Source organism: Paenarthrobacter sp. Z7-10, from assembly GCF_026932795.1.
In the GTDB taxonomy this organism is placed as follows: Bacteria; Actinomycetota; Actinomycetes; order Actinomycetales; family Micrococcaceae; genus Arthrobacter_M.
Genome location: NZ_JADPVH010000025.1, coordinates 1 through 54,935, shown reverse-complemented (window position 1 = coordinate 54,935; position 54,935 = coordinate 1). Strand labels below are relative to the sequence as shown.

The 54,935-nt window shown below is 64.9% G+C and carries 59 protein-coding genes and 3 tRNA genes (1 of these 62 running past the window's edge); 42 read left to right on the top strand and 20 right to left on the bottom strand.

Annotated features, from left to right (window positions below):
- From IV498_RS09500 to IV498_RS09485, 4 genes are all read right to left on the bottom strand, one after another.
- On the bottom strand, nt 1-360 hold the 5' portion of the coding sequence (locus IV498_RS09500) for a gluconokinase (RefSeq protein WP_269046315.1). It extends 216 nt beyond the left edge of the window; the window shows 360 of its 576 coding nt (coding positions 1-360); its start codon is at nt 358-360; the stop codon falls past the left edge of the window.
- Between the two features lie 82 nt (nt 361-442).
- Nucleotides 443-1,078, bottom strand: coding sequence for a bifunctional 4-hydroxy-2-oxoglutarate aldolase/2-dehydro-3-deoxy-phosphogluconate aldolase (locus tag IV498_RS09495; RefSeq protein ID WP_269046314.1), 636 nt, complete (start codon nt 1,076-1,078; stop codon nt 443-445).
- Nucleotides 1,071-2,735 (bottom strand): N-acyl-D-amino-acid deacylase family protein, encoded by a 1,665-nt coding sequence (locus tag IV498_RS09490; RefSeq protein WP_269046313.1) that lies wholly within the window; start codon nt 2,733-2,735, stop codon nt 1,071-1,073. The genes IV498_RS09495 and IV498_RS09490 overlap by 8 nt, the downstream gene beginning before the upstream one ends.
- Before the next feature lie 6 nt (nt 2,736-2,741).
- Nucleotides 2,742-4,121, bottom strand: coding sequence for an amino acid deaminase (locus IV498_RS09485; protein ID WP_269046312.1), 1,380 nt, complete (start codon nt 4,119-4,121; stop codon nt 2,742-2,744).
- A 220-nt stretch (nt 4,122-4,341) separates the two neighbouring features.
- Here IV498_RS09485 and IV498_RS09480 point away from each other — a divergent pair, with 220 nt between their 5' ends.
- The 4 genes from IV498_RS09480 (at nt 4,342) to IV498_RS09465 (ending at nt 7,500) form a co-directional block, all read left to right on the top strand.
- Nucleotides 4,342-5,463, top strand: a complete 1,122-nt coding sequence (locus IV498_RS09480) for a sugar kinase (RefSeq protein WP_269046311.1) — start codon at nt 4,342-4,344, stop codon at nt 5,461-5,463.
- A complete protein-coding gene (locus IV498_RS09475) occupies nt 5,460-6,224 on the top strand; it encodes an IclR family transcriptional regulator (RefSeq protein ID WP_269046310.1) in 765 nt (254 codons plus the stop codon). The genes IV498_RS09480 and IV498_RS09475 overlap by 4 nt, the downstream gene beginning before the upstream one ends.
- Complete coding sequence (locus tag IV498_RS09470; RefSeq protein WP_269046309.1) at nt 6,217-6,621, top strand: RidA family protein; 405 nt, start codon at nt 6,217-6,219, stop codon at nt 6,619-6,621. The genes IV498_RS09475 and IV498_RS09470 overlap by 8 nt, the downstream gene beginning before the upstream one ends.
- Before the next feature lie 126 nt (nt 6,622-6,747).
- The gene (locus IV498_RS09465) at nt 6,748-7,500 is read left to right on the top strand and encodes a hypothetical protein (RefSeq protein WP_269046308.1); all 753 of its coding nucleotides are present in this window, start codon (nt 6,748-6,750) and stop codon (nt 7,498-7,500) included.
- A 26-nt stretch (nt 7,501-7,526) separates the two neighbouring features.
- On the opposite strand, the gene IV498_RS09460 is transcribed toward IV498_RS09465, so the two are convergent.
- Together IV498_RS09460 and pta are read right to left on the bottom strand one after the other, a co-directional pair.
- Nucleotides 7,527-8,729: an acetate kinase gene (locus IV498_RS09460; protein ID WP_269046307.1), complete on the bottom strand. Its 1,203-nt coding sequence runs from the start codon at nt 8,727-8,729 to the stop codon at nt 7,527-7,529.
- 2 nt (nt 8,730-8,731) lie between these two features.
- Nucleotides 8,732-10,840, bottom strand: coding sequence for a phosphate acetyltransferase (gene pta, locus IV498_RS09455; RefSeq protein WP_269046306.1), 2,109 nt, complete (start codon nt 10,838-10,840; stop codon nt 8,732-8,734).
- A 177-nt stretch (nt 10,841-11,017) separates the two neighbouring features.
- Between pta and IV498_RS09450 the strand changes: the two genes are divergently transcribed.
- The gene (locus IV498_RS09450; RefSeq protein ID WP_269046305.1) at nt 11,018-11,335 is read left to right on the top strand and encodes a GNAT family N-acetyltransferase; all 318 of its coding nucleotides are present in this window, start codon (nt 11,018-11,020) and stop codon (nt 11,333-11,335) included.
- 115 nt (nt 11,336-11,450) lie between these two features.
- Complete coding sequence (locus IV498_RS09445) at nt 11,451-12,209, top strand: SDR family NAD(P)-dependent oxidoreductase (protein WP_269046304.1); 759 nt, start codon at nt 11,451-11,453, stop codon at nt 12,207-12,209.
- Nucleotides 12,210-12,396: 187 nt separating this feature from the next.
- Here the strand turns inward: IV498_RS09445 and IV498_RS09440 are convergent, their stop codons facing one another.
- Both IV498_RS09440 and IV498_RS09435 read right to left on the bottom strand, forming a co-directional pair.
- Nucleotides 12,397-13,989, bottom strand: a complete 1,593-nt coding sequence (locus IV498_RS09440; protein WP_269046303.1) for an MFS transporter — start codon at nt 13,987-13,989, stop codon at nt 12,397-12,399.
- A gap of 288 nt (nt 13,990-14,277) precedes the next feature.
- Nucleotides 14,278-14,535, bottom strand: a complete 258-nt coding sequence (locus tag IV498_RS09435; protein WP_269046302.1) for a DUF6458 family protein — start codon at nt 14,533-14,535, stop codon at nt 14,278-14,280.
- A gap of 225 nt (nt 14,536-14,760) precedes the next feature.
- Between IV498_RS09435 and IV498_RS09430 the strand changes: the two genes are divergently transcribed.
- The 4 genes from IV498_RS09430 to IV498_RS09415 are packed head-to-tail and all read left to right on the top strand — an operon-like array spanning nt 14,761 to nt 17,927.
- The gene (locus IV498_RS09430; protein WP_269046301.1) at nt 14,761-15,639 is read left to right on the top strand and encodes a hypothetical protein; all 879 of its coding nucleotides are present in this window, start codon (nt 14,761-14,763) and stop codon (nt 15,637-15,639) included.
- Nucleotides 15,623-16,372 (top strand): LamB/YcsF family protein, encoded by a 750-nt coding sequence (locus IV498_RS09425; protein ID WP_269046300.1) that lies wholly within the window; start codon nt 15,623-15,625, stop codon nt 16,370-16,372. Before IV498_RS09430 ends, IV498_RS09425 begins: the two co-directional genes overlap by 17 nt.
- Before the next feature lie 22 nt (nt 16,373-16,394).
- Nucleotides 16,395-17,054 (top strand): allophanate hydrolase subunit 1, encoded by a 660-nt coding sequence (locus IV498_RS09420; RefSeq protein WP_269046323.1) that lies wholly within the window; start codon nt 16,395-16,397, stop codon nt 17,052-17,054.
- Nucleotides 17,055-17,927 carry a biotin-dependent carboxyltransferase family protein gene (locus tag IV498_RS09415; RefSeq protein WP_269046299.1) on the top strand — a complete coding sequence of 291 codons (873 nt, stop codon included), beginning with the start codon at nt 17,055-17,057 and terminating at the stop codon, nt 17,925-17,927.
- Nucleotides 17,928-17,957: 30 nt separating this feature from the next.
- On the opposite strand, the gene IV498_RS09410 is transcribed toward IV498_RS09415, so the two are convergent.
- Nucleotides 17,958-19,319, bottom strand: coding sequence for a DUF445 domain-containing protein (locus IV498_RS09410; RefSeq protein WP_442951332.1), 1,362 nt, complete (start codon nt 19,317-19,319; stop codon nt 17,958-17,960).
- Nucleotides 19,320-19,393: 74 nt separating this feature from the next.
- Here IV498_RS09410 and IV498_RS09405 point away from each other — a divergent pair, with 74 nt between their 5' ends.
- Genes IV498_RS09405 through IV498_RS09385 form a run of 5 tightly spaced genes read left to right on the top strand, consistent with a single transcriptional unit; the run spans nt 19,394 to nt 23,556 of the window.
- On the top strand, nt 19,394-20,260 hold the full coding sequence (locus IV498_RS09405) for a glycerophosphodiester phosphodiesterase (protein ID WP_269046298.1): 867 nt from the start codon (nt 19,394-19,396) through the stop codon (nt 20,258-20,260).
- 8 nt (nt 20,261-20,268) lie between these two features.
- Nucleotides 20,269-22,119, top strand: a complete 1,851-nt coding sequence (locus IV498_RS09400; RefSeq protein WP_269046297.1) for a glycoside hydrolase family 15 protein — start codon at nt 20,269-20,271, stop codon at nt 22,117-22,119.
- Complete coding sequence (locus IV498_RS09395; RefSeq protein ID WP_269046296.1) at nt 22,116-22,511, top strand: hypothetical protein; 396 nt, start codon at nt 22,116-22,118, stop codon at nt 22,509-22,511. The genes IV498_RS09400 and IV498_RS09395 overlap by 4 nt, the downstream gene beginning before the upstream one ends.
- Nucleotides 22,512-22,519: 8 nt before the next feature.
- Entirely contained in the window at nt 22,520-23,248 is a 729-nt protein-coding gene (locus tag IV498_RS09390; protein WP_269046321.1) for an AzlC family ABC transporter permease, read from the top strand.
- Nucleotides 23,245-23,556: an AzlD domain-containing protein gene (locus tag IV498_RS09385; RefSeq protein WP_269046295.1), complete on the top strand. Its 312-nt coding sequence runs from the start codon at nt 23,245-23,247 to the stop codon at nt 23,554-23,556. The genes IV498_RS09390 and IV498_RS09385 overlap by 4 nt, the downstream gene beginning before the upstream one ends.
- A 4-nt stretch (nt 23,557-23,560) precedes the next feature.
- On the opposite strand, the gene IV498_RS09380 is transcribed toward IV498_RS09385, so the two are convergent.
- Nucleotides 23,561-24,214 (bottom strand): TetR/AcrR family transcriptional regulator, encoded by a 654-nt coding sequence (locus IV498_RS09380; RefSeq protein WP_269046294.1) that lies wholly within the window; start codon nt 24,212-24,214, stop codon nt 23,561-23,563.
- Between the two features lie 105 nt (nt 24,215-24,319).
- Here IV498_RS09380 and IV498_RS09375 point away from each other — a divergent pair, with 105 nt between their 5' ends.
- The 8 genes from IV498_RS09375 to hutH all read left to right on the top strand — a co-directional run bounded on the left by IV498_RS09375 (nt 24,320) and on the right by hutH (nt 31,803).
- Nucleotides 24,320-24,526 carry a ferredoxin gene (locus tag IV498_RS09375; RefSeq protein ID WP_269046293.1) on the top strand — a complete coding sequence of 69 codons (207 nt, stop codon included), beginning with the start codon at nt 24,320-24,322 and terminating at the stop codon, nt 24,524-24,526.
- Nucleotides 24,523-24,846, top strand: a complete 324-nt coding sequence (locus IV498_RS09370) for a thiamine-binding protein (protein WP_269046292.1) — start codon at nt 24,523-24,525, stop codon at nt 24,844-24,846. Before IV498_RS09375 ends, IV498_RS09370 begins: the two co-directional genes overlap by 4 nt.
- Nucleotides 24,847-24,872: 26 nt before the next feature.
- Nucleotides 24,873-25,412: a GNAT family N-acetyltransferase gene (locus tag IV498_RS09365; protein ID WP_269046291.1), complete on the top strand. Its 540-nt coding sequence runs from the start codon at nt 24,873-24,875 to the stop codon at nt 25,410-25,412.
- Nucleotides 25,412-26,368 carry a spermidine synthase gene (locus tag IV498_RS09360; RefSeq protein WP_269046290.1) on the top strand — a complete coding sequence of 319 codons (957 nt, stop codon included), beginning with the start codon at nt 25,412-25,414 and terminating at the stop codon, nt 26,366-26,368. The genes IV498_RS09365 and IV498_RS09360 overlap by 1 nt, the downstream gene beginning before the upstream one ends.
- Before the next feature lie 161 nt (nt 26,369-26,529).
- The gene (locus IV498_RS09355) at nt 26,530-27,327 is read left to right on the top strand and encodes a 3-hydroxybutyrate dehydrogenase (RefSeq protein WP_269046320.1); all 798 of its coding nucleotides are present in this window, start codon (nt 26,530-26,532) and stop codon (nt 27,325-27,327) included.
- Nucleotides 27,328-27,417: 90 nt separating this feature from the next.
- Complete coding sequence (locus IV498_RS09350; RefSeq protein WP_269046289.1) at nt 27,418-28,212, top strand: IclR family transcriptional regulator; 795 nt, start codon at nt 27,418-27,420, stop codon at nt 28,210-28,212.
- Nucleotides 28,213-28,481: 269 nt separating this feature from the next.
- The gene (gene hutU, locus IV498_RS09345; protein WP_269046288.1) at nt 28,482-30,185 is read left to right on the top strand and encodes a urocanate hydratase; all 1,704 of its coding nucleotides are present in this window, start codon (nt 28,482-28,484) and stop codon (nt 30,183-30,185) included.
- A gap of 43 nt (nt 30,186-30,228) precedes the next feature.
- The gene (gene hutH / locus IV498_RS09340; RefSeq protein WP_269046287.1) at nt 30,229-31,803 is read left to right on the top strand and encodes a histidine ammonia-lyase; all 1,575 of its coding nucleotides are present in this window, start codon (nt 30,229-30,231) and stop codon (nt 31,801-31,803) included.
- Nucleotides 31,804-31,891: 88 nt separating this feature from the next.
- Here hutH and IV498_RS09335 read toward each other — a convergent pair whose 3' ends face one another.
- Together IV498_RS09335 and IV498_RS09330 are read right to left on the bottom strand one after the other, a co-directional pair.
- Entirely contained in the window at nt 31,892-33,040 is a 1,149-nt protein-coding gene (locus IV498_RS09335; RefSeq protein WP_269046286.1) for an arginase family protein, read from the bottom strand.
- A 200-nt stretch (nt 33,041-33,240) separates the two neighbouring features.
- A complete protein-coding gene (locus IV498_RS09330) occupies nt 33,241-34,683 on the bottom strand; it encodes an NCS2 family permease (protein ID WP_269046285.1) in 1,443 nt (480 codons plus the stop codon).
- A 179-nt stretch (nt 34,684-34,862) separates the two neighbouring features.
- On the opposite strand from IV498_RS09330, the gene IV498_RS09325 reads away from it, so the two are divergent.
- A complete protein-coding gene (locus IV498_RS09325; RefSeq protein ID WP_269046284.1) occupies nt 34,863-35,621 on the top strand; it encodes a copper resistance CopC family protein in 759 nt (252 codons plus the stop codon).
- A gap of 64 nt (nt 35,622-35,685) precedes the next feature.
- Here the strand turns inward: IV498_RS09325 and IV498_RS09320 are convergent, their stop codons facing one another.
- A complete protein-coding gene (locus IV498_RS09320; protein ID WP_269046283.1) occupies nt 35,686-36,297 on the bottom strand; it encodes an FAD-binding protein in 612 nt (203 codons plus the stop codon).
- A 408-nt stretch (nt 36,298-36,705) separates the two neighbouring features.
- On the opposite strand from IV498_RS09320, the gene IV498_RS09315 reads away from it, so the two are divergent.
- Nucleotides 36,706-37,728, top strand: coding sequence for a universal stress protein (locus IV498_RS09315; RefSeq protein ID WP_442951331.1), 1,023 nt, complete (start codon nt 36,706-36,708; stop codon nt 37,726-37,728).
- A 113-nt stretch (nt 37,729-37,841) separates the two neighbouring features.
- On the opposite strand, the gene IV498_RS09310 is transcribed toward IV498_RS09315, so the two are convergent.
- Nucleotides 37,842-39,401: a C40 family peptidase gene (locus IV498_RS09310; RefSeq protein ID WP_269046282.1), complete on the bottom strand. Its 1,560-nt coding sequence runs from the start codon at nt 39,399-39,401 to the stop codon at nt 37,842-37,844.
- A gap of 439 nt (nt 39,402-39,840) precedes the next feature.
- Complete coding sequence (locus IV498_RS09305; protein WP_269046281.1) at nt 39,841-40,200, bottom strand: metallopeptidase family protein; 360 nt, start codon at nt 40,198-40,200, stop codon at nt 39,841-39,843.
- Between the two features lie 210 nt (nt 40,201-40,410).
- Here IV498_RS09305 and IV498_RS09300 point away from each other — a divergent pair.
- The 13 genes from IV498_RS09300 (at nt 40,411) to IV498_RS09240 (ending at nt 48,364) form a co-directional block, all read left to right on the top strand.
- Nucleotides 40,411-40,483: transfer RNA gene (locus IV498_RS09300), tRNA-Glu, on the top strand.
- A 90-nt stretch (nt 40,484-40,573) separates the two neighbouring features.
- Nucleotides 40,574-40,647, top strand: a tRNA-Asp gene (locus IV498_RS09295).
- Nucleotides 40,648-40,707: 60 nt separating this feature from the next.
- Nucleotides 40,708-40,783, top strand: a tRNA-Phe gene (locus IV498_RS09290).
- Nucleotides 40,784-40,958: 175 nt separating this feature from the next.
- Nucleotides 40,959-41,522, top strand: a complete 564-nt coding sequence (locus tag IV498_RS09285; RefSeq protein ID WP_269046280.1) for an Asp23/Gls24 family envelope stress response protein — start codon at nt 40,959-40,961, stop codon at nt 41,520-41,522.
- Nucleotides 41,519-41,710: a hypothetical protein gene (locus IV498_RS09280; RefSeq protein ID WP_269046279.1), complete on the top strand. Its 192-nt coding sequence runs from the start codon at nt 41,519-41,521 to the stop codon at nt 41,708-41,710. The genes IV498_RS09285 and IV498_RS09280 overlap by 4 nt, the downstream gene beginning before the upstream one ends.
- A 26-nt stretch (nt 41,711-41,736) precedes the next feature.
- Complete coding sequence (locus IV498_RS09275) at nt 41,737-42,090, top strand: hypothetical protein (RefSeq protein ID WP_269046318.1); 354 nt, start codon at nt 41,737-41,739, stop codon at nt 42,088-42,090.
- An 11-nt stretch (nt 42,091-42,101) separates the two neighbouring features.
- Nucleotides 42,102-42,788: a DUF6286 domain-containing protein gene (locus tag IV498_RS09270; RefSeq protein WP_269046278.1), complete on the top strand. Its 687-nt coding sequence runs from the start codon at nt 42,102-42,104 to the stop codon at nt 42,786-42,788.
- The gene (locus IV498_RS09265; RefSeq protein ID WP_269046277.1) at nt 42,785-43,405 is read left to right on the top strand and encodes a hypothetical protein; all 621 of its coding nucleotides are present in this window, start codon (nt 42,785-42,787) and stop codon (nt 43,403-43,405) included. Before IV498_RS09270 ends, IV498_RS09265 begins: the two co-directional genes overlap by 4 nt.
- Before the next feature lie 192 nt (nt 43,406-43,597).
- Complete coding sequence (locus tag IV498_RS09260) at nt 43,598-44,893, top strand: ABC transporter substrate-binding protein (RefSeq protein WP_269046276.1); 1,296 nt, start codon at nt 43,598-43,600, stop codon at nt 44,891-44,893.
- 150 nt (nt 44,894-45,043) lie between these two features.
- Nucleotides 45,044-46,078 (top strand): carbohydrate ABC transporter permease, encoded by a 1,035-nt coding sequence (locus IV498_RS09255; RefSeq protein WP_269046275.1) that lies wholly within the window; start codon nt 45,044-45,046, stop codon nt 46,076-46,078.
- Nucleotides 46,075-46,968: a carbohydrate ABC transporter permease gene (locus IV498_RS09250; protein ID WP_269046274.1), complete on the top strand. Its 894-nt coding sequence runs from the start codon at nt 46,075-46,077 to the stop codon at nt 46,966-46,968. Before IV498_RS09255 ends, IV498_RS09250 begins: the two co-directional genes overlap by 4 nt.
- On the top strand, nt 46,968-47,219 hold the full coding sequence (locus IV498_RS09245) for a hypothetical protein (RefSeq protein WP_269046273.1): 252 nt from the start codon (nt 46,968-46,970) through the stop codon (nt 47,217-47,219). The genes IV498_RS09250 and IV498_RS09245 overlap by 1 nt, the downstream gene beginning before the upstream one ends.
- 89 nt (nt 47,220-47,308) lie before the next feature.
- A complete protein-coding gene (locus IV498_RS09240; protein WP_269046272.1) occupies nt 47,309-48,364 on the top strand; it encodes a LacI family DNA-binding transcriptional regulator in 1,056 nt (351 codons plus the stop codon).
- Nucleotide 48,365: 1 nt separating this feature from the next.
- Here IV498_RS09240 and IV498_RS18870 read toward each other — a convergent pair whose 3' ends face one another.
- From IV498_RS18870 to nadE, 4 genes are all read right to left on the bottom strand, one after another.
- Nucleotides 48,366-48,716, bottom strand: coding sequence for a hypothetical protein (locus tag IV498_RS18870; RefSeq protein WP_330059366.1), 351 nt, complete (start codon nt 48,714-48,716; stop codon nt 48,366-48,368).
- A 123-nt stretch (nt 48,717-48,839) separates the two neighbouring features.
- The gene (locus tag IV498_RS18865; protein WP_330059364.1) at nt 48,840-49,208 is read right to left on the bottom strand and encodes a hypothetical protein; all 369 of its coding nucleotides are present in this window, start codon (nt 49,206-49,208) and stop codon (nt 48,840-48,842) included.
- Nucleotides 49,209-49,211: 3 nt separating this feature from the next.
- Entirely contained in the window at nt 49,212-50,015 is an 804-nt protein-coding gene (locus IV498_RS09230; RefSeq protein ID WP_269046271.1) for an exodeoxyribonuclease III, read from the bottom strand.
- A gap of 70 nt (nt 50,016-50,085) precedes the next feature.
- Nucleotides 50,086-50,907: an ammonia-dependent NAD(+) synthetase gene (gene nadE, locus IV498_RS09225; RefSeq protein ID WP_269046270.1), complete on the bottom strand. Its 822-nt coding sequence runs from the start codon at nt 50,905-50,907 to the stop codon at nt 50,086-50,088.
- An 80-nt stretch (nt 50,908-50,987) separates the two neighbouring features.
- Here nadE and pyrE point away from each other — a divergent pair, with 80 nt between their 5' ends.
- Entirely contained in the window at nt 50,988-51,566 is a 579-nt protein-coding gene (gene pyrE / locus IV498_RS09220; protein ID WP_269046269.1) for an orotate phosphoribosyltransferase, read from the top strand.
- Between the two features lie 123 nt (nt 51,567-51,689).
- Here the strand turns inward: pyrE and IV498_RS09215 are convergent, their stop codons facing one another.
- Entirely contained in the window at nt 51,690-52,430 is a 741-nt protein-coding gene (locus tag IV498_RS09215; RefSeq protein ID WP_269046317.1) for an HAD-IIA family hydrolase, read from the bottom strand.
- A gap of 210 nt (nt 52,431-52,640) precedes the next feature.
- On the opposite strand from IV498_RS09215, the gene IV498_RS09210 reads away from it, so the two are divergent.
- From IV498_RS09210 to IV498_RS09200, 3 genes are all read left to right on the top strand, one after another.
- Nucleotides 52,641-53,261 carry a TrmH family RNA methyltransferase gene (locus tag IV498_RS09210; RefSeq protein ID WP_269046316.1) on the top strand — a complete coding sequence of 207 codons (621 nt, stop codon included), beginning with the start codon at nt 52,641-52,643 and terminating at the stop codon, nt 53,259-53,261.
- Between the two features lie 106 nt (nt 53,262-53,367).
- The gene (gene fbaA / locus IV498_RS09205; protein WP_269046268.1) at nt 53,368-54,387 is read left to right on the top strand and encodes a class II fructose-bisphosphate aldolase; all 1,020 of its coding nucleotides are present in this window, start codon (nt 53,368-53,370) and stop codon (nt 54,385-54,387) included.
- A 12-nt stretch (nt 54,388-54,399) separates the two neighbouring features.
- The gene (locus IV498_RS09200) at nt 54,400-54,822 is read left to right on the top strand and encodes a DUF3151 domain-containing protein (RefSeq protein WP_269046267.1); all 423 of its coding nucleotides are present in this window, start codon (nt 54,400-54,402) and stop codon (nt 54,820-54,822) included.
- The last annotated feature ends 113 nt before the right edge of the window (nt 54,823-54,935 follow it).

Genomic DNA, 54,935 nt, shown 5'->3' with positions numbered 1-54,935 from the left:
ATACACGAAGATGACGCCGGGCCGGGCAAGTTTGGCCCGGTAAGAGCGCTTAAGCGCGGAACAGGTCACGATGCCGTTCTGGTGCGCGTCCAACCGACCGTTGATCCATTCGGCCACCTTGTCCAGCCAGGGCCACCGGTCCTCGTCGTTGAGCGGATGACCGGCAGCCATCTTGTCCACATTGGCCTGCGGGTGCAGGGAATCGCCTTCTTCAAAGTCCCAGCCGAGTTGATCGGAAAGGAGCGCAGCAACAGTGGTTTTGCCGCAGCCGGAGACCCCCATGAGAACCAGCACGCGTGGACCGCTGCGTGGCAGGTCTCCGGGCTTTCCGCTGCTCCCAGTGGCGGACACGGTGCTCACATGGCTCATCCTGTCACGCGCCCGTGCTCTTTGTCAGCAGCGGCGCCGACCGCTCCGGCTCCACTCTTCGGGCGCGCGGTGGTCAATTCAGCGCCCCGGTGAAGGCGGTGGCCCGCGCGGTGATATCCGACCATTTTCCCTCCGCCACGGCGGCCGGCGGCACCACGCTGGTGCCGCAGCAAACGGCCACAGCTCCGGCGTTGAGGTAGTCCAGCGCGTTGGCGGCGCTGATCCCGCCGGAAGGGAGCAGCTGGACTCCGGGATAGGGTCCCTGCAGGTCCTTCAGGTAGGCCGGTCCGAGCTGCCGGGCAGGAAAGATCTTCACCACCGCCGAGCCCAGGTCCATGGCCTGGGCCACCTCTGTGGGCGTCATGGCGCCCAGGCACAACGGAATGCCGGCCTCGACCGCCACCTTTGCCACAGCGGGGCGCAGCCCGGGGGTGACCAGGAACTGCGCACCGGCGTCGACGGCAGCGCGGGCCTGGTCGGCGGTGAGAATGGTTCCCACGCCGACGACGGCGCCATGCCCGTCGGCCGCTGCGACGGCGGCGCTCAGGTGCCGCAGCACGTCGGGGGTGGTGAACGTCAGCTCGATGCTGCGGATGCCGCCGTCGGCCAACGCCTGGCAGAGTTGGGCCGCATCCGGAATGACGGGTGCGCGGACCACCACCAGGGAGCGGTCGGCGGCAAGGCGGGCGATGAATTCCTCGTCAGTCATGAGCTGTGGTCTTTCCTTCGCTGTTGCTGGTGTGTCTTAGGGCTCTCCCGGCCAACGCCCCGGTGGGACTCCCGGCCGCAATGGCGGCTGTGCCGTTGACGAAGACGTACTCGATTCCGGTGGCGGGCTGGCGGGGCTCCTCGAAGCTGGCGGTGTCCGTGATGGTTTTCGGATCGAAGATCACCAGGTCGGCGGCAAAGCCGGGACGAATCAGTCCACGCCTGTCGAGTTTGAGCCGGGCGGCGGGGCGGCCGGTGAGATGGTGGACCATGTCCTCCAGGCTGAGCAGACCCAATTCGCGGCAGTAATGGCCCAGGAAGCGGGGAAAGGTTCCCCAGGACCGCGGGTGCGGCTTGGCTCCCACCAGGATGCCATCGCTTCCACCGGTATGGGTGCTATGCACCAGAATGGCCCGGACGTTCTCCTCATGCCCCACGTGCTGCAGGATCCCGGTCGCCATCCGGTCCGTGCGCAGGATCTGAACGAACACTTCGAATGCCGGCCGCCCGCTTTCCGCCGCGATGCCGGCTATGGTCTTGCCGACGCAGCCGGTCAGGGTCGAGTCGCGGACTCCGCTGATCTCCAGGGTCTCCCATTCGACCACCACGCCGTGACAGCCATCGGAGCCGTTGACCTCAAGGTCCGTCCGGATCCTGGCCAGGCAAGCCGGGTCGGCCAGCCGTTCCAGTGTCGCCTCGCTCCCGCCCGAAGATGCCCAACTGGGCAGGATAGCGGCGAGCGTGGTGGCGCCGGGAAGGTAAGGATACGTATCCAAGGTGATGTCGACGCCGTCGTCCAATGCCTGCTCGATCAGCGCCAGCAGCTCCCCCGCACGTCCCTTGTTCGGGGCGAAGTTCATGGTGGCATGGGACAGGTGCAGCGGGCAGCCGGTGACGCGGCTGAGCTCGATCATTTCGGCGTACGCCGTCAACGCGCCCTTCCCGTAGGAGCCGTGATGCGGGGCGTAAAAACCGCCGCAGGAAGCCACCGTGCGGCACAGCGCGGCCAATTCCTCGGTGCTGGCGTACATGCCGGGAGTGTAGGTCAGGCCGGAGGACATCCCTACCGCCCCCTCGTCCATCGCCGTGCGGACCAGCGCCTGCATCCGCGCCACTTGCTCCGCCGTCGCTTCGGCCTGCTCGAAGCCCATCACCATGGCACGGATGGTGCCCTGGGGAACCAGATAGGCCGCGTTCGTTGCGATCCCTTCATCCAGCCGGTCCAGGTACCCGCGTACGCTGCGCCAGGAGAAATCAAAGTCTGCCGGATCATCGTTCCAGCCGGCGATTTTCGCCCGCACCCCTGCCAGCACCACGTCATCCACCGGCGCGTAGGACAGCCCGTCCTGTCCCAGCAGCTCCGTCGTGACGCCCTGGCTGAGTTTGGCGTAATGGGCCGGATTGAGCAGCAGCTGCAGGTCCGAATGGGCGTGCATGTCGATGAAACCGGGACTCAGTACCAGGCCATCGGCGTCGATGACGTTCGCCATTCTAAACCCGGCGGCGTCCAACGTTCCGGGAGGAGCCAGCCGGTTGATTCGGCCGCGGTCGACGACGACGTCCAAGGGCCGGCGCGGTGCGCCGGTGCCGTCCACCACTGTGGCATTGCGGATCAGGGTGGCGTGTGCCGGTTGAGCGGCGGAGAAATGATCAGTCATGGGCGCCTAGAAAAAAGTGTGGACCAGGTCCACGACCCTCTGGTCATTTTCGGTGTCCGCGAGGACGGGGATAAGCGTCCATTTATCGAAAGCGGTGCAGGGATGCGAGAGTCCAAGGCGCACCACGTCGCCCGGAAGAACCTGGCTGGCAGCGGCGTCAAAGCGCAGGAAACAGTGCTGGTCATTGACGGCGGTGATGCTGCCCGCCAGCGGCCGCATCGGGGCGCCCAGTCCGGAGCCGATGGCCTGTGGAACCGGAAGTCCTTCATCCACCGGCAGATCGCGCTTGCCGGCATCCAGGATGGCCAGTCCTGGCTCGGGGCTGGAAACCACCCGGGCCCAGCCGTGCATTCCGGCGCGCAGCGGCTGCGCGCCGTGCCGGGAAAAGGGGGAGATCTGGCGGTAGAAGCCGTCGTCGTGGATGATGTAGGCCCCGCTGCGGATGACCAGATCAACGCGCTGCTCCTTGGTATCTTCCGCTTTTCCGGATTCCGCTGCCGCTGCCCCAATGCAGGGACCGAGCACCTCCACCACGGTGTCGAAGTAGGCGCTTCCGCCGGCCGTCAGCACAATATCCGCGTCCGCGGCATACAGCTTGGCCGCCAGCAGTTCCTGATGGACGGACTTCATTTCCAGCAGGAAGTTACGCACCTTGGCCAGGCTCTCCGGATCCGCGGCGTGGGCCAGTGATCCCTCGTAGCCGCTGATGCCCCGCAGCCGCAGGAAGTCGGAGTTAGCCGCGGCGCGGGCAACCTCCAGCGCGGCATCAAAGCCCCGGGCACCGGTGCGTCCGCCCAGGCCGCCCACTTCAACCAGGACGTCGAGGACCACCTTGCCCTCCATCGCAGCGAGCGTGCGTTCAAGCAGTTCGACCGTCTGCACCGAATCAACCCAGGACAGGATCGGGTTTTCCCGGCTGGATTCGCCGGCCACCCACCTTATCGCGTGTGGATCCGTCAGCGAGTTGGCGAGCATCAGCCGGTGCACACCGAAGGCGCGCGCCACCCGCAGCTGGGCGAGGTTGGCCAGCGAGATGCCCCACGCCCCGCGGCGCAGCTGCTCGGACCAGAGCTGAGGTGCCATGGTGGTTTTTCCGTGCGGGGCCAACAGAACGCCGTGCCGGGCGCACCACGCGGCCAGATGATCCATGTTCTCCCGCAGAGCACCGGCATCCAGGGTCAGCAGCGGGGTCTGCAGGTCGGCCAGGCTCTTTCCGGAGCGGGTAAAATCGCCGGCGGTTTGGCCGGACGCGGAAGCGGGGGCGGCCTTGTAGCGCCAGTCCAGTACCTCGTCCTGCAACTGGTCCACGGCCTCGGCGCTGATCTGCTGGCCGGTTTGCCCTGCGGAGCCGGGATTGTCGGCGGCAGCTGTGGAAAATGAATTCAAAGCCGTAAGTCCCTTCGGATGCCGGCGGCGGCCGGGGCGGTACAGGCATTGCGTATGTTGCAACGATGGTTGCAACACTGCTGAAAACATGTCTAACATGGGTGCAGTTCGTCAGTCAAGGCCGCCGCCGGGCCCGTTCGTCCGGTTCGTCCGGCCGGAATTACGCGCACTCGGGGCTCACCCCGCCAACAGCTTCAACCACCGAGAGGAAGTGCCGCTCGTGCCGTCAGCCGTCTGCATCGGTGAAACCATGGCCATGCTCACCCCCCGGGCCGCGCCGCTGCACGAAGCCACCGAACTTCTGTTTGGCATCGGCGGGGCGGAATCAAATGTCGCCATGGGGCTGAGCAGCATGGGCCTGCCGGCGCACTGGATCGGCAGGGTGGGCCGGGACGGGTTCGGTACGCGCATCCTGAACGACTTGCGCGCGCACGGCGTCGGAACCTCGGGGGTGGAGGTGGATCCGGTTCGGCCCACGGGCTTGTACGTCAAGGTTCCCGCCGTGACCCCCGCCGGCGACCCGTCCGTCGTCGTGCCTGCGGACCCCGGCATAGGCGACAAAGAGGGCATAGGCGGCAGAGTCGGCGGACCTCCCGTCCTCGGGCAGGCGGACGGCCCGGCCGCCGGAATGAGCTCGGTCATCTACTACCGCAGCGGCTCGGCGGCCTCCGCCATGGGTCCGGCAACACTGGCCAATCCCGCCGTGGCGTCGCTGCTGCGGGAGGCCGCGCTGATCCACCTCAGCGGCATCACCGCGGCGCTGTCGGAGGACTGCGCGGAGCTTTCCCGGGCCATTCTCCGCGCCGAACGAAAGGGCCGGATCATCAGCTTTGACGTCAATTGGCGCCCGGCGCTGTGGGCCGGACGGGATGCTTCCATCCTGGCGGAGCTGGCCAACCTCGCCGACGTGGTCCTGATGGGACGCGATGAGGCCGAGCTTGCCTTCGGTACCGACGACGAGAGCCGGCTACGCCGGCTGCTGCCGGATCCAGAGGTCCTGGTGATCAAGAACGCCGACATTTCTGCCACCGCGCTCTGCCGGGACGGAAGCCGGGTGGACGTTCCCGCCTTGCGGGTGGAGGTAGTGGAGCCCGTTGGAGCCGGGGATGCCTTCGCGGCCGGATATTTGAGCGGAATGGCCCTCGGCCTGGACCAAAAATCCTGCCTGCGCCGCGGACATCTGAGCGCGGCAAGTACGCTGATTGTGAATGGCGACCGGGGCGCGCTGCCGCCGGCACACATGGTGGCGGCCATTCTGGCCGGAAGTGATGAGGAGTGGGCCGCTATGCGGATGATGGCCGGAGTGGAGGGGGCAGCCGCAATGCCTGAAGAGGCGCCATGAGCCAGAGTCTGAGCCGGGCCCTTGACCTGCTGGCGGAGCTGGCCCAAAAGCCGGCCACCCTGGATGACCTCGCCGGCAAGGCATCGGTGCACAAAACCACAGTTATGCGGCTGCTGCACGCAATGGAGGAGAAGCGGTTCGTGGTGCGCGACGAAAGTCAGCGCTTCAGGCTGGGCTCGAAATTCTTTGAATTGTCCTCCAAGGCACTGGAGCAGCGCGACATCCGCACGGTGGCGCATTCTCATCTTGCCGAACTCAACGCCCGGACCGGACACACGGTCCACTTGGCTGCCTTCGAGGGCGGTGAGGTGGTGTACATCGACAAGTTCGAATCACATCACCCGGTACGGATGTATTCCAGGGTGGGACTGACCGCGGCGCTGCACTCCGCAGCCGTCGCCAAAGTGCTGCTGGCCGACATGCCGCCCGCCCGCCAGGAACACATTGCCAGGGGGCTGGACTACATCAAGCTCACGGCCAATACGATCACCACGCCTGAACAACTGCTGGCCGAACTGGTGGAAGTGAAGGAACAGGGTTGGGCGCATGACAATGCAGAGCATGAGTCCTTCGTGCACTGTATTGCAGCCCCTGTCCGGGACGCCAGCGGGCGCGTTATCGCGGCCGCATCCTTCTCCGTTCCCGTCGTGCTGCTTGGCTACAGCGATCTGCTGAAATTGCTGCCCGATCTCAAAGCCGGCACCGAGGCCATTTCCGCGGACTTGGGCTGGGTAAATCCCGAAAGGACCACACATGAGTGAAAAAAATGTTGTACTGACCGAAAATGCTCCGGCTCCGGCCCATGTCTTCAGCCAGGGAATCCAAAAGGGCGGATTTTTTCAGGTCTCCGGCCAGGGACCCATGGATCCGGAAACGAACCAGTACATCGGCGAAGGGGACGTTCGCGTCCAGACCCGGCGGACTTTGGAGAATATCAGGGCGATCCTGCTGGCCGGGGGATCCTCGGTGGAAGACGTGCTGATGTTCCGGGTATATCTCACCAAACGCGCGGACTTCGCCGCCATGAACGAGGTCTACGGTGAGTTTATCCAGGAAAACGTGCCCGGCGGCGCACTGCCCAGCCGCACCACAGTTTTCGTTGACCTCCCGCACGAGGTCATGCTCGTGGAAATCGACGCCCTGGCTATAACTTCCTGAGCCAGGCCATCACGCCTGAACCGATGGCGGGGTGCCTGCGCGCGTTGGCGGGGTTGAACCCAGCCAAGGGCGGTCCCTCATTCCGGGGCATTGATTATTTGCCCGGCAGGGACTCCAATGGAAGCAATGGCAATCGCCCCTATTGGAGGTGAAGGAATGAGCGCCATCGGGGTTTTCCTGCAGCTGGGCAGCTGTGCCGTGGTCGTAGTGGGCGTTCTTGCCGTCCTCGTCTTTTGGCTGCGCGCCGGTGACCCGCGCGATATTAACCAGCGCGGTGATGACCTGCCGGGTGATGACCTGCCGGGTGATGACATGCTCAGTGACGACCTGAGCGTCGGCGGCCTGCGCGTGTGGAGCCTGCGCGGCAGCGCGGAAAAAGGCCGCTCCCGAAGTGGAGATGCGGTTTTCTGGAATTGCTTCCTGGCCTTGGCCCTGTTGCTGCCATGCGTGCTGATTCCGGCAATTTATAGTCCTGTAGCCGGTGCCGGGATGGCCTTCCTGGCGGCCGGAACCGCCGTGGCGGCTTATCTTGGCACTCCCGCCGCTGAGGATTTCCGCCACCGGCGGCGGGCACGCCGCACGGTACAGCGTTCCTTTGTTCCCGCCACTGCCCGGCACGAGGCCGCACTGGCCCGCTGGCGCTGCTACGAACTGGAGCTCGGGAACCTGATCGACTTTCCCGCCATGTCCGACGTCAGGCAGCCGGAAACGGCCCGGCTGTTCCGGGCCATGCGTGAGGCAGACGTGCATCGCGCGGCAGCGGATGGCGAGTATGTGCCAGCGGTGCGGCGGTTGGAACTGGCCTTAATCGCTGCGGAGCGGGCAGCCGGAGTGAGCGCGCTCTGGGCCTGTCCGCTGGGCGAGGCCCGGCAGGGCTGATCGTTCCACCGGGTACTTACGGTTGCTCAGCGGGAGCTGACGACGACGGCGGCCGTCGCCTCCGCGATCGCCCGCTCCTCGTCCGTTGGCACCACCAGGACGGCGATGTCTGAATCCGCCGTGCTGATCACCCGAGGTTCCTTGCTGCGCTTCCGGTTGGCGTCGTCGTCGAGCTTAATGCCCAGAGCGCTCAACCGTCCGGCCACCAGCTGGCGGAACTGCCAGGAATTCTCTCCGATGCCGGCAGTGAAAACCAAGGCCTGCGCACCGCCAACGGCCACGTGGTAACCACCTATGTACTTGGCCAGCCGATACGAGCTGACCGCCAGTGCCAGCACGGCCCGGTGATTTCCGGCTTCGGCCGATTCCACCACGGAGCGCATGTCATTATTGCCGGCCAGCGCCTGGAGCCCGGAATCCCGGTTCAGCAGGTCATCGATCTCGTCTGCGTCCATTCCCTGCCGGGCCAGGAAGACCAGGATGGAGGGGTCGATGTCCCCCGACCGAGTCCCCATCACGAGCCCCTCCAGCGGAGTGAACCCCATGGAGGTGTCAACGCTCACGCCGTCCTGGATGGCAGCGACCGACGCACCATTGCCCAGATGCGCAATCACCGCACAAAAGGCGCCCAGCTCCACGCCCAGCAGCTTCGCCGCCTGGTGCGCGACGAACTCGTGCGAGGTGCCGTGAAAACCGTAGCGGCGGATGCCAAAATTGCGGTAGAGCACGTCCGGGACCGCGTAACGCCAGGCGAACTCCGGCAGCGTGCGGTGGAAGGCCGTGTCGAACACCGCGACCTGTGGCAGTGCGGGCCACTTATCGGTGATGGCACGGATGCCCAAAACGTTGGCCGGATTGTGCAGCGGCGCCAGCGGATTGAGCCGCTCGATGGCGCGGGTAATTTCATTGTCGATCAGCACCGGGGCGCTGAAGCGCTCGCCGCCGTGCACCACCCGGTGCCCCACCGCATCGAGCTCCTGACCGTCGAGCGCCTCGTTGACCGCCAGGGCAATCCGCTCCAGCGCCTCGGCGTGGTCGCTGACGCTGTCGGGTCCCGCTGCGCGGTCGCCGATGCGCTCAACCAAGCCGCCGGTGATGACCCGTCCGCCGTCGTCGGCGCCATTGCTTTGCGGACCGTCGGCTGCCCGCAGAGGATCATCCGGGACGGGTACCTGGCGCAGCTGGTACTTTATCGAGGAAGATCCGGAATTGAGCACCAGAATCAGCATTTTCAGACCTGTCCTTCTGATTGCGGAACTGCGGCGGGTGCCAGGGTGTGGGACTGCACGACGGTGATCGCCACCGTATTGACGATGTCCTCGACGGTGCAGCCGCGGGAGAGATCGTTGACCGGCTTGCGCAGGCCCTGCAGGACCGGCCCCACGGCGACCGCCCCGGAGGATTGCTGCACCGCCTTGTAGGTGTTGTTGCCGGTATTCAGGTCGGGAAAAATGAAGACGGTTGCCTGCCCCGCGACGGAGGATCCGGGCATTTTGGACAAGGCAATGGAGGCGTTGACGGCGGCGTCGTACTGCAGCGGACCATCAACCGCGAGATCCGGGCGGCGGGCATGGACCAGGGCGGTGGCCCGGCGAACCTGATCCACTGCCTCCCCGGCGCCGGAACCCCCGGTGGAGTAGGAGAGCATGGCAATGCGCGGAACGATGCCAAACTGGGCTGCTGTTCCCGCTGACGCTATGGCGATGTCCGCCAGCTGTTCCTCATCGGGATCGGGGTTGACGGCACAGTCGCCGTACACCAGAACCCGATCGGTGAGCAGCATCAGAAAAACCGACGAAACGATCCTGACCCCCTCCTGCGTTTTAACAAACTCCAGGGCCGGCCGAATCGTGTTGGCAGTGGTGTGCGCGGCTCCGGAAACCATGCCGTCCATGATGCCGAGCTGGACCATCATGGTGCCAAAATAGGAACCGTCCAGCATCACCTCCCGGGCGGCCTGCAGCTCGATGCCCTTATGGGCGCGAAGCCGCGCATACTCCACCGCGAAGTCTTCGCGCAGTTCGCTCGTGGCCGGATCGCTCAGGTGCAGGCCGGTGAGGTCGATTCCGTGGGCCGACGCCAGTTCCCGGATCTGGTGCACCGGTCCAAGCAGGGTGAGCTCACAGACATCCCGGCGGTGCAGGATCTCGGCCGCGCGCAGGATCCGCACGTCCAAACCCTCGGGCAGCACAATATGCCGCCGGGCGGACCTGGCCCGTTCGATCAGTTCATGCAGGAACCGCAGAGGTGTCATCCGTTCGGGCCGCGGCAACGTGAGGCGTTCCAGCAGTTCAGGTTCATCCACCGCTTTCGCCCACGCGCCCAGTGCCGCAGCGGCCTTGCGGCGCTCGCCGGTGGCAATCTCCCCGCGCACCTCACTGATCCGTTTCGCCGTCTGGTAGGTGTCTTCGGCAACGGCGAAGACCGGAAAGGGAGCCTGAGCCAGCAGGGGATAGATATGGGCATCGGGGGAGAGCCCGCCGGTAAGCACCAAGGCGGAAGGAACCGGGAATTCGGCGGAAAGCGCGGAGGCAAGCGTGGCGACCATGACGTCCGCCCGGTCACCCGGGGTGATTACCAGCTCACCGTCGCGCAGGACGGACAAAAAATTTCCGACGTTCATGGCGGCGACCTTGATGCCTGTGACATCGCGTTCCAGGTTTGAGCTTCCAGCGATCTGCCCGCCGCCCAACGCAGCGGCCACCGTGGCGACGGTGGGACGGGAGAGCTCCTCGAGCTCCGGAAAGACGTAGACCGGCCGCCGGGAGGCGCCCGGCCGCACGGCGGCGCCGATGCGGGTGACTTCGGCCTCGTCCGCCCGGTTGACCATCATCGCCAGCAGCGAGCATTGCGCGGCATCCAGTTCCCGGCGTGCCACGTCAACCGCGTCGGCGGCCTCGTCGGCGGTCATGCCGCGCGCACCGACGACCGCCACCACCAGGCAACCCAGGTTATTCGCAAGGCGTGCGTTCAGATCGAACTCGACAGCGGCGTCGTGCCCGGTGAGGTCCGTTCCTTCGACAATCACCACGTCGCAGTTGCTGGCGATTTCACTGTAGATGGCCACGCATGCGGTGTCGATGTCCTCGCGCCGGCCCGCGGCGAGCATGGTGCGCGCCTGCTGGTCCGTCAGCCCGCCGCGGCACCGCGTGTCGTCCAAGTTGAAAGTGCGGCGCATCAGCGCCACCATCGGATCCTGCGTGGGATCCTGCACCTGGACGATGGGCCGAAAGAAGCCGATCCGGTCCGCGTGCCGGTGCAGCATATCCGCCAGGCCAAGCGTGATCAGCGACTTTCCGGATCCCGCGGTGGTGGCGCTGACGTAGATACCTCGGCTCATTGTCTCTCCTGCATCTCTGAGGCTGCACAAGTCATCCAGCGCGGGCGGACGTTTTAAGTGTCGACTTTTGCGTCGACTTTGCCCTCGGTCCCAAGTGCAACGCTAACCGTAAACGCCGTTGCGCGCAGGTGGCCACGATCCATTGCCAGCGGGGAGCCAAAGTGCCAAGCTCGAAGGATGATCGATACTGCAGAAAGTTTCCACAACGATGTGACAATGCACCGCAACGACGTGGAGCACCGCTACGAGCTGCAGGTCGCCGGCAAAGCGGCCTGCGCCGTGGACTTTAGGGACCTGCCCGGGCACGTGGATTTTCTCCATACCGAAACCGCGGACGGTTTCAGCGGCCGCGGTCTGGCGAAGGTGCTGGCCCGCTACGCCCTCGATGATGTGGTGGCTTCCGGAAAGCGGATTATTCCGCATTGCGCGTTCATCGCCCGGTTCGTCAGCAGGCACGACGTGTATACCCAGTGCACGGACTGGCCCTCGCCCTAACTCCACCGCTCGCCCTGATTCCAACCAAGAGGTGGCTCCTGCGGGCCGGCTGGGAGATGGGTGGGGCAGGCAAGGGAAGTGGGGCTTCGCGGGCAGGGCGTCGGTAGCATGGGGCATGACTGAAACTGCATTGATTACCGGAGCGACGGCGGGATTGGGGGCAGAATTTGCCCGCCAGCTGGGGGCGAAGCACTACAACTTGGTGCTGGTGGCCAGAGATGCCGAACGGCTGGCCACGGGGGCTGCAACCCTTCGGCAGGACTTCGGCGTGGCGGTGGAAACCATCGTCGCGGATCTGGAAACGAACGACGCCGTCGACCGGGTGGCCGCGCGGCTCCGGCAGGTGCGCGAACGGATAACGATCCTGGTGAACAACGCGGGGTATGGCCTGCCCAAACCCTTTGATGAAAACACCCTGGACCAGGAATCAGCACATTTGCGGATCCTTGTCACGACGCCGATGCAGTTGATGCATGCAGCCTTGGGTGTCATGCTGGAGCATGGTCATGGACGGATCATCAATGTGGCCAGCATGGCCGGCTTCATTCCGCGTGGCAGCTACGGCGCCTGCAAGGCTTGGCTCATCAGCTTCAGCCGGTGGGCGAACCTGGAGTACGGCCCCCGCGGAGTGACGATGACGGCGGTTTGCCCCGGCTTTGTGCACACCGAATTCCATCAGCGGATGGGGGCATCGACCCGGGCCATTCCGGAGTGGATGTGGCTGCGCCCGGACCGGGTGGTCCGCGAAGGCCTGGCCGATGCCCTGAGTGGAAAGGCTGTTTCGATCCCCTCGAAACGCTATGCGCTGCTGGCGGCCGGAAGCCGTTTTGTTCCCGCAGGGCTCGGCGCTGCGGCCGGCAGGCGCGGTCGCTGAGACTTTTTGGCTGGCCGCGGCGGGATCCCGCGCCGGTAAGCTGCGGGACTTCGCTCCCGTCAGCAGGAAATTCCGTGCCGATCCGGAATAGGTTTAGGTGGATCCGGAACGCAATAAGTCAAAGCTAGGCGGCACGCGCAGGTTGCGCGCACCGCCTTGCGTCGTCGTCGTGCTGTGCAATTTCCTGCTACTGCTGAACGCGAGTGTCCGACGAAGCAGTATGGGCATCGTCGGCTTCCGGGATGGACTCGTACGTCTCATCGAACGGCATGATGTCCATGTCGAGGTGCGGATTTTGATCCTGCTCGGCCACCAGCTCGTGTGCCTCCGCCGAGGTGGCCACGCTGGGCATGGATCCGGGCAGCGGTTTCCGGGCGGATTCTTTGAGGAAGTAGATGGCAATGGCTCCGATGGCGGATGTGAACACCAGATAGTACGCCGGCATCATGTCATTGCCGGTGAGTGCAATGAGCCCCTTGAGGATGAACGGAGTGGTGCCGCCAAAGATCGCCACGGAGAAGTTGTAGGCGATGCCCATGCCACCGTAACGGCTGGAGGTGGGGAAGAGCGCCGGCAGGGCCGAGGCGAGGTTGGCCACATAGAACGTCACGGGGAAGGCGACAAGTGCCAGACCGAGCAAAGTGGACCAGATGGACCCGATGCCGATAAGCATAAAGGCGGGAATCGCCAGCACGACAGTGCTTCCGGCTCCCACCCACAGAACCGGGCGGCGGCCAATTCGGTCCGACAGCCGTCCCGTCAGCGGGATGCAGACAGCCATAAGCACCAGCACCGGAATGGTCAGGATGGTGCCGTGGAGTTCGTCATAGCCCTTGGATTCCGTTAGGTATGTCGGCATGTAGGAGGTCAGCGCGTAGCCCACCGTGTTGGCCGCGGCAACCAGGATCATGGCGAGCACGATCTGGCGCCAGTAGGCCTTGACGATGCCGATCGGGCCCTTGGCCACATCTGCATCAGTGGCTTGTGCGTCCTTGGCCACTGCTTCCTGGGCATCCAGGGTGGCTTGGAACTGGGGGGATTCTTCGATCTTGCTGCGGAAGTAGATGGCGATCAGGCCCAGCGGTCCGGCCAGCAGGAACGGCAGTCGCCAGCCCCATGCTTCCATGGCGGGTTGCCCCAGGATCAGCTGGAGAACCGATACGAGGGCGGCGCCAATGGCGAAGCCGAGGTAGCTGCCCATGTCCAGGAAGCTGGCAAAGAACCCGCGGCGCTTGTCCGGGGCGTATTCGCTGACAAAGGTGGTGGCACCGGCATATTCTCCGCCGGTGGAAAACCCTTGTATCAGCTTGACCGCAACCAGCAGGACGGCTCCCCAGATTCCAATCTGGGCGTAGCCGGGGACCAGTCCCAGGGCAAACGTGGAGGCGGCCATGATCAGCAGGGTGGTGGCGAGCACCCGCTGCCGGCCGATCTTGTCGCCGAGCCAGCCGAAGATGACCCCGCCCAGCGGGCGCGCCAGGAAGGTGGCCGCGAAGGTTCCGAGCAGGAAAAGTGTCTGCACGGTTGGATCCGCCTTCGGCAGGAAGACCGGACCCATCGTGGTGATGAGGTATCCGAAGACGCCGACGTCGTACCATTCCATGGTGTTGCCGACAATGGTGCCGCCGACCGCTTTTTTGAGCATCGGCTTGTTGACGATATTGATGTGGCCGACATCCAGTCGGCGCCGCTTCAGGTGGGGAAGCCGGCTTGGAGGCGGCGTTCGTTTGGCGCGCTGCGCGCCGGTTGGGGAGGAAGTTGTACTTGGGTCTATGGGCATTTGCGCTTCTCCTGTGGAGGTCATTTGCTTGCGACATGAAGTTTTTAGCTCCGGGCAGACCATCAATCTTACACGTTGGAGCATATAACCGATAATGCGCTCTCAATTTAGCCCGCGGGTTTCTGGGCGCGCAGGGCTGCAGCCACCGCTGGTGCGACTCTACGAACCACCGCCCGTCCGGCGGAAATCACGCGTTGTGCGGGAGCAGCCGAGAGAGAATCTGGTGTCGTGTTTGCCCATGCGAAAGGATCTGTGCAGTCGAAATGACGTGTGCAGGCGAAAGGAAAATCAGATGCCGGTGTCCCGGGTCTCGTTCCGGGTGACGGCCTCGCCGGTTCCCGGATCCACCGCGCTGCGGCTTTCGGTGATCCGGTGCTGTCGGCGGGGAGCGGCCATGATCAGGGAAATCACCAATCCGATGACGCCCGCAACGATCAGGATGTAGCCGACCAGTTTCAGGTCCACAAAGGTGACAAGGGTCGGGTCGATGGCGAATGCGAGAATGGCGCCAACAACGATCAGGAATATCGTTGATCCAATGCGCATCTGCTGCTCCTTCATCCAGGGTGGAACTTCCGCCACGGGCCCTTTCGGTCCGTGCTTCTTTCAAGGACAGTACCGGCGCGACCACCTGCTGACAAGGTCAGCACCGATGTGAGCCGCGATGTGAGCAGGGCGTGAGCAGGGGTGTGAGCGCCGATGTGAGCCGCAGGCAAGCGCACCGGCCAACTGTGTTCTAGGCTTGGAGGAAGATCAAGGTCAGGGGTTTTGATGGCACGAAAGAACAGCAAGCGCTCCGCGTCCAAGCCCAACCCGGCGGTGAGGATCGCCACGCAGGCGGCTTTTGACCGTGAAGGCAAGCCCACTCCGGCGGTGGCCAAGGCACTGCTGCGGGCGGTCGACGTGCAACGGCCGCTCGTGTTGGCCAACCTGCGTCGACTTCGGCGCCGTCATCCGCACGCCAACACGGCGGAGCTGAGCAGGAAATTGGAACGCGATTTCATCTCGGCGGTCACGGGTGGAGGCGCGGCCATCGGAGCAACGGCCATCGTTCCTGGGTTGGGCACCGTGGCGTCGCTGTCAATTTCCGCCGCGGCGACGGTCGTTTTCCTGGAGACCACCGCACTCTACGCGCAGTCCGTGGCTGAACTGCACGGCGTCCGGCTGCAGGACCCGGAGCGCGCCCGCACCATGGTGATGGCCATCATGCTCGGAGAGGAAGGCACCGCAATGGTGCAGGGCCTGACCGGACATGCGCTCGGCACCGGCCGCACCTCCATGCAGGCATGGGGATCCGTGGTGGGCAAGAGCATGCCGCTTTCCGCGGTCAAAGGAATCGGCGGCCGGCTGCAGAAGGCCTTCCTGCGTCGGCTGTTGGTGCGCGAGGGGAGCGCCATCGTGGGCCGGGCCATTCCGTTTGGCATCGGAGCCGTGATAGGCGGAGCGGGAAACCTGATGATGGGCCGCGCGGTGGTCACGGCAACCAAGAATGCCTTCGGCCCTGCCCCCGAGTTTTTCCCGCCGGAACTTGCCGCGGAGCTGGAACAAAAACGAGCGGCGCGCGGGGTGGACGTGCCGGTGCGCCGGCGGACCCTGCCGGCGCTGCCGCGGTTGGGTGGACGGAAGGACAGGAATGGACCTCAACGCTGATCTCGGCGAATCGTTCGGCGCGTGGCGGATGGGCGACGACGAGGCGCTGCTGACCCTGGTCAGCAGCGCCAATGTGGCGTGCGGCTTCCATGCGGGCGATCCGCTCACCATGCTGGGCACCATCCGCGCCGCCGTTGTTAACAAGGTGCGCATCGGTGCGCACGTCAGTTACCGGGACCTGGCCGGCTTTGGTCGCAGGGCCATGGACATCGGCCGCGACGAGCTTTACGGCGATGTGCTGTACCAGTTGGCGGCCTTGGATGGAATGGCCAGGGCGGCGGGTGGCGCCGTGTCGTATGTGAAACCGCACGGCGCGCTTTACAACCGGATTGTCCATGATGCGGCACAGGCGAAGGCAGTAGGCGACGCGGTCCGGGATTTCGATCCGCGGCTGCCGATGCTCGGACTGGCGGGCTCGAAAATAGCTGCTGTCGCGGCGGAGAATGGACAGCGATTCGTCCGCGAAGCCTTCGTCGACCGCGGCTACCGCCCCGACGGGACCTTGGTGCCGCGTGGAGAGGCCGGGGCACTGCTGCTGGAGCCGGAGCCGGTGGCACGCCGGGCGGTGCAAATGGCCGTCTCCGGCACCGTGACGGCCGTGGACGGCACGGTATTGACCCTCGAGGTCGACTCGCTCTGCGTGCATGGCGACAGTCCCGGGGCGGTCGGCATGGCCCGCGCGGTGCGCGCCGGCCTGCAGAGTGCGAAGGTTCCCATTGCTGCCTTCTGCTGAGGAAGTTTCCGGCGGTCCCGCCATGCCGGGAATCGCGGCAGGTTCGTCCGCCGACGCGGCGCAGGCCGGGCTGGTGCTGCTGCCCTGCGGCGACAGCGCGGTGCTCGCGGAGCTGCCGGATCTGACGGCGGTGCTGGCCTTGTACCGCGGTTTGTCCGTGCATCGCCCCAGCGGCGTGGTCGATGTGGTGCCCGCCGCGCGCACCGTGCTGGTCAACTTCGATCCCGCCCTCATCGCCGGTGCAGTGGTGCGGCGCTGGCTGCAGGAAACCACCCCGATTGCCGGTGCAGAGGCAGGGACCGACGAAGTGCGGGTCGATGTCAACTACGATGGGCCGGATCTGGTGTCGGTGGCCCAATCCCTGGGCGTATCGCCGGAGGAGGTCGTCGCACTTCACACCTCTTCGCCCTGGACCGCCGCCTTCACGGGTTTCGCACCCGGTTTCGCCTACCTGGTCACCGACCATGACCGGCTTCAGGTTCCCCGGCGCGGCACCCCGCGCACGGTTGTCCCCGCCGGTGCAGTGGGGCTGGCCGGCGAATTCAGCGGAATTTACCCCGCCTCCTCCCCGGGCGGCTGGCAATTGATCGGGCACACGGACGCCGTGCTGTGGAATGCGCACGACGACGGCGCAGCGGCCCTGATCCGACCCGGCACGCGCGTGCGCTTCCGGGAGGTCTGAGTGGGTACCGTCTTCGCGCAGGTGCGCCGTCCCGGTCCGCTGACGTTGGTGGAGGATCTGGGCCGGCCCGGCCAGGCCGCTATGGGCCTGGGTCCCTCCGGAGCGCTGGATGGACGATCGCTGCGGCTGGCGAACCGGCTGGTGGCTAACAACGACGGCGCGGCGGGACTGGAGATCCTGCTCGGTGGCCTGGAGCTGGAGTTTCGAGCCGCCGCAGTGGTTGCTGTGACGGGTGCCCGCGGAGAGCTGGAGTGCGGGGGCAGCAGCCGGCCGCTGAACACGGCGCTGGAGCTGGCCCCCGGTTCGACGCTGAAGATCGGCACAGCGGCGGCCGGCCTGCGCTACTACCTGTCCGTCCAGGGCGGTCTGCAGACCCCGTCGCTGTTGGGCTCCGCCAGTGCGGACATTCTCTCCGGAATGGGCCCCCGGCCACTGCAGGCCGGTGATCTGCTGGAGCGCGGCCCGGCTGGGACGGATACCGCGGAGCGGATCCGGCAGTTGACGGTGAAGGCACCGCCACGACCCGAGCAGGTGATCGCGCTGCGGATCAGCGCGGGCCCGCGGCGGGACTGGTTTGATGCCTCCTCCTGGCATCGGCTGACCGGCCAGGAGTGGGAGATTTCGGCGGACAGCAATCGGATTGGCGCACGGCTGCTGGGCAAACCCCTGACCCAGCTGCGCCGCGGGGAGCTGCCCAGCGAGGGCATGGTCAGCGGGGCGCTGCAGGTGCCGCCGTCAGGATTGCCGACCATTTTCCTGGCCGACCACCCGGTGACGGGCGGCTATCCGGTGATCGCCGTCGTCGTCCGGGCGGACCTCGACCTGCTTGCGCAGGCCCGGCCGGGACAGAAAGTGCGGTTCTTCGCCGGCTGATCAGACCGGCGGTTCCGCGCCGGCGCCGGCTCAGCCGGGGAACACCAGGTGTGCCACGGCGAAAATGGCCAGCCCTGCCAGCCCGCCCACCACCGTTCCGTTGATCCGGATGTACTGCAGGTCCCGGCCCACCTGCAGCTCAATTTTTTCCGAGGTTTCCTTCGCGTCCCAGCGTCCCACCGTGTCGGAAATGATCGAGGCGATCTCATGCCGGTAAGTCCGCACCAAATAAGAGGCGGCGTCGCCGATCCAGGCGTTGGCCTTCGCCGCCAGCTCGTGGTCCTGGACCAGCCGCTTGCCGAAATCCCGCACGGCGGCAGTGAACTTAATCCGCAGCTCGCTGTCCGGGTCGTCGACGGCGGTCAACAGCGCGGACTTCACCGTCGTCCAGGTCCGCCCGGCCAGCTCGCGGACCCGCGGATCGTCGAGCACCTGAGCCTTAATCGACTCGGCCCGGGCAATCATGATGGGATCGTGCTGGAGTTCCTTGGCCAGGTCCTTGAGGTAATCGTCGAGCTGCAGCCGGACCTGGTGCTGCGGATCCCGCTGCACCGCCCTGGCGAACTTGTGCAGTTCGGTGTAGATCTTGTCCCCCATCAGCGAGTCCACGAATGTCGGCACCCAGGTGGGGGAGCGGTCGGAAACCAGGCGGCTGATGACTTCGTGGTTGCGCTCCACCCACTCGGTGGAGCGGTCCACCAGCAGATCGACCAGCTGATGGTGATGGCCGTCGTTAAAGATCTGTTCCGCTATCCGGCCGATCGGCGGCCCCCAGGGGGGATCGATCAGGTGCTTGCGGACCATGGATTCGATCACGTCACGGACGTCGTCATCGTTCAGGACCGCCATCATGCCGCGGATCAGTGCGGAGCCCTCGGTGGCGACGCGCTCGGCACCGGCCGGAGTGGCGAGCCAGGAACCTACGGTCTGCACCAGCCCCATGCCTGCCAATTTTTGCCGCACCACGGTCTCGGACAGGAAATTGGTTTCCACGAACTCGCCCAGACTGGCGCCAATCGCGTCCTTGCGGTTGGGGATGATCGCGGTGTGCGGGATCTTCAGTCCCATCGGGTACCTGAACAGCGCCGTCACGGCGAACCAGTCCGCGAGGGCGCCGACCATGCCGCCTTCGCTGGCTGCCCGCACGTACTCGAGCCACGGATATTGGCCCTGCAGTCCGAAGGAAACGGTGAAGATAATGGCAAACAGCACCAGCAGGGACAGCGCCGAGCCCTTCATCCGGCGCAGGGCCGAGGCTTTCTCCCGGTCGCTGGCCGGAACGGCGGCGGCCACCATACCGATGGCCGCCCCGGAACCCCCCGATGCGACACGGCCTGTTGGACGCGCGGCCGTGGAGTCCCTGGACGGATCGGATTTTTCGGTAGTCGCCATACAGCAAGACTAAGTTAAGCTGCCCGCTGCTGCCGGTGCTGTCCCCACCGCAGTGATTGCAATACCGTGGTGCCATGAGGCCATTGATCTACGCGCATCGGGGTTCGAGCGGACATTTTGCGGAACACACCCGTGCGGCCTATCTGCAGGCGCTGGCCGACGGCGTGGACGGGGTGGAATGTGACCTGCATCTGAGCAGTGACCAGGAGTTGGTTCTGCTGCATGACAATACGGTCGACCGCACCTCCAACGGGTCCGGGCCGGTGGCCTCGATGACTCTGGCGCAGCTGCGGGAGCTGGATTTTTCGGCCTGGAAGGGCGCCGCCGTGCCGGCGCAGTTCGGCGGCACAGCGCAGCAGTTCCTCACGCTGGCCGAATTGCTCTCAATCCTGCACGCTGCCGGACGGGAGCTGGCGCTGGCCATCGAGTTCAAGCACCCGAAGGGCTTCGACGAGCGGTTGGAAGCCCGGACGCTGCAGGAACTGCGTGCGGCGGGATGGGTACCGGAGAACTCGCATCTGGGCAATATTCGGGTCTCTTTCATGAGCTTCCATCCGCAGTCGGTGAAGTATCTGGCCCGCAGCGTTCCGGCCGGCTGTCTGTGCCAATTGCTCGACGACGTTGAGTCGGCGGCGCTCGAGGCGGAGGCAGCGGCCGATTCGGAGGCGGGGGCCGCCCGGGCCGCGAAGCTGCGGGCCGTGCAGGCTGAGGCGGAGCGGCTGCTCGACGCCGGTGAGGTGGGACTGGCCGGACCGGGCGTGGATTACCTCCGGAGCCATCCGGACCGGGTCAGGTCCTGGCTGAGTGCTGGTTCGCGGCTGCGGGTCTGGACCGTCGATGAACCCGAGGACCTGCAGCTGTGCATCGAGCTGGGGGTGCAGGAAATCACCACCAACCTTCCGGCGCGGATTCGTGGCCTGCTTCCAGTCAATTGTGATTGAGTGGAATCATGGCATCACGTATCGAGGATTATGCGCTCCTGTCCGACATGCATACCGGGCCGCTGGTTTCGCGGTCCGGCAGTGTTGATTGGCTATGCTTCCCGCGTTTCGATTCGCCGTCTGTTTTCGGTGCGTTGCTGGGCACCGAGGATGCCGGCCGCTGGCTGCTTGCGCCCGAGGCGGCAAACGCCGTCGTCGTCGCCCGACGCTACCTGGACGGAACCTTCGTGCTGCAGACGGATTGGCAGGCCGACGGCGGCAGCGTCCGGATCACCGAATTCATGCCGGTGGGGGACAGGCGCGCCTCGTTGGTGCGCCGGGTTGAGGGCCTGACCGGCAGCGTGCGGATGCGCCAGGAACTGAAAGTCCGCTTCGGCTATGGTGAGGTGCTGCCGTGGATGAGCCGGATGCCCGACGCCGATGGCCGCCAGGTGCTGATGGCGGTGGCCGGCCCGGACGCGCTGGTGCTGCGCTCCCACCCGCTGCCCAAGGCCTCCGATCATATGCACGTGGGGGAATTTACCGTTGCGGCTGGCGAAACCTCGGATTTGGAATTGGCCTGGTATCCCTCGCACCGGAGCATTCCGGCCGCCATATACATTGATGCCGCCCTGGAACTGACGGTCAAATACTGGTCTGAATGGGCCGCCAGTTGTGTCCTGGATGGCGAATATGCCAGTTCGGTAAGGCGCTCGCTGCTGGTGCTCCGGGCCCTGACGCATGAGGATACCGGCGGCATTGTGGCCGCGCCCACAACCTCGCTCCCGGAGGATTTCGGCGGTGCCCGAAACTGGGACTACAGGTACTGTTGGCTCCGTGACGCGGCGCTGACGTTGGAGGCGATGCTGACGCACGGGTACGCCCAGGAGGCGCTGCACTGGCGCAACTGGCTGCTGCGGGCAGTTGCGGGCGATCCGGAGGACCTGCAGATCATGTACGGCGTGGCGGGTGAGCGTCAGTTGGAGGAGTACGACCTTCCCAATCTCTCCGGCTACGAAAACTCAACACCGGTGCATGTGGGCAACGGTGCCGTCACCCAATACCAGGCCGACGTGGTGGGCGAGGTGATGGTGGCGCTGGAAAAGCTGCGGCTGGGCGGCGGCAAGGAGGACCACTTCTCCTGGCCGCTGCAGCGCTCGCTAATGAACTTCGCCGAGAAGCATCTCGAGGACAAGGATCAGGGCATCTGGGAAATGCGCGGCGAGCCAAAGTATTTCACCCATTCGCGGGTGATGATGTGGGCAGCCTTCGATTCCGCGGTGCGGGCCGTTCGCGATCACGATCTGCCGGGACCGCTCAAGCGCTGGGAGGAACTGCGGGATGGTTTGCGCAAGGAAATCTGCGCCCGCGGTTTTAACCGGGAATTGAATTCCTTCACCCAGACCTACGGTGGTTCGCAGACGGATGCCTCGCTGCTGGTGATCCCGCAGGTGGGGTTCCTGCCCTACGACGATCCCATGATGGTGGGCACGGTGGCGCAGATGGAACGTGAACTGCTCGACGACGACGGCCTGCTGCTGCGCTATCGGACCGAATCCGGAGTGGACGGCCTGGCTCCCGGCGAACATCCGTTCCTCGCCTGCTCCTTCTGGCTGGTGGAACAGTACGCGCATACCGGCCGGCGCGCAGATGCCAAAAAACTGATGGACCGGCTGGTCGGTCTGTCCAACGACCTGGGGCTGCTAAGCGAGGAATATGCGGTTTCCCTGGGACGCATGGCAGGAAACTTTCCGCAGGCATTTTCGCACCTGGCTCTGGTGCGTGCGGCAGACGCGCTGCACGGGTCCGAGCGCCTCAGCCTTGAGGCAGGCGACGAGGTGCGCACCGCTGTTCGCGACGACGAAGCGGCCTCGGTGTGAGGATCGACTATTCGGCCCTCGCCCTGTCGGCCCTGCTGAGTGCGAGCACGATCAAGCACCTTCGGGATCCCAAGTTCTACTATCCGGTCATACCACGCAGCCTATGCACGGACACGAACGGCGGTTTTGGCGTCATGTCCCGCCAGGAATGGGTCAGCTCGAGCGCCGTGCTGGAGGCTGCCGCCGCCGTCGGGCTGCTGCTTCCGGGCACCCGCAAGGCCGCCGCAACCGCAACCGCCCTGATGTTCGCCGGTTTCACGGCGGGCCATATCTTTGCCCTGCGGCGCGCCTTCGGCCCCAGTGGAACCCGGCGCGGGCAGGTTGTGCATTCGCTCCGACTGCCGTTGCAGCTCCCGCTGGTCCTGTGGGCCTGGAGCCTGCGCCGCAGGTGAGGGCTTTGCTGGCGTCGCCAGCGGCACGGATCGGCCTGTCCATCAGCCTGGCGACCGGCCTCTACGGCGTCTCCTTTGGCGCGCTTTCCGCGGCGGCGGGGCTGCTGTTCTGGCAGACCATGGCACTGAGCCTGCTGCTGTTCAGCGGTGGTTCGCAGTTCGCTTTTATCGCAGTGATCGGCGGCGGCGGCAGCGGGATCGCGGCGATGGGCGCGGCCGCCCTGCTCGGGATACGCAACGGGGTTTATGGGATGCAGCTCAACGCGCTGCTGCGCCCTCGCGGAGCGTTGAGGCTGCTCGCGGCGCAGCTGACCATCGACGAATCGACTGCGACCAGCACCGGTCAACAGGATCCCCTCGAGCAGCGGCGGGGTTTCTGGGTGGCGGGAATCGGCGTGTTCGTGCTGTGGAACGTGTTCACTGCCGCTGGTGCCTTGCTGGGCAGCACCATGGGGGATCCCAAACAATGGGGTCTGGATGGCGCCGCTGCGGCCGCCTTTTTGGGGCTGCTCTGGCCTCGGATTAAGGGCCGCCAGCCGGCCGCCATCGCCGTAGTGTGTGCGCTGGCCACGGTGCTGGCCGTACCGCTCGTGCCGCCCGGTGTTCCGATTCTGCTGGCCGCGGTGGTTGCCGGGCTGATCGGATGGTTCCGCCACGGCCACGAGCAGGAAGGGCTGGAGCCGGACGTTCAGCCGCATGCGGACGGTGGCCCCCGTCCCCGGCGGCCACCGCCGTGAACCTGTGGCCATGGGTCCTGTTGGCAGCCGGGTTGGCGTTCGGCACTAAACTGTTGGGCTATCTTGTCCCATCCAAATGGATGAACCATCCGCGGATGGCAAGGGTGGCCGGTACGCTCACGATTGGCCTGCTGGCTTCGCTGACGGTTCTGAACACGGTCGTCAGCGGGCAGCGGCTGGTTCCGGATGCCCGGCTCGGGGCGCTCGCCGCCGCGGCCGCCGCGCTGAGCCTGCGGGCGCCGTTCCTGGTGGTGGTGCTGGTGGGCGCCGCCGCGGCTGCCGGCCTGCGTCTGCTGGGCTGGGGATAGCGGTTCAGCCGAGGGGATGCGCCGGTCGCGGCCTGCGGGGTGAGCGATGACCAACGCCAGGAACTGGATCAGCTTCCGGCAGCGGCCGTGCCGCAGCCGGTGTCAGTATGCCGTCAGCGAGAATCAACAGGTAGCGCCGCCAGGAGTCGGATCCCCGTACGTTCGTTTCGAGCGCGCCGACGGTCATGGCGAGCAACGGCACCACATCATTGGGGCTCAGGTCGGCGCGGATTGCGCCCTGTTCCTGGCCCCGGGCCAGCAGGGTCCGCAGGGATTCCAGCAGTGGGAAGGTAGCGCCGACCAGCAGGCGCTGGCGGCTGGTCGCGGCCGCGAGCAGGTTCAGCTCCTCGCTGGCCACTTCCAGCAGCGCTGCGGTGACGGACAAGAGGCCTTGCGCGGCGTCGTCGGCCCGCAACGCCGCGGCCGCGACCGGCGCGACTTTAACGCTCAGCCGCTGGGACAGCGCCGCCAGGACCAGCTGCTCCTTATCGGCGAAGTTGCGGAACAGCGTGGCAGGACCAACGCCTGCCTCCCGGGCTATGACGTGCAGCGAAACATCCGGCCCGTCGCGCCGGAAACATTCCCGGGCGGCCACGATGATTTTGTCGATGTTGCGCGCCGCATCCGCCCTCCGCGGCTTGGCACCCATCTCCGACATGTCCAGAGACTAGCAACGCGGTCGGCGGTACAGGGGACAATGGAGTTGAAAGACCTGCAGCCGGCCGGGCTGCGCGAGGGAGAGTCGAGCGTCGGAGGAAACACGATGAAAGTTGAAATTGAGCCCTACAGCTGCGTCAGCAGCGGCAACTGTCTGATGGTCGCACCCAAGGTCTTTGATCAGGATCCGGAGGACGGCCGGGTCATCCTGCTGACCGAGGAACCGGCCGCAGAACAGCGCGGCAATGTGGACAAGGCCATCTTCCTGTGCCCAGCGCAGGCCATTGCCTGGGCTGAGGAGGACCAGTCATGATTGCAGCGTTTTCGGTGGCACCCTCCGGCACTCCGGCGAACGGCACGACATCAGATAATGCCTCGGTTCACCACGCGGTCGCGGCTGCCGTGAAAGTGGTCCGGGAGTCGGGACTTCCGCATTCCACAAGCTCAATGTTCACCGAACTTGAGGGCGAGTGGGATGAGGTGATGGACGTGATCAAGCGGGCGACGCAGGCTGCGGGCGCCTACGGATCCAGGGTCTCGCTTGTGCTCAAGGCTGATATCCGCCCCGGCTACAGCGGTGAACTCACGGCGAAGGTCCAGCGGCTGGAGAAGGCGATTCAGGAAGGCACGTAGAGCGCCACGTCGGTTAGCATGGCCAGATGAGAGCCTTCAGCATCCGCGCCGCCACGGCTGAGGACGCCGAGGAGCTGGTTCGGATGCATACGGCGGCGCACGAGGAGGCCTACGGGCCACTGTTGCCACCGGAGTTTTTTGCCGGCCGCAGGGCGAACATTGCGGCGCGGATTGAGCAGCGCCGTGACGCCCTGCTGTCCGGTTACGTTCCGCTGCTGGCGTACGACGACGACGACGGCCAGTTGGTCGGCATTGCCCACGCCGGTCCCGGCAGGGATGACGACGCGCCAACCGAACTGGAACTGCAGATGATCTACGCGCTGGAACGCGTGCACGGCCACGGCGTGGGGCAGGCGCTGCTGGATGCCGCGGTTGGAACGGCGCCGGCATTTCTCTGGGTGCTGGCGGAGAACCCGAGGGCGCAGGCGTTCTATGCCAAAAATGGTTTTGTCCCCGACGGGGCCCATAAGCTGCTGCCGGACTCCTGGTGCAATCTGCCGGAGATCCGGATGGTCCGCCGGCACCAGGCCGGGCAGGGCCAGCGTACGTCCGGCGTGCGCCGCTGATGGGCAGGCAGCGAAGCAGCCGCCCACCGGCAGAGAATTCAGGGCAGCGCGGGGACGGCCCCGCGGCCGGCAGCTACGACATTGACACCGGAACGGCGGAACTCATCCCGGACGGCGATAATCCGGATGGTTGGTTGCTCAAGCTCAACGGCGTCCAAAGTTCCCATGTGGACCTGTCGGACCCGCTTCGGCTGGATTTCGAGTACATGCGCTGGATTGTTGCCCTGGTGGAGAGCCAGTGGGCAACCGCGTCATTCCCCGCGCCGGCCCGGCATCGCGTGCTGCACCTCGGTGGTGCGGCCTGCTCGATGGCGCGCTACCTGGTCGCCGCCTACCCGGACTCGCACAATCTCGTCGTCGAAATCGACTCCAGGCTGGCTGACCTTGTCCGGATTTGGTTCAACCTGCCGCGTGCCCCGCAGCTGAAGATCCGGGCGGGTGAGGCCCGGGCGGTGACGGAATCGCTGCCCGACAGCAGCCGCGACTTGATTATTCGGGACGTCTTCGCCGGACCGGTAACGCCCAAACCGCTCACTACGGCCGAGTTTACGGCACAGGTTCATCGGGTGCTGGCTCCGGCCGGGGTGTACGTGATCAACTGCGGTGCTCCGCCGTCCCTGGTGGTGGCCCGTCAGGAGGCGGCGACCCTCGCTGCGGAATTTGCCCATACCGTGATCATCGCCGACCCCCCGATGCTCAAGGGCAGGCGCTACGGCAATATCATCCTGGCCGGAAGCGACGCGCCGCTCGGTGAAAACCCGCTGCTGCCCCGCACGTTGCTCGGGGGCGCGATGCCGGCCCAGCTCTGGAATGACCGCCAAGTGCGCCAGTTCGGCCGACCAGCCGCCGTGCTCACCGACAATCCACGTCCGCTTCCCCGGGACCATCCCTCCTCTCCACCGATTCATGCCGCGGATCCCTCCACTCCCGCTCCTCCGCCGGCCGAAACGCCATGAACCCCACCAGACCCCGGAGAGTTCCCGGGTCTGGCGGCCAAGCTGGGGTTTCGCAGATGGAGCCGGGAGGGTAGGGCGGCGTGTGCGTTGCGTTCCGCCGGGGCACGTGCTGAAGTGGGGACATGAACACAGCCGGCGCCCCGACAAACCAGGAGAAGACGATGCAGGACAACAGCCCGCTGCCGGATCCGGCTTCCAGCGCGACGTCCGCCGACCGCCCGCTGTCGGGACGGCGGGCCTTGGTGACGGGCGGGGCCAGCGGCATCGGGGCCGCCGTCGTGCGGGAACTTGCGGCTAAAGGCGCGCACGTCACCATCGCTGACATGAACGAAGCGTCGGCAGTGCGATTGGCCAGCGAGGTCGACGGCGAAACCTGGGCCGTGGATCTGTCCGACACCTCAGCGCTGGCCGGGCTGGTCCTGGACGCAGACATTCTGGTCAACAACGCCGGCATCCAACGCATCAGTGCGCTGCAGGAGTTTGATCCGGCGGATTTCCGCCGCATCCTGACGCTGATGCTTGAGGTTCCCTTTCTGCTGATCCGTGCGGCGCTGCCGCACATGTATGACCAGGGATTTGGCCGGATCGTGAACATTTCATCGGTGCACGGGTTGCGGGCGTCGCCCTTCAAGGGCGCTTATGTGGCGGCCAAGCACGGCCTCGAGGGGCTTTCCAAAGTGGCGGCGCTGGAGGGTGGCGAACATGGGGTGACCAGCAACTGCGTGAACCCCGGCTACGTGCGCACAGCGCTGGTGGAGGCACAGATCGCGGATCAGGCGAAGGTGCACGGCATCAGCGAGGCCGAGGTCCTGAACAAGGTGATGCTCACCGAGAGCGCGATCAAACGGCTGGTGGAACCGGAGGAGGTCGCATCCCTGGTCGGCTGGCTGGTCTCCGGACCGGCAGCCATGGTGACAGGTGCGTCCTACACTATGGATGGTGGCTGGTCTGCCCGCTGACGGTTCGCTTCTGCACCGGTGGCGCGGCTGCAGCCGCACTCACCGGGTACAACTCCAAACGTTCGACTCTTCCGGCACGAACGAGGAACCTTGACCAGCAATACCACGCGGCCATCCAAAGTGCCGGCTGCGGAAAACACCTTGCGCTTGCTGAAGTTGCTCGCTTCCCGGCGCGGACCGATGGCGGCATCCACCATCGCAGCCAGCTTGGGCCTGCCCCGGTCCAGCGTCTACCACTTGCTGTCGGTGATGGAACAGAACGGATTCGTCCTGCATCTGCATGAGGAGCAGCGTTACGGACTGGGCATCAGTGCCTTCGAACTAAGCTCCGCTTATTCCCGGCAGGAGCCGCTGTCGAGACTGGGACGTCCGCTGCTCGCCGCGCTGGTGGACGGAATTGGTGAAAGTGCGCACCTTGCCGTGATGCACGGACGTGATGTCGTCTATATTGTCGAAGAGCGGGCCAAGAACCGGCCGTCGCTGGTGACAGACGTCGGCGTCCGGCTGCCCAGCCATCTCACCGCCAGCGGGCGAGCCATCCTCGCTGCGCTGCCCAAGTCCCAGGTCCGGGCCCTATATCCCAATGCGGCAGCCTTCACCGCGCGGCACGAAACCGAGAGTCCCATCCTGAAGTACTCGATGCTGCAGGCTCACCTGGAGCAGGTCCGGCAGCGTGGGTACGCCACAGAGCATGGCGAAGTGACGCCTGGATTCGGCTCAGTTGCGGCGGCTGTCACTGATCACGTCGGCTGGCCAACAGCGGCCGTTGCCGTGACGTTCCTGGAAGACAAGGTGCCAGCAGAACAGTGGCTGGACCTTGCCCGCCGGGTACAGAAAGTGGCCGATGAGTTGTCGAACCGAATCCACGGCCGGCCGGGTGTGTAACCGGCTCCGCCCGCGCCCCACCCGAACGCTGGACCCAGTCCCTGCGGTGGATGTCTGAGATACAAGACAACCCCGTCCGAAAACCCCTTGGTGCGGACCGGCGCACAGGCTTTCATAGAAGTAAGGATATTTTCGATCGCCGCGTCCCGGAATGACTTGGACGCCTCGAGCAGCCAAGCGGCTGGCCGAGGGCAGTGCTGACATGCTGGCCAAGCCAATCACCGAAGACACATCCCGTTACCCTCGTTTGCTGATCCTTAGGAGCTGACATGGCACCCGCCCAAACTCATGGTGTTGATTTTTCCCGCGGAGCCCGCCCGGTCAAGGCGGCCCGCGGTACCGAGCTGACGGCGAAGAGCTGGCAGACGGAGGCGCCGCTGCGGATGCTGATGAACAATCTGGATCCCGAAGTTGCCGAGCGCCCGGATGACCTGGTGGTTTACGGCGGCACCGGCCGGGCGGTGCGCAGCTGGGACGCATTTGATGCCATTACCCGCACCCTGACCACTATGGAGAAGGACGAAACGCTGCTGGTGCAGTCCGGCAAGCCGGTAGGAGTCTTTCGTACCAACGAGTGGGCTCCGCGGGTGCTGATTGCGAACTCCAACCTGGTCGGGGACTGGGCCAATTGGCCGGAATTCCGCCGGCTGGAGGCCGAGGGGCTGATGATGTACGGCCAGATGACGGCCGGTTCCTGGATTTACATCGGCACTCAGGGCATCCTGCAGGGCACTTATGAAACCTTCGCCGCCATAGCTGATAAGCGCTTCGGCGGAACGCTCGCCGGCACGCTGACGCTCACCGCCGGTTGCGGTGGAATGGGCGGCGCACAGCCGCTGGCCGTTACCCTCAACGGCGGAGCGGCCCTGATCGTAGATGTCGACAAGACGCGGTTGGAGCGCCGCGCGGGCAAGCGGTACCTCGACGACGTCGAAACGGACTTGGATGCGGCTCTGGCCAAGGTGCTCCAAGCCAAGTCCGAACGGCGCCCATTGTCCGTTGGTTACGTCGGCAACGCCGCCGAGGTCTTCCCGGAATTGCTGCGCCGCCACAAGGCCGGCGAATTCACCGTGGACATTGTCACCGATCAGACCAGCGCGCATGATCCGCTGAGTTATCTGCCCACCGAATACAGCGTGGAAGAGTGGGCAGCCGAGGCCAAGGAAGATCCGGACGGGTTTACGAAGAAGGCGCAGAACGCGATGGCCCGCAACGTGCAGGCCATGGTGGAATTCCAGGATGCCGGTGCCGAGGTCTTTGACTACGGCAACTCCATCCGGGACGAGGCCCGTAAGGGTGGCTACGACCGCGCCTTCGCGTTCCCCGGTTTCGTGCCCGCCTACATCCGCCCATTGTTCTGCGAAGGAATGGGCCCGTTCCGCTGGGTTGCCCTCTCCGGGGATCCCGAAGATATCAGGGTCACCGACCAAGCTCTGAAGGAACTTTTTCCCGACAATGCCCATCTGCACCGCTGGCTCAACGCCGCCGCGGAGCATGTGGAATTTGAGGGGTTGCCGGCCCGCATCTGCTGGCTGGGCTATGGGGAGCGGGCCAAGGCCGGTGTCCTGTTCAACCAGCTCGTCGCCGACGGCAAGGTCAAGGCGCCCATAGTGATCGGCCGCGACCACCTGGACTCCGGCTCCGTCGCCTCCCCATACCGCGAGACGGAGTCCATGGCGGACGGGTCCGATGCGATCGCGGACTGGCCGCTCCTCAATGCCCTGCTCAACACTGCCTCGGGCGCCACCTGGGTTTCCATCCACCATGGCGGTGGCGTCGGCATTGGCCGGTCCATCCACGCCGGCCAGGTCTCCGTGGCCGACGGTACCGAACTGGCTGCGCAAAAGCTGGAGCGCCTGCTCACCAATGACCCGGGGATGGGGGTCATCCGGCACGCCGACGCCGGTTACGACCGGGCGCTGGAAGTGGCCGCCGAGCGCGGTGTCCGGATCCCCATGTCAGAAGGCAAATAAGCCCATCAAGTGCTCACTCGATCACAATGAAAGGTACACCGTCGTGACCGCAGAAACCCTCGAAACCCGCGAAGTCCTTCTCTCCGTCGCCGGCACCACCGCCGAAGACGTGATCGCCGTCGCCCGCCGGAACGCCAAGGTGACGCTCACGCCCGAAGCGCTGCAGACGGTGGCCCGCGTCCGGGCGCACATCGACGAGCTGGCCCACTCGGACGTCCCGGCGTACGGCATTTCGACCGGGTTCGGTGCGTTGGCGAACCGGCACATCCCGGCGGATCAGCGCACGCAGCTGCAGAAATCCCTGATCCGCAGCCATGCGGCCGGGATGGGACCGGCGGTGGAGCGCGAGGTGGTGCGGGCGCTGATGTTCCTGCGCGCCAGGACACTCGCCTCCGGCCGCACCGGCGTTCGCCCGGTCGTCGTGCAGACCATGGTGGATGTGCTCAATGCAGGGATCACCCCGGTGGTGCGTGAATTCGGCTCGCTGGGCTGCTCCGGCGACCTCGCTCCGCTCTCGCACTGCGCGCTGGTGCTGATGGGCGAGGGTGAGGCGACCGGCCCGGACGGCACGCTGTTCGGCGGTTCGGGACGCCCGGTTGCGGACCTTTTGGCCGAGCACGGCATTGAGCCGGTGCTGCTGGCCGAAAAGGAAGGCCTGGCGCTGATTAATGGCACCGACGGCATGCTGGGCATGCTGCTGATGGCCATTGCGGATCTGCGGGAGTTGATGACGACGGCGGACATCACCGCGGCGTTGTCGGTGGAAGGCCTGCTCGGAACGGACCAGGTTTTCCGGCCGGAGCTGCACGCCGCACTTCGCCCGCACCCCGGCCAGGCGGCAAGCGCGGACAATATGTTCCGGGTTCTCTCCGATTCCCCGATGGTCGCCTCGCACCGGGTGGGGGACAGCCGGGTCCAGGATGCCTACTCGCTGCGCTGCGCCCCGCAGGTCGCCGGAGCCGCCCGGGATACCGTGGACCATGCCTTCCTGGTGGCCACCCGCGAACTGGCCGCCACCATCGATAACCCGGTGGTGCTCCCGGACGGCCGGGTCAGCTCCAATGGAAACTTCCACGGCGCTCCGGTGGCCTACGTGCTGGACTTCCTGGCCATTGTGGCAGCGGACGTCGCTTCGATCGCGGAGCGACGCACGGACCGGATGCTTGATCCGGCGCGCTCGCATGGACTGCCGGCTTTCCTGGCGGGGGACCCCGGAGTGGATTCCGGCTTGATGATCGCCCAATACACGCAGGCGGGGCTTGTCTCGGACAGCAAGCGGCTGGCCGTGCCGGCGTCCGTGGATTCGATTCCCAGCTCCGCCATGCAGGAGGATCACGTATCTATGGGCTGGCATGCCGCCCGAAAGCTGCGTTCGTCGGTGGAAAACCTTCGCCGTGTACTGGCCATCGAACTGGTGGCGGCGGCGCGGGCCATCGATATGCGCGCCCCGCTGCAGCCCGGCCCGGCTGGAGCCGCCGTCCTGGCGGTGCTGCGCGAAACAGTCGCCGGCGCCGGCGCGGACCGGTTCCTGTCGCCCGAACTTAACGAAGCAGACCGGCTGATCGCCAGCGGTGCCATTCGCGCCGCCGCCGAATCCGCCGTTGGACCGCTGCACTAACCAACCGGCAGCTGGAAGTGGCCGTTCCGCTCGGCCGGCGCGACCGCCGGCAGGGCGCGCCTGAGCGAGGTCCACCTTCCAGCGGAACTCAGCGCAGCAGTGTGTGTACCAGCCGGGCGGCCACCATCGCTGTCCGGGAGTCAACATCGAAGTCCGGATTCAGCTCGGCCAGGTCGGCGTGGAACAGCTTGCCGCTGGCGGCAACCTGGCCGCAGATGGCCACGATGACCGGCAGCGGAACACCGAACGCGGCGGGCGCGCTGACACCGGGGGCCACTGAGGCGGGCATTACGTCCAGGTCAATGGTCAGGTAGACCGCGTCCACCGTGGCCAGGAAGGACTCGACGAACTCCCGGGTCCGATCTTCGGTGCACTCCTCGTCCGGAAGATATTTCACGTCCAGCCGGTCGGCGGTATCGAAAAGCGCGCGGGTGTTGTTCGGTTCGCTGATGCCGACGACGGCGTAGTTGAGCGTGCGGCCGGCGGCGGCTTCGGCATGCGCCATCTGCAGGAACGGCGTCCCCGAGCTCGGAACCGGCGCGTTCCGGAGGTCGAAGTGCGCATCGAGGTTGAGCACACCAAGCCGCGCGCCATCACGGATGCGCTTCGAGGCGGATACTCCGAGGTAACTGGCAAAGGCGGTTTCATGCCCGCCCCCGAACACCACTGGCAGGGCACCGGCATCGAGCAGTGCCGTGATGGCGGCCCCGGCGCGCCGCTGGCCCGCCGCGAGCGCGTCCCCGGCCGGACCGCCGGCTTTCGCGTCCCCGACGACACCGCTGCTTTCCGGTTCCACCCCTGCGTCGTCGCCGCTGTTCGCTTCGGCCCCCGCGTGGCCGCCGTCTGGTTCGCCCCCGGCGTGGCGGCCGTTATCCGGTTCGACGCCCACGACTATATCGCCGGCGTCGTACACCGGGCGCTTGGCGTGGAAGGCCAGCGAGCCGAGGGCTGACCGGATTTCCGCTGGGGCTGAGGCTGCACCTCTGCGTCCGTGATTCCGCCTGACGCCCTCATCGCTGCGGAATCCAAGAATTACGGCAGGGCAGGCAGGTTGCTCGGCGTGAGGCGGCTCCGTGGTCGGCCGCTCCGGCTGCGGAGGCCGGGCGGCACCGGTCTCCGGCGTCCCGGGCCAAGGCTCCACCGCCTGCCACCACCGGCGATGTCCGTCGCCGTCGCCGTCGTTCCTTCCGGTCCATGCGTGCGCGAAAGCATCAACGTCCAAAGCAGGGAAATCCATTCTTCAACTCCACAGCATTGCCGAGGGTTAAACCAGTCGGGGCGGCCAGGAGCTGTCCGGCATGACAGATCCCGTCCGCGGGAGCAGAACGGGCCCCGCTCGGCCGGCGGGACACCGCGCCGGACCCCTCGGAGTATCGCCGCCTAGCTAGGTGGGGTTTCGCAAGGTGTCTCGGATGCGAAGTTTTCGGCGCCGGAAAGCTAGCTGATTCCGAAGATCTGCTCAATGGGGCCAATGCCGAAGAAGAGCAGGAACGCGGCCGCTACCGCCCACATCAGTGGATGTATTTCGCGGGCGCGGCCTTGAAAACTGCGGATCAGGACATAGGCGATGAACCCGGCCCCCAGCCCGTTGGCGATCGAGTAAGTAAACGGCATCAGGGTAAAGGTCAGGAACGCGGGAAGGGCGATGCCCCAGTCGGCCCAATCGATCTTGCCGACCTGGGAAACCATCAGGAAGCCGACGACGACGAGGGCCGGTGCCACCGCTTCGAAGGGGACCAGTTTAATCAGCGGGGTGACGAACATGGCCACCAGGAACAACAGCCCCGTCACCACCGATGCCAAGCCGGTGCGGGCGCCTTCTCCGATGCCGGCGCCGGATTCAACGTAGATCTGGTTGGAGGACACGGAAGCTCCGCCGCCGATGATGGCACCGGCGGCGTCAACGAGCAGCACCCGGTCGACGTTGGGGATGGTGCCGTCCTTTTGCAGCGTGCCAGCCTCGCCGGCGAGCCCCACCATGGTGCCCATGGCGTCAAAGAAGATGCTGAGCAGGATCACAAACGCCAGCAGCACCGCGGCCAGCGCGCCCAGGTGGGCAAACGAGCCGAAGAGATTGAACTTGCCGATCAGGCTCAGGTCGGGAAGGGACCACTTGGAAAGTTCCGGGGCCACCAGCGACCAGCCTGCCGGGTTGGAGACCTTGCCATCAAAGCTTGGTCCGATGTGAAGGGTGAGTTCGAGGATGTTGGCCAGGATGGTGGCAGCGATGATGCCTATCAAAATGGCGCCTTTGACCTTGCGGACCACCAGCGCAATGGTGAGGACCAGGCCGACGACGAAAACCAGTGTGGGCCAGCCCAGCAGTTTGCCGTCGAAGCCAAGCCCCACCGGCACTGTGGTTCCGGAGGCATCCGGGATGCGACGGACGAAGCCGGCATTCACGAGGCCGATCAGGGCAATAAAGAGCCCAATGCCCACCACAATGGCGGTTTTCAGTCCATCGGGAACGGCCTTGAAAACGGCGGTTCGAAAACCGGTCAGCACGAGGATGAACATCGTAATTCCGGAAATCATCACCAAGCCCATCATGTCCGGCCAAGTAAGGCCTGGATGGGTGGCGACCGTAACTGCGACAAAGGCATTGACGCCAAGGCCGGTCGCCAGGGCGAAGGGATGCTTGGCCCAGGCCCCCATCAGTATGGTCAGGATGCCTGCCACAAGTGCCGTTGCGGCGGCAACGCGTTCCAGTCCCAGCACACCACCGGAGGAGTCAGCCCCCGAAAGGATCAGCGGGTTCAGCACAACGATGTAGCTCATCGCGAAGAAGGTGGCGAAGCCTCCCCTGATCTCGCGGGAAAAATTGGATCCCCGGGCGGTGATATGGAAATAACGGTCAAGAACGGAGCCCTGAGACGCCATGGAATGCCCTCCAGCACTAGAGGCGAAGAAAAGATATGACTATTTAGAATAATAGTGCGGTCGGCCGGCGTCCCAGGCCGGCCGGAGCGCGGTCGGCCGATGGCACTTTGGCGTAACGTGAGGTACAGCCCTGTATCCCTCCGGCAGAGGTCTCCATCCACTAAGAGCGGAAGCCGAACATGACAGCAGCGCAACAGACAGTAACCGGAACAGAATGCGTCTCACCGACCGGCTGCGCTTCGCACAGTACCGGGCGCACGTGGCGTGATGTCGATTTTTCCGGTTCCTGGCGTCCGCGCGCTGCGTGCACATCTGGCGGCCTGCCTTCCTCGGAACGCGCGCTGCGCCGGCTGAGCACTGTGGTGCTCACCGCGGCGGTTCTACTGCTCGCATTGTTCGGTGCTGCCCCGGCTGCCTCAGCCCATGATGTGGCGGAATCCACCAGCCCGGCCGACGGATCAACGGTGGCGGATATGCCGGATAAGGTCAGCATCACGCTTAATAACACTCCTGGTGCGCTCGGCTCGGCCATCCAAATCAATGACGCCAATGGCCGCAACTGGGCCGAGGGGCCGGTGCAGGTTGTTGACCACGTGGCGACGCAGCAAGTGATGGCCGGAGCTCCGGCCGGCAAATATACAGTGCTGTGGCGCCTGGTTTCTTCTGACAGCCACCCGGTTGATGGGACGTTCAGCTTTACCACCACGGGTGGTTCCAGCGGTGGTTCAGCGGCCGGAACCCAGACTCCGCTGCAGCCCGGCACGCCCGCAGCTGCGCAGTCGGCGGGCAGTTTCCCTTGGGGTATCGCCGTGATCATTGTTGTGCTGGTGCTCGTTGTGGCGGGCCTGGGTTTCATTGCCAAGCGGCGGCTTGGACGGGAAGACAGCCGGGAGGAAGCGGCGGAGGACGGTACTGATGATGGCCGGGAGGACAGCTGACCACTGGGCGGTTTCAGGGGAGGTTCCGGAAAATGCCCGAGGGGACGCGTGACCGAGGGCGGTTTCAGGCCAACACGGTCAGTTCCGGGATGTCGGCTGCGGAAATCGTGGCGGAAATGGCGTTGCTGACAGCCTTGGCCTGATGCAGTATTTCCCGGGTGGTAGGACTGATCAGATCGCCCACACCCACCAGGTACAGTCCAAGGGCGCGCATGGCGTTCGGAACGTCCCGCCCAATCTTGATGCCCAGCGACGCCAGGATTCTGCGGAGCTGATTCTGGCCGCACCGGGTGAAAACGACATTGTCAGCTAGCAGGAGGCCCTCGGCAGTTCGGATGATCCACTTCTTGGGCAGCGGCAGGGCTCCCGGCAGATGGGGCGCTGCCATCCGCAACTCCAGGGCGTGCGTGGATCGGCGGACATCAACATGATGAGTTTCCGCATAGTGCCACAGCAGCCGCAGAATCTCGCCGCGCTCGCTCAGCGCTCCCGGCTCGGCTAACCCCACGCGGCGCAGCGGCAGGGCTGCGCCCATAAGTTCGAGCCCATCCACCACGATGGACGCTACGCCTTGCCGGCTCAGTTCACTGGCGACGGCTAAACCGGAAAAACCCGATCCAATGACCACTGTGGTGGTGGACTCTGCCAGCTGCGGCGCTAACGGCACACTCGTCATGGATCGATCCTCCTGGATCGGTAGTGGCACGGTTGTTTCCGCCCGACATGGCTCAGCAGAGCAGAGGCAAGCCAACGGCCAAGGGTTCTCGGAGCATCACCGACTGGCGTTCTGACAGACTCCTATCGGTTCAGCGGTTGCTCGAAGAATACATAACTTTTCCCACGCTGGATAGAAGTACCCTCACTCTGTGCATAAACATTCACGGAGTCTGCCGTCACCATAGCCGGAGGCTGCGTCCCGATCCGCGGGGTTGGGACCGTTTTAGCGGAAACAGGGCCGCAGTGGAGCTGTCTCCGGGTGAAACTTGACGGAGCATAATGAACGGGGAATAGTCACCAGTAGGGCCAGTTGTTTCCGGCCCGAACCGCTGCAACGGGGCAGCGGGGCGCACAGAGGAGGCACGCCATGTCCGAATCAAGGGCCAGGATGGGCGCCGGGGATCAACCGGAGCTGCTGCCGGCACCGACTGGAATCGCGGTTGGCGTGGACGGTTCCGATCAGGGAAACTGCGCACTGATCTGGGCGGCCCGCGAGGCCTTGCGGCGTCGTCGCCCGCTTCATCTGATAACGGCCTACAGTGTTCCCATCTTTGCCGCCTCCGGGCTGGACGGCGGATACGCCACGGTGGACGACGACGTCATTCGGGAAGGCGCGGAGGCGGTCCTCCAGCAGGCAGCGGCGAAGGTCGCAGACTTCGACGTCGAACTGGACGCGCGGGTGCTCAATGGCGATGCTGCTGGCGTGCTGCTGGACATGTCCGAAACGGCCGAGCTGCTGGTCTTTGGCTCACGCGGCAAGGGAGGCTTCGTAGGCCGGCTGCTGGGTTCGGTCAGCAGTGCCCTGCCGGCGCACGCCAAATGTCCGACCGTCACCGTACCGTTGAGCTGCGCAGACCGTTTGGGCGAAACCGCCCATGCTCCCGGCCGTCAGGACAGGCCCTCCACTGCCGAGGTGCTCAACCAGATCACGGTTGGCGTGGACGGATCCGATCAGGCGCGACTGGCCGTACTTAAGGCGGCCGAGCAGGCCGTGCTGGCTGGCCGGTCCCTGAAGGTTATCTGTGCGGTTCCGCCCTACAGTGGGTCCATGGCCTGGGTACCCGCTCCGTTGGACCGGGACGCGTTGTTCCATGAAATTCGGGTGCAGCTGCAGGCCGGTCGCGCTTGGCTGTCCAGCCACTTTCCGTCACTGAGCATCGAGGCGCACCTGGTCGAAGGATCGCCGGTGGAGGTGCTCATCGACGCGACGAAGTCATCAGAGCTGCTGGTGTTGGGGACCCGCGGCCGCGGCGGGTTCGCCGGCATGCTGCTGGGTTCGACGACGGACGGGGTGCTGCATCATGCCAAGGGCCCGGTCATGGTGGTCCAGGATAGGCCCGATCCGCGGCTGGCAGACCGGGCGTCCTTCGGCCCGATGTTGGGCGTCTAGGGCGTCCAGCGGAGTAAATGCAGCCTGACGGCGGCGCGGTGCGATTCCGCGGGATCGGGTCAGCGGCTCGGGGATCGGTTCAGCAGGGGTCGGAGCAGCGTGGCGGCGTCGGTTCAGTACCGGGCTGCCATGGGGTAGAGCGACATGCCGGCCATCCAGGACAGATCAGTAACCTGGATGCCCTGCGCCGGGCTCAGCGCCTGCACGACCTTGTTGTTGCCGATGTAAATGGCGATGTGGTTGAAGCGTCCATTCGGCTGCTGATCGAACACCAGCAGGTCGCCGTAACGCATCTGCGACAGCGGCACCCGCACCGGCGCCTGCAGGAATTGGTCAGATCCCTGGCGGGCGACGCTGATGCCCACCGAGGCAAAGGCCTGCTGGACCAAACCGGAGCAGTCGAAGCCCACCGGTCCATTGCCGCCCCAAACGTACGGTCCCCCCACCCTGGAAAGAGCGTATTTCACCATGCCACTAATGCCAGAGCCAGTCGACGGCGGTGTTGGTGCGGGTGCGGGTGCAGGCGCCGGGGCGGGAGCAGGAGCTGGGGCGGGAGCAGGAGCTGGTGCAGGCGCCGGGGCGGGAGCGGGGGCTGGAGCCGGTACTGGGGCAGGTGCCGGAGCCGGTACTGGGGCAGGTGCGGGAGCTGGTGCCGGGGACGGCTTCCGCTGCACCGGTGCAGGGATTGGTTTCGGTTTGGCTGGCGTCGGTGCCGGAATAGGTGACGGCTGAGTTAGCGCGGACATTGCGGTTGCCTCCGCATTGTCGCCGCTGCTGGCTGGATTGCTCGGCGCGTTGCTTCCCGACGCGCTGCCGGTCTCGGCCGGGGACGCAGCAGTTTGCACAGACTGCTCCGCCGACGCCGCAATGATCGAGGCCAGCCGGGCGTCATCCTTTTGTTTCTGCAGTACCGTGACACGCACGCTCTCCAGCGCGACGGTGGTGTGGTGCAGCGTGGCCAGCTGTCCGACCAATACCGTGTGTTGCTTGGCGTTGTTCGCTACCATTGCGTTCTGCGCGTCGTTCGCGTTCTCCGCCCGAACCTTCGATTCCTCGGCGGCCTTGGCGGCGTCGTCGGCCGCTGTTCGTGCGTGATCAGCTTGGGCACGCAGTGCCTGTGCCGTGGCGGCGGCCGATTTGGCGCTTTGGAAGGTCCTCGTCCGGTTTTCGCCAATGGCCATCAGCGTCGAAGCTTGGTACAGCGCATCCGTGGAGGATGCGCCGCTGAGCATCGACTGCACGGTGGGGGTCATTCCGCCGTTCCGGTACAAATCGCCGGCAAGCTGTCCGACCTGGGTTTTGGCCTTAAGGTACACCGCAGCGGCGGCTTGGGCCTTGGATTCCGCCGTTTCCGCGGTGGACCTGCGATCCTGGGCGGCGACCAGTGCACCGGTGTACGCATCGTTGGCACTCATTGACGCTGTGGTCGTGGCCTGCAGATTCTCGTTGGCACCCTCAAGCAATACTTCGATTTTGGCCACCTCGGCTGAGGTGGAAGCCTCGTTTTTCTGCGCTGCGGCGATGTCCTCCGGGCTGGGAAGCGCGGGGCTGGCCGGAAAGATACCGGCAAAAGGGGCGGAGGTCCGCGTGGGCTGGGACGTGGTCGGCACCGATGCCGCGGCAGCCGGAACGAATGCGCCCAATAGCAGGGCGCTGGTGGCTGCGATTGCCATTACGCGGGCGGGGTTTCGGAATTTACCGGCCCAGGCTTGCGCGAGCGCCGGTTGTCCGGGGCTCGAGGGGCATCGCGACGCCAAATTCATTCCATAACCTCACTAGGGTCCGGCGCATGAACGCGCTCATGGGCAGAGGTTCGACCATGAGTGATCGGGTGATCAAGGAAGCTGGTTTGGCGGTCGGCCGGATCCTTCCTGGATACGGGCACCGCGGCATAAGCCTGTCTGCGTTCACAACAGCAGTCCTGAGGCTACTTGGACCAGTGTCACTTTGGCAACACTAATCACATCAATAACATAGATTATTTGTAGGGTGCCCTGCTGGATGTCTCCACGGCGTGTTCCGTAACGCCCGACCTATCGACGCCGCGTGCTACCCGTGGAACGTGAACCGATCGAAGCCTGCGAGAGGCTTACCCCAGCCCACGACGGCGGCTTAACCCCAGCCCAGCTGATGGAGCCGGTCATCATCAATCCCAAAGTGGTGGGCAATTTCGTGCACAACCGTGACGCGGATTTCCCGTGTCACCTCCTCCCTCGAGAGGCACATCTCCAAAATAGGCTGGCGGTAGATGGTGATGCGGTCGGGCAGCGAACCGGCGTCCCACCAACTGCCGCGTTCGGTCAGCGGCGTGCCCTGGTATAGACCGAGTAGAACGGTATCGGAATCTTCGCCGGGCTCCGGCACATAGCGTTCCTCAACCACGATGCCCACGTTGCTGATCGCCTTGACGAGTTCGGCGGGAATGTCCGCAACAGCGTCGTCAACGGCATCCTCGAATTCCGCGCGGCTCATCTCAAATCTGCCGAAAGATGGCAGCGACGAAAGCGGATTGGAAGCCACCAACCCAGATTACTGCCATCCGGGCTGCCGCCCCCTGGAGCGTGCTGCCGACCTCGAACCGGCCTGCGGCCGTTTTGTGTATTCCAGACTCAGGCCATATAGTTTCTTAGGTCCACTTCGGGAACAATGCAGGGAACTGCTGAAGATTCGAATGTGTCCGATGCCCCCATCGTCTAGCGGCCTAGGACACCGCCCTTTCACGGCGGCGGCACGGGTTCGAATCCCGTTGGGGGTACTCAAGAGGAACGAAAGCAGTCCGAAAAGACTGCTAAGCTGTAACTCTTGTTTCACGCATCCAGTGTGCTTTGGCTGGAGTGAAATGCAAGGCCCTGTAGCGCAGTTGGTTAGCGCGCCGCCCTGTCACGGCGGAGGTCGCGGGTTCGAGTCCCGTCAGGGTCGCCGTGGTTTTTTGGAGAAGTCCAAGGAACCAGGTGGCACATGCAGGATAGTTGTCATCATGGCTCTGTAGCTCAGTTGGTAGAGCGTTCGACTGAAAATCGAAAGGTCACCGGATCGACGCCGGTCGGAGCCACCACTGAAAGACCCGTTGTTCCCCTTGGCTGGGGGGCGGCGGGTCTTTTTTCGTCCACGGGCAGAGCCAGCGGAACTCAGCCATGCGCTGGATGCAACGCTCCCGACCATGGCGCATTGCCCGCCGCAGTGTCCCTGCATAGGGTTACGGTAAGAGAACGAGAGAGAAGGTAGGCTTCATGGACGGTCAGACGGGCAGTCATTCCCCGTTCCGGCCGGACCAGCAGCCGCCGTTCCGGCCGGGTCATCGGCGCTCGCCGCACTCGGCCGCCGGGACAGGGCGCACAATCATCACCGACGCCGCGGTGGCCAAGGTGGCGGCAGTGGCAGCCCGGTCCGTTGAAGGTGTCCACGCCTTGGGTGCAGGTTCGGTCCACACCTTGGGTAGCATTCGGGAGGCGGCCGGCGCCGGGGATCTGACTCAGGGTGTCCGGGCGGAGGCTGGAGAGACCGAAGCGGCAGTGGACATCACCCTGGTGGCAGAATTTGGTCGGCCGCTGCAGCTTCTCGCCGACCAAGTCCGGGCGGCTGTTTACGCCGCGGTGGAAAATCTGGTGGGCCTGCGGGTCATCGAGGTCAACGTTGAAATCAGCAACGTTTATATCTCCGGTTATGAGCACGACAAGCCCAGGACCCGGTCCCGTCTCGGCACCGGGCCAAGCGTTTCGGTTCCGCCCGGTCGCGTTCAGGCACAGCACGCCATGACCGGAACACAGCCCCTCGACAGTAAGGAACAGCCATGAATCTGACCGTAGTCGGGATAGGAGCGGGTGCCTTTCTGGCATTCATGGCCTTCGCCTTTGGGTTTTGGGGTTTTTTCGTCGCTGCCGTTTTAATGGCCGTCGGCGCGCTGCTGGGCCGTGCCGCGGAAGGGAAGCTGGATCTCCGCGGCGTCGTTGATGCGATCAGCGGACGGCGTTCGTCATCGTGACGGACCTGGCCCGTCAGGAAGCAGGCATGGACCGGCTGGTGGGGCACAACCGCATCACGTCGCAGGCGCTGACCTCCATCGCGCAGGCGTCGGCGGCGGAGTATTTCGACGTCGGTCCTGCGGATGTGCGGGTCAGCTGGAGCGACGACGGCGGCCTGCTGGCGCTGTCGCTGGCCCTGCCGATCGGCGTTCCGCCGCTGACCGCCGTCGTCCGTGATCCGCAGCGCGTGGCCGCCAGCGGTGGTCCGATCTGGGACCGCGCCGTGGCAGGGCGGGCAGCAATTCTTGCCCGGGTCAGCGAACTCAGCGGTTCCACTTTGGGACGGGTGGACATCCGCATGACCGGAACCAGGCATTCCGTGGCGGGCCGCGTCCAATGACGGGTTCCTCCATGCCAGGAATGCGGCCGGACGGCGGCGGTCCCGAGGCGACTGACAGTTTCGCGAATGCCGAGGCGGTTGTGGACCCCGGGAATGCCGCGTCGGCAGATCCTGGGAATCCCGGGCAGGACTGGATGCAGCGCATGGTCAGGCGCGAGACGCTTTCCTCACGGGCAATCCTTGCGGGTGTGGCGGCCCTTCTCGTGACGCTGCTGGCAATCTATGCGCTGTTGGAGTCGACCCTGCGCGCCATTGGGCAGCCTGCCTGGCTTGTAGACCCGCTTACCGCTGTGCAGCGTGCGTCCAATCTGCCCGATGGCGTATCGCGGCCTCTGCTGGGAGTGATTGGTGTTGTCCTCGCATTGCTGGGCCTGATGTTCTTCGTGACCTCGGTGCTGCCCGGTAAACGAGCCAAGCACGTGCTGTCGGATCCCCGGCTGGCCGTCGTGGTCGACGATGAGGTCATAGCCGCGGCGCTCGCGAGAACGGCTCGGCTGGCCGCCGGGGTAACCCCTGAACAGGTCATGGTGATCGTTTCCCGCCGGGAAGCGGTGGTCAACATCCGTCCCACCTCCGGAGTTGCCGTTCCCGAGGCTGCCGTCCTGGCGGCCGTCGAGCAGGAAATCCGCCAGATGGCGCTGACACCACGGCCTGCTGTGCACGTCAACGTGGGCCGCACCGGGGTGATTGGGGTATGAACGGTACACCGCGGGTGCTCAATCGTGTGCTGCTGGCGCTGGTGGGTCTGTTCTTCCTGGCCGCCGGTCTTTCGCTCGCTGCCCTGGCGGGACTGCCCGCCGTCGATCGCTGGTGGCACGCTTGGGCGGGAACGGCCACCAAGCAACTCCGGAGCCTGACGAGCCGGACCACGCTGCCCGGCCAGACCAGCAGTTGGGTCTGGATTGTCGTTTCGCTGGGATTGATTGTGCTGGTAGTCGCTCTCGTTGCCTTGATGGCAAATCAGGGCAAGGGCCGGGTCGGAGTTCTGGCCCGCGGCTATGGGGATTCCGCCCAAGCTCCCGGCTCGGGCCGGGTGACCATCAGCAGCGCCGTGGCCGAACAGGCACTCAAATCCGCTCTTGCCGATCGGACCGACTTGGTTTCGGCCACGGTTACTGCATACGAGGTCCGTGGCCGGACCGGACTCAAGATTCGCGTCCTCCCCCGCCAAGGCGCGGCTCCGCAGCAGGTTGCGGCCGATGTTTCGGCCTTGGTGAGCGCACTGGATGCCGTCCTTGGACGCCGGCTACCGGTCCTGCTCTGCATCGGCGCCGGCGCGCGAACGCGGTTCACCAGGGCCGAACGGGTCCGGTAGCCGCGGCTCTGCAGCGGCCAGCACGGCCCGGTTCCCTCGCTGCTGGGTTACAGACCTATTACTCTTTGTGTAAGCGCTTGCACAGAGCGCGGCCCACTAACTAGAGTGATGCTCATCACCCGCCGTGTGGTTGGAGCGGAATTTTCGCCGCGCACGGTTCGGCTCGGTTTGGTTGGAAGGAAGAGCGCAGGTATGAGAAAAACAAAAAGACTTACCCCAATAGCAGTCCTCGGGGTGCTGGCGCTGTCACTGGCGGCTTGCGGTGGCGGAGGGTCCGGGGGCTCCTCGGGCGCAGCGGCCGGCGGGGACGCTGGAAACAACCTGGATGGCAGGGGCCCCATCACTTACGTTCAGGGGAAGGACAACAGCAACGTTGTCAGGCCGCTGGTGGATAAGTGGAATGCGGCTCATCCGGACCAGAAGGTCACCTTTAAGGAACAATCGGACCAGGCGGATCAGCAGCACGATGACCTGGTGAAGAATTTCCAGGCAAAGAACGTCAATTATGACGTCGTCGATGTGGACGTCGTCTGGACCGCAGAATTTGCTGCCAAGAGCTGGCTGCAGCCACTCAAAGACAAGATGTCCATCGACACGTCGAAGATGCTGCCGGCCACGGTGAAGACCGCCACATACAACGGCACGCTCTATGCCGCCCCGCAGACGTCCGATGGCGGAATTCTGTACTACCGCAAGGACCTGGTGCCTACGCCTCCCAAGACCTGGGACGAAATGATGAGCATGTGCTCCATCGCGAAGGCCAAGAACATGGGCTGTTATGCGGGCCAGTTCGCCAAATACGAGGGCCTGACGGTAAACGCGGCCGAGGCGATTAATACCGCCGGCGGTACCATTGTGGGCCCGGATGGGAAACCCACCGTCAACACGGACCAGGCCAAAGCCGGCCTGAATAATCTGGTGAAGGCCTATAAGGATGGAAATATTCCCAAGGAGGCCATCACCTTCCAGGAAGAGCAGGGGCGCCAGGCTTTCGAAGCCGGCAAGCTGTTGTTCCTGCGCAACTGGCCCTACGTGTACAACCTGGCCAAGACCGATGGCTCATCCAAGGTCAAGTCAACGTTCGGTATTGCACCCTTGCCGGGGATGACCGCGGACAAGCCAGGTGCCTCCTCGCTGGGCGGCCACAATCTGGCCGTCAGCGTCTACTCCAAGAACAAGGCAACAGCCAAGGACTTCCTGACGTTTATGACCAGCGAGGAAACGGAGAAGTTCTACGCCACGCAGGGTTCGCTTGCGCCGGTGTTGACGGCTTTGTACGACGATGCGGCACTGGTCAAGCAGCTGCCATACCTGCCGGTGCTGAAGACGGCGCTGCAGAATGCTGTACCCCGGCCGGTCACCCCGTTCTACCCGGCGGTGACGAAGGCCATCCAGGATAACGCCTACGCAGCAATGCAGGGTCAAAAGCCCGTTGACCAGGCGCTGTCCGACATGCAAAGTGCCATACAGGCCGCTGGGAGTCAGTAGCAGCCAGTAGTGCAACGGCGGCGGGTGGGTCAGTCCGCCCGCCGCCGTTCGACCCTCGGTCCGCACCGCGGTTCTTGAATCGCCGCCGGTATGGTCCCCACGGGGTTAATCAAGACAGCGGGCAATGAGGCCCACGCGGAAAGGAGGGGCATGTCTACCGAAGCGCAGCCGCGCCAGGCGGTCAAGTCAGGTAACCCGAAAGGCAACAAGGACGCCAACAAAGAGGTCGGGCAGGACCGAAAAGCGACAACCCAGGGTCGGGTGGCGACGCTCCTTGTCGCTCCCAGCCTCCTGCTGCTGGCCATCGTTATTTTGTATCCCGTGATCAACGCGATCATTATGTCCTTTCAGAAGGACTCCGGCTTGGACCCCGCCACAGGCTTGTTTGTGGCAGGCGGTTTCGCCGGAGTATCGAACTATTCGCACTGGATCCTGCAGCAGTGTTCAGTGGCGGGAGCATCGATCAGCTGTCCGCCGGGAACGCTGGGCTCTCAATTCTGGACTGCCTTCGGAACGACTTTCTTCTTCACCGCTGTAACAGTCGTACTTGAAACCATTATCGGGTTTTGGATGGCCATCATCATGGCGAGGGCCTTCCGCGGACGCAGCCTGCTGCGGGCCTCCGTCCTGGTGCCGTGGGCCATTCCAACGGCGGTTACAGCCAAACTGTGGTTCTTCATTTTCGCTTTCCAGGGCATTGCCAACCAACTCTTCGGCACCAGCATCCTGTGGACCGGCAGCGAATGGCCGGCGCGCTGGGCCATCATCATCGCCGATGTGTGGAAAACCACCCCGTTCATGGCCTTACTGATCCTGGCAGGCCTGCAAATCATCCCGGAACAGGTGTACGAGGCGGCCCGGGTGGATGGTGCCTCGGCGTGGCAGCGCTTTACACAAATCACCCTGCCCCTGGTCAAGCCGGCCCTGATGGTGGCCATCCTGTTCCGCACCCTCGACGCTTTGCGCATGTACGACCTTCCAGCCATCATGACCGGAGGCTCGAACAACACCACGACGCTCTCGATCCTGGTGGTGGACCAAATCAGGCAGGGCTTCAACAGCGCCGCGGCACTATCGACCATCACATTCATCGTCATCTTTTTGGTGGCCTTCATCTTCGTGCGGTTCCTGGGCGCTAATGCCGTCGAATCCACAAACCCCGGTGGAAAGGAGAAAGAGAAATGACCGCAGCCACAGCCACCCGCCTGTCAGCGACGGATTCCGCGCCTAAAACAAAGGCTCGAAACCGTCAGCGCTGGGCCTCGTCCCGGACCTATATCAGCGCCGCCATCATCGTGCTCTGGTGCCTGCTGCCCGCGTACTGGATGATGGTCACCGCCTTCCGTGACGTCGGGTATACCTTCGATGCCACACCCTTTTTCACCCATGTCACCATGGACAACTTTGTTACTGCATTTTCCACAGACTTGGGCAACCATTTCGGCCGGGCGCTGCTCAACAGCCTCATCATTGGAATCGTCAGCACGGTGATTGCCCTCGTTGTCGGGGTTTTTGCCGCATATGCCCTAGCCCGGCTGAACTTTCGGGGTAAATTCCTGGTCCTGGGCTTCATCCTCGGTGCGTCCATGTTCCCCGGTGTCGCCCTGGTGACCCCTCTGTTCCAGCTCTTTACCGACCTCTCCTGGATCGGCACCTACCAGGCGCTGATCATTCCCGATATCTCCTTCGTCCTGCCGCTGACGGTGTACACCTTAACGTCGTTCTTCCGTGAGATGCCCTGGGAGCTGGAGGAGGCAGCCCGCATTGACGGCTGTACTCAGGGGCAGGCCTTCCGCAAGGTCATCATGCCACTGGCCGCTCCCGCGGTCTTCACCACGGCCATCCTGGCGTTCATCTCGGCGTGGAATGAATACCTGATTGCCAGTCAGCTCTCTAACGACGCCACGCAGACAGTCACTGTGGCTATCGCCTCGTTCGCGGGCGCCCAGCCGCATCAGGAGCCCTACACCACGGTCATGGCAGCCGGAACCATTGTCACCATTCCACTGGTGATCATGGTGCTGGTCTTCCAGCGCAAGATCGTGGCAGGCCTGACGGCGGGAGCGGTCAAGTAATGAAACACCGGGTTCCGGACTCCGCCGCCCGTAATGCGGGCCGGCAGAGGTCGGGAGAAGACTTCGATCTTCTCATCGGGTTCCTCGGCTTCTGGTGCCTGCTGCTTTTGGGTATCACTGTCTGGATGGAGGTCACGGGTGCGCCCGCGTTGGGCTGGGCCTTGGGGTTGCTGGCCTTGGTGCTGGCGCTCTGGGGCATGGTGCGGCTGCGCCGGAAACTGCCTGCCCGCGCCGCCCGCCGGCGGACCTGACATCCGCCGCTGCCTCCGCTGAATACCCGCCGGGGGTCCCCGCGAAAGCACCAGTACCGGGGAATTGCAGTAGGAAGGGAGGAATACCGATGCCCGTGAGTATTGGGGATGTGGCCGCCGAGGCAAATGTTTCCACGGCCACCGTATCCCGGGCTATTCGGGGCCTGCCACGCGTCAACCCGGCAACCCGGGCACGCATTCTCGCAGTTGCAGATGCCCTTGGTTACGTTGCCTCTCCGTCCGCCAGCACGCTGGCGACGGGGAGGACACGGACTATAGGAGTCGTGACGCCCTTCGTGGACAGGTGGTATTTTGCCAGGTCCATCGAGGGCGTGGACAAGGCGCTTCGGGCCAGCACCTACAATTTGCTGTTGTTCAGCCTCGGCGGCTTCGCCAAGGACCGGGACCGGCTGTTCAACCGCAACATGGTGCGCAAGCAGATTGACGCCCTGGTGGTGCTCTGCCTCTCGCTGACGGCGGAGGAGCTGGACCATCTGCACCGCATCGAAATCCCGCTGATCGCCATGGGCGGTCCGGTAGCGGGCTGCGCCAGCGTCCGGATCGATGATGCCCTGGCAGCCTCCGTGGCCACCGAGCACCTCATTGCGCTGGGTCACCGTGACATTGCCCATCTGCATGGCGGCCGCCAGGACGACCAAAACTTCACTGTCCCCCGGCTGCGGACCGAGGGGTTCGAAGCGGCGCTTGCACGCGCCGGGCTGCGGCCACGCCCTGAGTGGGATCTGACGGGGGATTACACGGTGGCCAACGGTGTCAGGGCGGCTCAGCGACTCTTTGATGCCCCCGGCCCGCTTCCTACGGCAGTTTTCTGCGCCTCGGATGAGATGGCCCTGGGACTGATCTTCGAGGCAAACCGCCGTGGCATCCGGATACCCCAGGACCTGTCGGTGATCGGCATCGACGATCACGAATTCTCCCAGCCGGCCGGTCTAACGACTATCCGGCAGGACCCGCTAAAACACGGCATGGTGGCGGCACGGATGCTGATGGATGAACTCGACGGCCTGCCCGGAGCCATCCGGGACACGGTGGCAGCGCAGCATCTGGTGCTCCGGAGCTCGACGGCGCCGCCGCGAAATCCCGCCAGCAGCGATTCCTTCGGCCGCCAGACATTGCAGCTCTGACTCAGGATGCGCGCGCCAGTTGCCGGATGGGAATCCATCGTGAGGCTAAACGCCGATAGGCCGCTGCGGCGCCTGTCAGGTCACCTTCGGCAAGGCATTCCAGGCCGAGCCGGACGTCCATGGGTGATTCATCCGGATATACACGGTCCGCCAGCGGCCCGTAGTCCAGTTCCAGCACCGAATCGGGCGGAAAATCCTGCGCCCAGTTGTGCACCCCGTCCAGCTCGTCGTACATGTCCATATCCGGTGCAGTGGCTTCCAGCATCCGCAAAGTGGCGCTGGACCGCTCCAGCGCGGTCGCCAGCGGTACTTGGATCCGTACGGTCAGAACGCGGCCGGCGGACTCCACCACTTCGGTCCGGTCCGTCTCGGCAACGAGGATGAACCAGCTGAACGGGATGCCCCAGGTGGAGATTCTGGTGAAGATGTGGCTGCGGTAGCCGGGGGTGGCTTCGGTGCGCTGTTCGTGCGGGGCCTAGAAGCGCTCCGGCACCAGCATGGATGCCAGCTCGCTGGTGCTTCCGTGGTGGATGTCGGAGACGGCCGTCCAAGCCCGAATCACCGTCTGGTTGGGGGAATACAACACCGGCCCGTCGTTGATCAGCTGCAGGGTCCGAACCCGGTCCGCGGTCCCGGTGGGCAGCGGATCGCCGTTGGGCCGGGTAACGCGGCCCAACGAATCCACCAGCTCCTGCGCGTCGACTGCGGTTCGGCTCTGGTCCTCGAGCAGATGCTCTTCGATGTAGCGCTGTTCCAATGCAGTGAAGTGCTTCAGGGCGCAGAAGACCCGCAGGCTGGAAACAAAGGGGAGGGAGGTGCCGCCCAGATAAAGACCGTTGTGCACGTCCTAGCCCAGTTCCACCAGGACCGGGGCGTGATCCGAGGCGCCCTTGCCTTTTCGTTCCTCACGGTCAATCAGGGCATCCGTCACCCGGCTCGCCAGCGCCGGTGATGCCAGCACAAAGTCAATGCGCATGCCTTCTTTGCGGGGGAAACGCAGCTGAGTGTAGTCCCAATAGGTGTAGACCCCCGGTCCTGGCCGCAGCGGCCGCACCACGTCGGAGAACCCGGCGTCCTCGAAGGCCTGGAAGGCTGCGCGTTCCGGCGCGCTGACATGCGTCATGCTTTCGCGGACGAAATAGTCGATGTCCCAGACGTCCTCATCGCGTGGAGCGATGTTCCAGTCGCCCAGCAGCGCGATCTGTGCCTCCGGGTCCGCGGCGAGCCACCCGCTGGCCTGGCTGCGGAGCGCAGCCAGCCAGGAGAGTTTGTACGGCATGTGCGGGTCAAGGAGGGTCCGCCCATTGGGAACGTACAGGCTCCAGATCCGGACTCCACCACACGTTGCGGCCAGGGCGCGGGCCTCCTGCTGCGGCTCCGTGCCGGCCTTGCCGAACGCAGGCTGACCCGCAAAGCCGCGTTCGACGTCGTCGAGCCCCACCCGGGACGCGATGGCCACGCCGTTCCACTGATTGAAGCCGTGGTGCGCCACCTCGTAGCCGTTCTTTTCGAAGAGCTCCCAGGGAAAGTTTTCGTCCTTGCATTTGGTTTCCTGGATGGCCAGCACATCCACATTCGAGCGCTGCAGCCAGTTTTCCAGCCGATCGGCGCGGGCGCGGAGGGAGTTGACATTCCAGGTGGCAATCTTCATGGACTCCAACTTACCTACTTCCGCCGCCGACGGCTCCCTTGGCAGGAGAACGGCGAAATCGGCAGCCGGTTCACTTCCACCAGTTATCGAGCACACTGACTGGGACGGTGCGCTTGTGCCGGGTGGCCAGATAGCGCCGTTCGATTGAATCCGCGGCGGCGGATCCGATCTCCTTGCCCTCCAGATAGTCATCGATCTGCTCGTAGGTCAGCCCCAGCTCGTCTTCGTCGGTGCGGCCTGGCCGATCGTCGAGCAGGTCCGCCGTCGGAATCTTGTTGTAGAGCCTCTCCGGGGCACCCAACTGACGCAGCAGAGCCCGGTTTTGCCTCTTGTTCAACGTGAACAGCGGCAGCACATCCGCTCCGCCGTCGCCGTATTTGGTGAAAAACCCGGTGACCGACTCCGCGCCGTGATCCGTGCCGATCACCAACAGGTTATGTTGACCGGCAAGGGCATACTGGGCAATCATCCGCGCCCGCGCCTTGATGTTTCCTTTGCTGAAGTCGGAGAGGGGTTCGCCCGTGGCTGCGGCGTACGCGTCCTGGAATCCATCCACAGCCTGGGCGACGTCATAGACCCAGGAGGTTTTTGGTTGGATGAAGGCCAACGCGGCCTGCGCGTCCTCCTCATCCTGCTGGATCCGGTAGGGCAGCCGGACGGCGATGAAATCCGCGTCCTTGCCCTCGGCCTGGAGTTCCTGCACCGCCAACTGCGCCAAGCGTCCCGCCAACGAGGAATCCAGGCCGCCGCTGATGCCCAGCACGAAGCCGTTGGTGCCGGTCGCCCGGGCGTAATCTTTGAGAAAATCAACGCGCGTGCGGATCTCCGCGGCGGGGTCGATGACGGGCCTGACGCCCAATTCGGCAATGATCCGGGACTGGAGTTCGCGCATGACTGTAAGCCTACTGTGCAGGCGCCGGTGGAGGCAGCGCGAGGGGCAGTCCAATACGCCCGGCCTATTAGACTTGGGGCATGATTGAAGCGCCCGACCTTACTGCTGCCCGAGCCCGGCTCCTGGAACTGATCAAAGAGCTGGCCGTCGTCCGTGGGAAGGTTATCCTCTCCAGCGGCGCCGAGGCGGACTACTACATCGACCTGCGCCGCATCACGCTGCACCACGAAGCGTCCAAACTGGTGGGAGTGGTGATGCTGGCGCTGCTCGATGAGGCGGGAATCCAGGGTGTGCAGTCCGTTGGTGGTTTGACGATGGGCGCCGATCCAGTGGGGACGGCCGTTATGCATGCTGCAGCGGACGCGGACCGCAAGATTGACGCCTTTGTGGTGCGCAAGGCGCAGAAGTCCTATGGCATGGGCCGCCAAGTGGAAGGCCCCGAGGTGCGGGGCCGGCGGGTTGTCGCCCTGGAGGACACCTCGACGACGGGTGGCTCCGCCCTGGCTGCGGTGGAAGCGTTGGCCAGAGCCGGCGCAGAGGTGGTCGCCGTCGCCGTCATCGTGGACCGTGACACCGGCGCCAAGGAACGGATTGAAGCTGAAGCCAAGGTTCCGTACCTCTTTGCCTTCAGTAAGAACGACCTGGGCTTGGATCAGTAACACAGGCTGCGCCGCGGTTCCCCGCCGGGCGGCTCCGCTGGTCGGAACAGGCTGCGCCGCGGTTCCCCGCCGGGCGGCTCCGCTGGTCGGGACATCTGGCGGAAGATGCTCCCTGCGGTTGGTTCAGATGTGCGGAATCAGGTCCGCCACCGAATCCAGCACCTCATCGGGCCGGAAAGGGTACGCCTCGATATCCGCCCGGTGGGTGATGCCGGTCAGCACGAGCACGGTGTGCAGCCCCGCTTCCATTCCGGCGATGATGTCCGTATCCATCCGATCCCCGATCATGGCCGTCGTTTCCGAATGTGCCTCGATTTGATTCATCGCGGACCGGAACATCATCGGATTGGGTTTACCCACGACGTACGGTTCGCGGTTGGTGGCCTTGGTGATCAGCGCGGCGATGGCTCCCGTTGCCGGCAGCGGTCCTTCCCTGGAAGGGCCGGTGGCGTCCGGGTTGGTGGCGATGAAGCGTGCGCCCGCACCGATCAGGCGGATGGCCTTTGTAATGGCCTCGAACGAATAGGTCCGGGTTTCCCCCAGGACCACATAGTCCGGCTCCTGATCGGTCAGGATAAAACCCGCCTCGTGCAAAGCGGTGGTCAGGCCGGCTTCGCCGATGACAAAAGCGCGGCCATGCGGGAGCTGGCCCTTGAGGAACTGGGCGGTGGCCAAGGCGGAGGTCCACAGATTCTCCTCCGGCACGTCCAGGCCGGAGGCCTTCAACCGGGCGCACAGGTCACGCGGAGTGTAGATGGAGTTGTTCGTCAGCACGAGGAACCGCCTGGACGTATCCACCCATCGCTGGATCAGCTCGGCGGCTCCGGGAACGGCCTGGTTTTCATGGATCAGCACACCGTCCATATCGGTCAGCCAGCATTCAATGTCTTTGGCTCTGCGCGGTTCATTCAAGGCCACAGGGTTCCTCCGGTCGGGAAAGCGGAACGTTCCAGCTCCAGTCTTTCAGATTCCGCGGCTAGGGTGGGGTAAATGAGCCGTGAGCCCGATTCCACCTCCTTCCCTTCCGCGAACAGTTCGGGCGGGCGTTCCGGGCCGCCCGAGCCAGGCTCCGAGATGACACCCGAGTCCGCCGTCGGCGTGGGACCCTGGCAGGGAAATCTGCCCGCCGGCGGCCAATGGGACCCGGAACTGCTGGCCAACGGTGATCGACGGAATGTGGTGGACGGGTACCGGTACTGGAACCACGAGGCAATCGTCGCGGACCTGGATTCGAAGCGCCACAACTTCCATGTGGCCATTGAAAACTGGCAGCACGACCTTAACATTGGCTCCGTGGTGCGGTGTGCGAATGCCTTTATGGCCAAGGAAGTGCACATCATCGGTCGACGGCGGTGGAACCGTCGCGGAGCGATGGTGACGGACCGGTATCAGCATGTCCGCCATCACCCCACGGTCGAAGAGTTTGTCAACTGGGCCTCGGCCGAAGGGCTGGCTGTCATTGGCATCGACAATTTTCCCGATTCCGTTCCGCTGGAGACCTATGACCTGCCGCGGGATTGCGTCCTGGTTTTCGGTCAGGAAGGTCCCGGCCTGACCGATCAGGTCCATCGCAGTGCACAGGCCACTCTGTCCATCGCGCAGTTCGGCTCCACCCGGTCCATCAACGCCTCAGCTGCTGCGGCGATCGCCATGCATGCCTGGCTGCGCCGGCATGTTTTTGGCCAGCGGGTTTAGCGGCTCCTTGGAATGGCTGGATCTTCGCCTGCCCTGCGGCAATGGCTAGGATGTAGATAACCGCCACCGTACGACTGCCATCAATTCCATTCCCCAAGGAGCCAGTATGCCTATCGCAACCCCGGACAAGTATGCCGACATGATCGACCGTGCCAAGGCCGGCGGCTTCGCCTACCCTGCGGTGAACGTCACCTCCTCGCAGACCCTGAACGCCGCACTGCAGGGGTTCGCGGATGCGGGCAGCGATGGCATCATCCAGGTGTCCACGGGTGGTGCCGCTTACTGGTCCGGCGCTGGGGTGAAGGACATGGTGGCCGGTTCGCTGGGGTTCGCGGCTTTTGCCCGGGAAGTGGCCCGTAATTATCCGATCAATGTGGCTCTGCATACGGACCATTGCCCGAAGGACAAGCTGGAGAGTTTCGTCCTTCCGCTGCTGGCCGAGTCCGAGGCCGCCGTCAAGGCCGGCAAGGATCCGATCTTCAATTCCCACATGTGGGACGGCTCGGCCGAGACGCTGGATGAAAACCTGCGCATTGGAGCCCAGCTGTTGGCCCGCACATCGGCGGCTCACATCATCCTTGAGGTCGAGATCGGTGCCGTCGGCGGCGAGGAAGACGGGGTGGAGAACGCAATCAATGACAAGCTGTACACCACTGTCGCCGATGGTCTGGCCACCGTCGAGGCGCTGGGCGCCGGCGAGAATGGCCGCTACATTACCGCCTTGACCTTCGGTAATGTCCATGGCGTGTACAAGCCAGGTGGCGTCAAGCTTCGCCCGGAGATCCTCAAGGACATCCAGGAGCAGGTCGGGGCCCGGCTGGGCAAGGAGAGTCCCTTCGACCTTGTCTTCCACGGCGGCTCCGGCTCCAGCCAGCAGGAAATTAGGGATGCCGTCTCCTACGGGGTCATCAAGATGAACATCGATACGGACACTCAGTACGCTTACACGCGTCCGGTGGCGGATCATATGCTCAGGAACTACGACGGCGTTCTCAAGGTGGACGGCGAGGTCGGCAACAAGAAGACCTATGATCCGCGGGTCTGGGGCGCCGCGGCCGAAAAGGGGCTGGCAGCGCGCGTGGTGGTGGCCGCCCAGGAGCTCGGCTCCGCTGGAAAGGCCCTGTAGATGGCGCCCGGGATGTCCGCGGAGTTCCGCCGGAATCTGCTCGGGCCGGAGCCGACCCTGCTGCCCCCAGAGCCGGAGATCACAGACCGGCTCGCGGCAGGGGACGAGGCCGCTGACTTGGCTGCCCGGCACCCAACATCTTCACTCCTGTGGGCCATTCTGGCCGACGAAGCTTTCGCTGAGGGGCGCACCATCGAGTCGTACGCTTACGCGCGGACCGGGTACCACCGCGGACTGGATAACCTGCGCCGCAATGGCTGGCGCGGTACCGGTCCGGTTCCTTTCGAACATGAGGGCAACCGCGGCTTCCTGCGCGCCCTGTACGCGCTGGGCCGTGCGGCGGGCGCTATTGGCGAGCAGGATGAGGCGCAGCGGATCAGGACCTTGCTCAGTGATTCGGATCCGGCGGCAGCGGAGGCAATCGAAGCCTCCTGAAGGCCCGTTGAGTGGTTGATGCCGATCGCTGCCGGTGAGCAGCCGACGCCGGGCCGGCAACTGAAATCCACCGCCGGGCACAAACCAGGGCCACCCGGAATCCGGGTGGCCCT

Coding starts and splice junctions, on each gene's coding strand:
- IV498_RS09460 (WP_269046307.1), bottom strand. CDS start 8,729: ATGCTGATTCTGGTGCTCAATTCCGGATCTTCCTCGATAAAGTACCAG.
- IV498_RS09335 (WP_269046286.1), bottom strand. CDS start 33,040: ATGGATTTCCCTGCTTTGGACGTTGATGCTTTCGCGCACGCATGGACC.
- IV498_RS09210 (WP_269046316.1), top strand. CDS start 52,641: ATGACACCCGAGTCCGCCGTCGGCGTGGGACCCTGGCAGGGAAATCTG.
- IV498_RS09405 (WP_269046298.1), top strand. CDS start 19,394: ATGAGGCCATTGATCTACGCGCATCGGGGTTCGAGCGGACATTTTGCG.
- IV498_RS09230 (WP_269046271.1), bottom strand. CDS start 50,015: ATGAAGATTGCCACCTGGAATGTCAACTCCCTCCGCGCCCGCGCCGAT.
- IV498_RS09465 (WP_269046308.1), top strand. CDS start 6,748: ATGGCAATCGCCCCTATTGGAGGTGAAGGAATGAGCGCCATCGGGGTT.
- IV498_RS09260 (WP_269046276.1), top strand. CDS start 43,598: ATGAGAAAAACAAAAAGACTTACCCCAATAGCAGTCCTCGGGGTGCTG.
- IV498_RS09400 (WP_269046297.1), top strand. CDS start 20,269: ATGGCATCACGTATCGAGGATTATGCGCTCCTGTCCGACATGCATACC.
- IV498_RS09265 (WP_269046277.1), top strand. CDS start 42,785: ATGAACGGTACACCGCGGGTGCTCAATCGTGTGCTGCTGGCGCTGGTG.
- IV498_RS09325 (WP_269046284.1), top strand. CDS start 34,863: ATGACAGCAGCGCAACAGACAGTAACCGGAACAGAATGCGTCTCACCG.
- IV498_RS09255 (WP_269046275.1), top strand. CDS start 45,044: ATGTCTACCGAAGCGCAGCCGCGCCAGGCGGTCAAGTCAGGTAACCCG.
- IV498_RS09280 (WP_269046279.1), top strand. CDS start 41,519: ATGAATCTGACCGTAGTCGGGATAGGAGCGGGTGCCTTTCTGGCATTC.
- IV498_RS09250 (WP_269046274.1), top strand. CDS start 46,075: ATGACCGCAGCCACAGCCACCCGCCTGTCAGCGACGGATTCCGCGCCT.
- IV498_RS09430 (WP_269046301.1), top strand. CDS start 14,761: ATGGCACGAAAGAACAGCAAGCGCTCCGCGTCCAAGCCCAACCCGGCG.
- pta (WP_269046306.1), bottom strand. CDS start 10,840: ATGAGCCGAGGTATCTACGTCAGCGCCACCACCGCGGGATCCGGAAAG.
- IV498_RS09370 (WP_269046292.1), top strand. CDS start 24,523: ATGATTGCAGCGTTTTCGGTGGCACCCTCCGGCACTCCGGCGAACGGC.
- IV498_RS09435 (WP_269046302.1), bottom strand. CDS start 14,535: ATGCGCATTGGATCAACGATATTCCTGATCGTTGTTGGCGCCATTCTC.
- IV498_RS09440 (WP_269046303.1), bottom strand. CDS start 13,989: ATGCCCATAGACCCAAGTACAACTTCCTCCCCAACCGGCGCGCAGCGC.
- IV498_RS09320 (WP_269046283.1), bottom strand. CDS start 36,297: ATGACGAGTGTGCCGTTAGCGCCGCAGCTGGCAGAGTCCACCACCACA.
- IV498_RS09380 (WP_269046294.1), bottom strand. CDS start 24,214: ATGTCGGAGATGGGTGCCAAGCCGCGGAGGGCGGATGCGGCGCGCAAC.
- IV498_RS09270 (WP_269046278.1), top strand. CDS start 42,102: ATGCCAGGAATGCGGCCGGACGGCGGCGGTCCCGAGGCGACTGACAGT.
- IV498_RS09360 (WP_269046290.1), top strand. CDS start 25,412: ATGGGCAGGCAGCGAAGCAGCCGCCCACCGGCAGAGAATTCAGGGCAG.
- IV498_RS09470 (WP_269046309.1), top strand. CDS start 6,217: ATGAGTGAAAAAAATGTTGTACTGACCGAAAATGCTCCGGCTCCGGCC.
- IV498_RS09475 (WP_269046310.1), top strand. CDS start 5,460: ATGAGCCAGAGTCTGAGCCGGGCCCTTGACCTGCTGGCGGAGCTGGCC.
- hutU (WP_269046288.1), top strand. CDS start 28,482: ATGGCACCCGCCCAAACTCATGGTGTTGATTTTTCCCGCGGAGCCCGC.
- IV498_RS09425 (WP_269046300.1), top strand. CDS start 15,623: ATGGACCTCAACGCTGATCTCGGCGAATCGTTCGGCGCGTGGCGGATG.
- fbaA (WP_269046268.1), top strand. CDS start 53,368: ATGCCTATCGCAACCCCGGACAAGTATGCCGACATGATCGACCGTGCC.
- IV498_RS09490 (WP_269046313.1), bottom strand. CDS start 2,735: ATGACTGATCATTTCTCCGCCGCTCAACCGGCACACGCCACCCTGATC.
- IV498_RS09355 (WP_269046320.1), top strand. CDS start 26,530: ATGCAGGACAACAGCCCGCTGCCGGATCCGGCTTCCAGCGCGACGTCC.
- IV498_RS09310 (WP_269046282.1), bottom strand. CDS start 39,401: ATGGCAATCGCAGCCACCAGCGCCCTGCTATTGGGCGCATTCGTTCCG.
- IV498_RS09305 (WP_269046281.1), bottom strand. CDS start 40,200: ATGAGCCGCGCGGAATTCGAGGATGCCGTTGACGACGCTGTTGCGGAC.
- IV498_RS09420 (WP_269046323.1), top strand. CDS start 16,395: ATGCCGGGAATCGCGGCAGGTTCGTCCGCCGACGCGGCGCAGGCCGGG.
- IV498_RS09495 (WP_269046314.1), bottom strand. CDS start 1,078: ATGACTGACGAGGAATTCATCGCCCGCCTTGCCGCCGACCGCTCCCTG.
- nadE (WP_269046270.1), bottom strand. CDS start 50,907: ATGCGCGAACTCCAGTCCCGGATCATTGCCGAATTGGGCGTCAGGCCC.
- IV498_RS09365 (WP_269046291.1), top strand. CDS start 24,873: ATGAGAGCCTTCAGCATCCGCGCCGCCACGGCTGAGGACGCCGAGGAG.
- IV498_RS09215 (WP_269046317.1), bottom strand. CDS start 52,430: ATGGACGGTGTGCTGATCCATGAAAACCAGGCCGTTCCCGGAGCCGCC.
- IV498_RS09330 (WP_269046285.1), bottom strand. CDS start 34,683: ATGGCGTCTCAGGGCTCCGTTCTTGACCGTTATTTCCATATCACCGCC.
- IV498_RS09200 (WP_269046267.1), top strand. CDS start 54,400: ATGTCCGCGGAGTTCCGCCGGAATCTGCTCGGGCCGGAGCCGACCCTG.
- IV498_RS09245 (WP_269046273.1), top strand. CDS start 46,968: ATGAAACACCGGGTTCCGGACTCCGCCGCCCGTAATGCGGGCCGGCAG.
- IV498_RS09285 (WP_269046280.1), top strand. CDS start 40,959: ATGGACGGTCAGACGGGCAGTCATTCCCCGTTCCGGCCGGACCAGCAG.
- IV498_RS09410 (WP_442951332.1), bottom strand. CDS start 19,319: ATGGCGACTACCGAAAAATCCGATCCGTCCAGGGACTCCACGGCCGCG.
- IV498_RS09445 (WP_269046304.1), top strand. CDS start 11,451: ATGACTGAAACTGCATTGATTACCGGAGCGACGGCGGGATTGGGGGCA.
- IV498_RS09240 (WP_269046272.1), top strand. CDS start 47,309: ATGCCCGTGAGTATTGGGGATGTGGCCGCCGAGGCAAATGTTTCCACG.
- IV498_RS09375 (WP_269046293.1), top strand. CDS start 24,320: ATGAAAGTTGAAATTGAGCCCTACAGCTGCGTCAGCAGCGGCAACTGT.
- IV498_RS09275 (WP_269046318.1), top strand. CDS start 41,737: ATGGACCGGCTGGTGGGGCACAACCGCATCACGTCGCAGGCGCTGACC.
- IV498_RS09450 (WP_269046305.1), top strand. CDS start 11,018: ATGATCGATACTGCAGAAAGTTTCCACAACGATGTGACAATGCACCGC.
- IV498_RS09315 (WP_442951331.1), top strand. CDS start 36,706: ATGTCCGAATCAAGGGCCAGGATGGGCGCCGGGGATCAACCGGAGCTG.
- pyrE (WP_269046269.1), top strand. CDS start 50,988: ATGATTGAAGCGCCCGACCTTACTGCTGCCCGAGCCCGGCTCCTGGAA.